Here is a 57671-nt window from a genome sequence, read left to right on the forward strand (position 1 = left end):
CGTTCGGCATCGCGCAGGAGTTCCTGGACCACGCCAAGCGCGACGACATCCTGCGCGAGCAGGGCCTGACCCCCCAGGAGCTGTCCCGCAGCCTCACCGAGACGGTCTCCCGGCACACCGACGGCGCCAAGTCCGCCGGCGAACTGGCCGACGAGACCGCCTGAGCACACGCGTCCCAGGCAGCCCGGGGGACGTTCCCGGGCTGCCAGAATGGGCGCATGAGCTCCTCCGAACCTGAGCAGCACAGCACCGCCGCACCGCTCCGGGTGGCCGTGATCGGCTCCGGCCCGGCGGGCGTCTACGCCGCCGACGCCCTGACCCGGCAGCGGCGCGTGCCCGTCCGGGTCGACGTCATGGACCGCCTGCCCACGCCCTACGGGCTGGTGCGCTACGGAGTGGCCCCCGACCACACCAAGATCAAGGGTGTGGCCCGGGCGCTGCGCAGGGTTCTGGAGCACCCCGACGTGCGCTTCGTCGGCGGAGTCGAGTTCGGCGCCGACCTCACCCGCGCCGACCTGGCCCGCACCCACCACGCCGTCGTCTACGCCACCGGCGCCAGCGTCGACCGCCGCATGGACGTGCCGGGGGAGGACCTGCCCGGTAGCGTCGCCGCCACCGACTTCGTCAACTGGTACTGCGGGCACCCCGACACCGCCCTGGAGCGGTTCGTGCTCGACGCCGAGGAGGCCGTCGTGGTCGGGGCGGGCAACGTCGCCCTGGACGTGGTGCGCATCCTGGCCAAGACCGCGGACGAGCTCCGCCACACCGACATCCCCCAGCCGGTCCTGGACGTGCTCGCCGCCAGCCGCGTGCGCACCGTCCACCTGCTGTCGCGGCGCGGCCCCCTCCAGGCCAAGTTCACCGCACCCGAGCTGCGCGACCTGCTCGCGCTGCCCGGCGCCGACGTCGTCGTGCGCCCCGAACAGGTCGACATCGACCCCACCGCCGTGGGCACTGGTGCCCACGAGCTGCGCGACGTCGCCAGGGCCGCCCGCACCAACCTGCGGCTCCTGGCCGAACACGCCTCCCGCGAGCCCCAGGGGAGGGACCGCACCGTGCGGCTGCACTTCTGGGCCCGGCCCGTGGAGGTCCTCGGCCGGGAGGAGGGGCGCGTGAGCGGCGTGCGGGTGGAGGAGACCCGCCTGGACGCCGACGGACGTCTGACCGGGACCGGCCGGACCAGCGACCTGCCCGCCGGGATGGTGCTGCGCTCGGTGGGGTACGCGGGCGTCCCGCTGCCCGGGGTGCCCTTCGACGCCCGGGGGCGTACCGTCCCCCAGGAGGGCGGGCGCGTCCTGGACGCCGACGGCGGCGTGGTCCGGGGGGACTACGTGGCCGGATGGATCAAGCGGGGCGCCACCGGGGTGATCGGCACCAACAAGTCCGACGCCGCCGCGACCGTGCGCGCCCTGCTGGAGGACGCCGGGGAGCTGCGCGCGGCGGCCCCGGAACTGGTGTCCCTGGAGGCCGTGCTGGACGAGCGCGGGGTGTCCCACAGCGACTACGAGGACTGGCTGCGCATCGACACCGCCGAGGCCGACCAGGCCGTGGAGCTGGACCGGGGCGAGCGGGTCAAGCTCCACGGCTGGGAGGCCTACCGCAGGGTCGTCGGCGGCTGACCGCCCTGTCTTGGAGCGTCCGCCAGTAGGTGCCGGATGTGGACTGGCCGGAACCGTCGCTGGTGTGACGCAAGGCTCCTGAACTGTGGCGAAGGGGCGGTCGGTGACACGTCAGGCGACCTGGTCGATGGCGGCGTCGTAGGTGTTGCAGCCCTCCACGGTCGCCTGCGACCAGCCCTGCTCCAGCCAGAACGCCCGGTTGCTGGCGCTGCCGTGCGTGTCGAGGTCGCCGCCTCCGTTGAAGTGCTCGTTGGCCGTCCGCAGCGCCTCCTCGTCGGCGCCGGTGATCCCGCGCAGGCCCACCCCGGCCATGCACTCGGCCTGGAGTTCGGTGCGGCGCAGGGCCTCCAGCTCGGCCTGCTCGTCCTCGGCCTTCCAAGTCATGCCGTGCGCGATGCCCAGGATGCCGGTGGCGTACTGCACGTGGTGGCCGTACTCGTGGCCCATCAGGGCGAGCCAGACCTCCTCGCGCTGGCCCGGGGGGAGCAGGGCGCCCAGGTGGCGCACGTTGGGCAGCACGATGGTGATGCGGCTCAGGTCGCTCTCGTAGTAGGCGAGCGTGTACCCCTCCTCGGGGCCGGCGTCGGGGGAGTCGGGCGAGACCCGGGTGACGGCGAACTCGGGGAGCTCCACGGACAGGCCCAGGTCCTCGAACACCGGTGCCCACAGCGTGTTCAGGCAGTCCCCGGAGACGGCCGCGAACTCCTCCCAGGACTCGTCGGAGGCCATGTCCAGTTCGGGGACGTCGCAGTCGACCGGCTCGGGCATGGCGACGTCGTAGAGGGGATGGTCGACGGCGTCGACCTCCACCTGGTTGGGCCGTGCCCTGAGGCGGTCGTCGTAGTGGGCGGACAGGTCGACGCCGGTGGGCTGGGGCTCCTCCTGGGGGGTGGTGGCGACGATGAGGATGCTCGCGGCCAGCGCCACGAGGGCGATCACGGCCGCACCCGCCGAACCGAGCAGGACGCTCGCGCCGCGGCGCGAGGGCCGCTCCGGCGGATGCGGCCAGGGCTGCGCGGGCTGCTGCCAACCGGTCCCCGGGTGGGCGACGGGGTAGCCGCCGGGCGGGAGGGCGAAGGGGTGGGGCTGCGCCTGGGCTGCCGGTGCCTGCCACGGGTGCGGCGCGGGGACGGGGCCCGGAACGGGCGGGCCGTACCCGGCGCCCGGGGGGACGGAACGGCCGTACGGGGCGACGGGAGGAGTGGGGTGGTGGGGCGCACCGACCTGTGTCCGCCCCGGGAAGGGGGGAGCGGGGCGGTACGGCGGGGCGCCCGCGGCCGGTCCGGCCTGTGTCTGCCCGGGGAAGGGGGGAGCGGGTACGGAGGGCGCGTCGCCCCGCGTCCGCTCCGTCTCGCCGGGTCCACGCCCGTCCGCTCCGTGTCCGGGTCCGACGGGCTCCTCGGCACCGGGGCCGCCGACGGCGTCTCCGGTATCGGGCCGCTCGGGTCGGGGGGTCTCGTCTCCGGGCCGCTCACCGCCGGATGGGTTCTCCACGGGGTCAGTCCTCGCTATCGTGCCGCCGCGTGCCGGGGTGGGTCGTCTCCGCCTGGGGCGAATCCGGCAAGAGTCGCAGAACTCCAGTATGGGGCTTAACCGGACGTACCCGTGGCCGTCGGGGTACTGCTCTCCGGCGGCCGGTAGTGGACCCCCAGGCCTGTCAGCATGCTCTGAAGCTCGGACTCGAAGAGCGGTTCCATGTCGTGCATCACGAAGTCCAGGTGCTCGAACACCTCCATGCACACGACCCCGTACAGGCGCACCCAGCACGTGCTGAGCACCATGATCGCCTCCACCGGGATGTGCGGCGCGGAGAAGCCGCAGGTGTCGGCGAAGGTGCGCAGCTCACGGGCCAGCTCCGGGGTGATGCGGTCCCCGTCGGGCAGTACGAACCGCTCCTCCAACAGCAAACGGTCGAAGAGGGCGTAGAAGGTCGCGCCGAAGCGCCGACTGGTGTCCATCGCGAGCGCGATGTCCTCCTTGGGGATCAGGCGTACGCGCGGGCCGAACATGGTGGCGAACTCGGCCCGGTGCCCGATCGCCCAGGCCCGGAAGGCGCGCAGCGAGGTGAGGATGCGCAGGTCGGTGTCCTCGGCGGGCACGCTCGCGTCGGCGGCGGCCACCGCGTCGCCCAGCTCCTGGAACATGTCCGCGGTGATCAGTGCCAGCAGCGAGTCGATCCCCGAGACGTAGCGGTACAGCCCCGGTGCGGTCATGCCCATCTCCCGCGCGATGGCGCGCAGGGACACCCCCGCGGCCCCCTGCTCGACCAGATGGCGGCGGGCGATCCCCTTGATCTCCGCCAGTGTGGCCTCGCGCACACGCTCGCGGCGGCTCGGCCTCCCGGCCCCCCGGTCCAGCTGCGGTTTCGTCATCTGCTGCGCTACACCCCGTCTCAGGCGCCCGGTCGGGGCGCTGTGGTCCTTGTCGGCGACATTGACATCGTAACGCCCGCACGCTTTAGTGAACGCCGTTAGCAAACGGTGTTAACGGACATGAAGTCTGTTTCCTGAAGGGGCGGCGTATGCCGACACACACGGGGCTTTTCGGTCGGCTCGGACGGGGGGTCCACCGCTTCCGTTGGGCGGTCCTCGCCGCCACCGCGCTCTTCGCGGTCTTCTCCGGGGTCTGGGGCTCGGGGGTCTTCTCCGACGTCAGCGAGAGCGGGTTCGAGGACCCCGACTCGGAGTCCGCGCGGGCCACGCGCGTCCTGGAGGAGGAGCTGGGCCACGACGGCGTCGACGTCGTCGCGGTCTACCGCAGCGACGAGATCCAGGTGGACAACCCCACCTTCGCCGCGGCGATCGAGCGTGTCGCCGACGGCATGCCCGAGGACGTGGTCGCCGACTTCGACACCTACCTCGACGAGGACCTCGGCGAGACCGGGCGCGGCATGCTCGTGGCTGAGGACATGCGCGCCACCTACATCCCCGTGACCCTCAGCGGGGAGACCCACGCCGACCGCCTCCACCAGTACGAGGAGGTCGCCGACCACCTGTCCTCCAGCAGCCTGGAGGTCCACCTGGGCGGCTCGGTGGCGGTCGAGAGCGAACTGGCGGAGAGAGCCGAGAGCGACGTCGTGCGCGCCGAGCTCATCACCCTGCCGATCCTGCTGTTCCTCCTGGTCCTGATCTTCGGCGGCCTCGTCGCGGGCCTGATCCCGCTCGCCGTCGGCGGCCTGGCCATCCTGGGCTCGCTGACCCTGCTGCGGGCCCTGACCCACGTCACCGACGTGTCGGTGTTCGCGATCAACGTCGCCACCATCCTGGGCCTGGGGCTGGCCATCGACTACGGCCTGTTCATGGTCAGCCGCTTCCGCGAGGAACTGCGGCGTGGCCGCGGCATCGTCGACGCCGTGAGCCGCACCGTGGACACCGCCGGGCGCACCGTGGCCTTCTCCGGCATCACCGTCGGCATCGCCTTCGCGGGCCTGCTCTTCTTCCCCCAGCCCATCCTCCAGTCGATCGGCTGGGGCGGTATCGCCGTCGTGGTGTTCGACCTGCTGGCCGCACTGGTCTTCCTGCCCGCGCTGATGTCCGTGGTCGGCCACCGGATCAACCGACTCCGGCTGCCGCTGCCCCGCCGCACCGTCACCGGCGCCGTGCACGAGGGGGCCTGGTGGCGCCTGGCCCGCACCGTCATGCGCGGCCCCGCCGTGTCCCTGGTCGCGGTCGGCGGCGTCCTGCTGGTCTTCAGCTCCGGCCTGGCCTCCACCGAACTCGGCTCCACCGACCAGCGCTACCTGCCCGCCGACTCCGAGAGCCGGACCGCCACGGAGGCGCTCTCCGACGACTTCCCCGCGGGCGGCCTGGGCACGCTCCAGGTCGCGGTGGTCGGTGACGCCTCCGACGGGGCCCTGGAGGAGTACGCCGAGCGCCTGGAGGGCCTGGAGGAGGCCGCGTCCGCCACGGTGGAGCGCACCGGCGACGGGATCGCCCACGTCGTGGTCGCCTACGAGGGCGATCCCGACTCCCCGGAGACCGCCCAGCTGGTGCGCGACGTGCGCGCCGAACCGGCCCCGGAGGGCGCGGAGGAGACCCTGGTCGGCGGCGTGGCCGCCATGCAGCAGGACAACGTGGCGGCGATCGTCGACGCGGCGCCCATGACCGTGGGCTTCGTCGCCGTGGCGACTCTGCTCCTGCTCTTCCTCGCCTTCGGTTCGATCGTCCTGCCGATCAAGGCGGTGCTCATGGGGGCGCTGTCCCTGGGCGCCTCCCTGGGCGTGGTGGTCTGGGGCTTCCAGGAGGGCGCCTTCTCCGGGCTGCTCGGGTTCGAGGCGGTGGGCACCATCGACCCCACCTACCTGGTGCTGATCATCGTCGTGGCCTTCGGCCTGGCGATGGACTACGAGCTGTTCCTGCTCAGCCGGGTGCGCGAGGAGTACCTGCGCACCGGCGACAACACGCGCTCGGTGGCGGCGGGGCTCCAGCACACCGGCCAGATCATCACCAGCGCGGCCATCCTGTTGATGGTGGTGCTCCTGGCCATGGGCACCTCGGACCTGCTCTTCCTGAAGATCATCGGCATCGGTCTGGCCATCGCGGTGTTCGTGGACGCCACCCTGGTCCGCGCGGTCATGGTGCCCGCCACGATGCGCCTGCTGGGCGGGGCCAACTGGTGGCTGCCCCGGCCGCTGCGCTGGCTGCACGACCGGATCGGCATCTCCGAGGGCGGTGACGAGGACGAGCCCGAACCCGCCGCGGAGCGGGACGGGCGCGGCAGGGTGCGCGCGGGGGTGTGACCGCCCCGCGGTGCTGACCCCGTCCGGGAACCTCCCGGGCGGGGCCGACCGCTGTCGGCGGTGCCGCGACCGTCGCGGCCGGAGTGCGTCGGGTGCGTGCCGCAGGAGTGTCGGTGTGCCCCGCGCCGGGCGGGCCGGGGCCCGGCGTGGGGGGCGCCGCGTACGCGTGGTGCGGGCGGGACAGCGGTGCGGGGTGCTCGGCGGGTGCGGGGCCGGGCGGGGGACGAGGGTCAGACGAGCGTGGTCGGGATCGGCTCGTGGCGCCGGATCGCCTTGTACATGTCGTTCAGCTCCGGGCGGGGCGGCATGTTCAGCTCGCCCAGCATGCGCGTGGACAGGCGCTGGTACACGCGGATCGCCTCAGCCGTGTGGCCCGACTTGTACAGGGCCAGGATCAGCAGCCTGGCCAGGTTCTCCTCCAGGGGATGGTCGCGCAGGGTCTCGCGCAGGAGTCCCACCACCTCGTTGTGGCGGTCGACCGCGATGCTCAGTGTGGCGTACTCCTCCAGTACCACCAGGCGCACGGTCTCCATGAACTCGCGCTCGTCGTCGAAGGCGATGCCGGGCAGCTCGCCCAGCAGGGGACCCCGCCACAGGAGCAGCGCCTCCCCGAACATCTTCGCCGCGCGCTCGTGCTCACCGCGTTCGCGCAGGCCGCGCGCGGCGTCGACGTGGGCGTGGAACAGGGACATGTCCACCTGGTCGAGCCTGGCCGCCAGGCGGTAGCCCCCGCCGCCGCTCTCGATGCTGACCCGCTGGTGCGGGGACAGTTCGGCCAGGGCCCGGCGCAGGCCGGAGACGTACTTGTGGACGAGGTTGGCGGCGTAGGCGGGGTGCGTCGCGCCCCAGACCATGCCGATGATGCGCTGCGTGGTCAGGGACTGGTTGGCGTTGAGGGCCAGGGCGGCGAGTACGGCGCGCTGCCGGGGCGCGCCCAGTTCGAGGACGCGGTTTCCGTCAGTGACCGCGAGCTCTCCCAGGACCGCCACGGTGCTGGTGATTCGATGATGCGCTCTGTGCATTTCCGAGTCTTTCCGGCCGGTTTTTCTCTGGCGTTGCTCTTCTCCTGCTTTCTCCGGTTATCGGCCGCTTTCGTCAGGCCGTCCCGGACGTCACTCCCGTGCGGTGCGGAGCGGGTCACCCTGCGCGGCTGCGCCGTGCTCGGCTGGACCGTGCGCGGCGAGACGATCATAAACACGCAGGTTATGGCGGTAAGTAATGGATAAGTTCCTCTCCGGCGTCGTGTCGCGTGGTTGCCCAGCATGAGGGTGGGATGACAAAACCCCAGGCCATCTCGTGTGGTGATAGTCACAATAGGACGATGATCATGGCCAGCGACTAATCGCTTCCCCGTTTTCGCAGGTGAACGCGATTTCCTCGGAAAAATATGAGCTTCTTTCATAACTGGTCTTCAGGTTCTCTTCAGGTCCTCTCCAGGGTCCGTCCCGATACTCGGTGACTGTACGGAAGTAGGCCGTGGCCCGCCCTCTTCTGGTACCCGGACCCCTTTTTTGCCGTTGCCGACCCCGTTTCCCGGCGGTGGGACCTCCGCCACGGGAACAGCGAACGAAAGGGAAGCGATGAACCGCACGACGATCAGCGCGCAGGGGACCGCCCTCGCGGCCGACGCCGCGGCCGAGGCCGCCGGAGACCCCCTCGCGGGGCTCGACCCCGAGCCTTTCGGCCTGCGCGAACTCGACTACGACGCGACGGTCCCCCGGGGACTCGTGCACCGCAAGGCCGTCTCGGAGGTCTTCGTCACCGACTCCCAGCAGACCGGGGAGAGGAGCTTCGACGTCGCCGCCCAGCTGCCCCGCGGCCACGTCATGCTGGAGGCGCCCACCTACGACCTGCCCCTGATCCTGGAGGCCTGCCGCCAGACCGGTGTGCTCATCTCCCACCGCCACCTGAACGTCCCCATGGACCGGGCGTTCATCATGCAGCGCATGTCGCTGCGCATCGAGGACCTGGAGGGCCTGCGTCAGGGACCCGAGCCCGCACGCGCCCTCATCCGCACCGACGCCGACCTGTACCGCAACCAGGCCGGGAAGCTGCGCGGCTACGACTTCCGCGCCGACGTCCTCCTGGGCGGGACCCGGGTCGCCGAGGCCACGGGCGCGCTCATCTTCCTGACCAGGTCCACCTACCAGGTCCTGCGGGCCAAGGGGCGCAAGGCCCTGGACTGGAGCACGGGCCCCGCGCCCCGCGCGGTCCCGGCCGCGCCCGCCGTCGTGGGCAGGCGCGACCCGCGCAACGTCGTCATCACCGAGCCGGTGCAGCGCGGCGACGAGGGCTGGCGGGCCACCGTGGTCCCCGACCACAGCCACCCGCACCTGTTCGACCACCCGCTGGACCACCTGCCCGGCAACCTCCTCATCGAGGCCGCCCGGCAACTGGCCGTGGCCGCGGTCTCGCGCTCCAGCGGCCTGGACCCGGTCACGCTCGTCCCGGTCTCGGTGGAGGCCTCCTTCTCCTCCTTCTCCGAGAACGACCTCGCCTCCGTCGTGGAGGCCGACCTGACCCCCTTCCGCGCGGACGAGCGCTTCGGCCCGGTCGCGGGCGTGGACGTGCGCGTCCTCCAGCAGGGCGTCCCCGGCAGTACCTTCCGGATCGAGGTGGCCCAGTGGGTGTGAACCGCATCGAGGCCGTCGTGTGCGACTACGGCGGCGTGCTGACCAACCCGCTCATCGAGACCCTGGAGCACTTCGCCAGGACCGCGGGCCTGACGCCCGACGCGATCCTCACGGCGATGGGCGCCGCCGCGGCCCGCAACGGCGCCGAGCCCATGGCGCTGCTGGAGGTCGGGGCGATCACCGAGGCCGACCTCGTCGCGCAGATCAGCGCCGAACTCCCCGGAGGGTGGACGTTGCCCGAGGACCGCACCTTCGGCGAGATCTGGTTCGCCGGACGCAACGGCAACACCGAGTTCGCCGAGTTCCTGGGCGGACTGGGCGCGCAGGGCTACCGCCTGGCGCTGCTCACCAACAACGTCATCGAGTGGGAGGAGCTGTGGCGGGCCACGGTCCCCGCCGACGAGCTGTTCGAGGTGGTGGTCAACTCCGCGCACGAGGGCGTGCGCAAGCCCGACACCGAGATCTACGACCGCCTCCTGGCGCGGCTCGGGCTGTCCCCCGACCGCTGCCTGTTCGTGGACGACCTGGAGTCCAACCTGGAGCCCGCGGCCCGTCTGGGCATGGCCACGGTCCTGTACCGCGACAACGCGCAGGCGATCGCCGAGGTCACCGAGCTTCTCGACGGGGCGGCCAAGCCCGAGCGAGCGGCCGGGGGTGTGCGGTGACCGTCCCGGGTCAGTACCCGCCCGTGCTGGTGGTCGGCGCCGGGCCCACCGGGCTCGCCGCCGCCTGCGCCCTGCTCCAGGGCGGCGTGTCCTGCCGCGTGGTCGAACGCCGCGCGGGGATCGCCGAGGAGCCCAAGGCGCTCATCCTGTGGAGCGGGGCCTTGGAGGTCCTGCGCAGGCTCGGCGTGGCCGACAGGGTGGTGGAGCAGTCCCTGCCCCTGGCGTCGGCCTCCTACTTCTCCGGTGGCAGGAAGATCGGCGGGGTGCGCTTCGGCGGCCTGGAGAACACGGCCTTCCCCGGGCCGGTCTGCCTGCCCCAGCCCGGCACCGAGCAGGCGCTCCACGACCGCCTCCTCGAACTCGGCGGGTCCGTCGAGTGGTCCACCCGCGTCCACTCGGTGGAACCCGCCGGGGCGGGGACGCGGGTGGTCCTCGGCCCCGCCGACGACCCGGACGTGCGCGAGGAGGTCGCCGTCCCCTGGGTGGTGGCCGCCGACGGCAGCCGCAGCGCGGTCCGCGAGTCCCTGGGCGTGGCCTTCGAGGGCGACACCTACGACCGGACCTTCCTGCTCAGCGACGGCGTGGTGAGCGGTCCCGTCCCCGAGAGGGAGGCCCAGTACCACCTCACGCCCGACGGGGTGCTGGTGATCGTGCCGCTGCCCGGCGGCGGGCACCGGGTCTTCTTCGACATCGCCTCCGACGGACGGACCGACCCGCCCGACGACGCGCTGCTCGCCCGGCTGCTCGCCGAGCGCGGCCCGGCGGGGCTGCGCATCGAGAGCGTGTGGTGGCGCAGCCGCTTCCGGGTGCACGCCCGCGTGGCGCGCGAGTTCCGGCGGGGGCGCGTGCTCATCGCCGGGGACGCCGCCCACCTGCACAGCCCGGCGGGCGGCCAGGGGCTCAACACCGGCATCCAGGACGGCTTCGACCTGGGCTGGAAGCTGGCCGCCGTCCTGCGCGGCGCCCCCGAGCCGCTGCTGGACAGCTACCCGCTCGAACGCCGACCCACCGCCCAGGCGGTGGTGCGCAGCGCCGACCAGCAGACCCGCACCTGGATGACCCGCGCGCCGCTGGCCCGGCTGGTGCGCGACACCCTCATGCGCCTGCTCTCGGCGTCGGGGCTGTTGGAGAAGCGCCTGGTGCCGCAGCTGGCGCAGATCTCACCGGACCTGAGAGCCAGTCCCGCCGTCACCGCGCCACCGCCGGGCTGGCGGGCGCGCGACGCGGTGGGCGGGGCGCTGCCGGGCACGCGCATCGGCGACGCCGCGCTCGTCCCGCTGGTCGGGGCCCGGGCCCGGAGCCTGCACGCCTACCTGGCCTCGGGGCGCCACGCCCTGCTGGTCGGCGGCTCCTCCGAGCGGGCCTCGCGGGCCGCGGCGCGGCTGCGGGGGGCCGTCCCCGACGACGTGGACGTGCTGTTGCTGACCGGCGCCGAGGGTCCGGCCCGGGAGGGGGGCGGGCACGACACGGCCCGCCCCGCCGGGCCGGTGCGGGGCGAGTGGGTCGTCCACGTGCGCCCCGACGCCGTGGTGGCGGCGGTGGCCGACCTGTCCGATCCCGCCTGGCGGGCCGAGGACTTCGTGGACGCGGCGTCGCTGCCCGGAGCCCAGCGGTCCCTCACGTAAACGATATGTGAATCCTATTATTAGAGGAAACAATCGTCGCATGTTTTTACTGTACTGTGGCGGCGAGGGAACGCGCGGTGGCGGCCGGAGGACTCCGGCCGCCACCGGCGGCCCCGCGCGCTCGCGAGAAAAGGGGGTGACACGATGCTCGACGCGCTGACCAGGCTGACCACGCGCAGACCCTGGTGGGTCCTGGCCGTGGCCCTGCTGGCGGTGGTCGGGTCGGCGGTGCTCGGCTCCGGAGTGGCCGACCGCCTCCGCGCGGGGCAGGGCACCGAGGACCCCGGATCGGAGTCGGCCCAGGCCGGTCAGATCCTGGAGGAGCACTTCCCCGACAGCAGGCCCAACCTGATCCTGCTGGTGGAGTCCGAGGCCGGGGTGGACGACCGCGAGGCCGCCAGCCAGGGACTCGGACTGGCCGAGGGACTGGCCTACGAGGACGCCGTCACCGGCGTCACCTCCTACTGGCAGACCGGATCGAACGCGCTCAAGTCCGAAGACGGGACCCGCGCCCTCATCGCCGCCCACATCGGCGGCACCGAGGCCGAGGCCGGACGGGCCGCGGCCGACCTGGCCGAGCGCTACGGCGGCGAACACGGCCCCCTCACCGTCAGCGTCGGCGGACAGACCGCCGTCCTCAACGACATCGAGACCACCATCGCCGAGGACCTGGTGCGCTCGGAGATGATCGCGCTGCCCCTGACCCTGCTCATCCTGGTGTGGGTCTTCGGCAGCGTCGCCTCGGCGGTCCTGCCCCTGCTGGTCGGGGTGGTCGCCATCATCGGCACCAACGCCGTCCTGTGGGCGGTCGCCGGGTTCACCGACGTGTCGGTCTTCGCGCAGAGCCTGACCATCGCCCTGGGGCTGGGCCTGGCCATCGACTACGCCCTGCTCATGGTGCGCCGCTTCCGCGCGGAACTGGCCGACGGGGCCGACCCGGCCACCGCCACCGCCGTCACCGTGCGCACGGCCGGGCGCACCGTGGTCTTCTCCGCGCTGGCCATCTCCGCCGCCCTGGCCGCGATGCTGCTCTTCCCCCTGTACTTCCTGCGCTCCTTCGCCTACGCGGGCGTGACCGTGGTGGCGCTGGCCGCCCTGGCCTCCCTGCTGGTGCTCCCGGCCGTGCTCACCCTGCTCGGCCACCGCGTCAACTCCCTGGACCCGCGCCGCCTGCTGCGCCGGGGCGCCTCCGCGGCCCCCTCCCCGGAGGAGGCGGCCGACCGCCGCTGGCGGCGGCTCACCCGCACGGTCATGGGTCGCGCGCCCGTCTTCGCCGCCGTCGCGCTCCTGGTCCTGGTCGTGGCCGGACTGCCCTTCCTGAGGGTGGAGTTCGGCATGGCCGACGACCGCCAGCTGCCCGCCGGGACCGAGTCCCGGCAGGTCATGGAGGTCATCCGCGAGGACTTCGACTCCGCCGCCACCGGCACCGTCGACGTGCTCGTGCACAGCCCGCCCGAGGAGACCGACACCGACCAGCTCGCCGACTACGCCTCGGCGCTGTCCTCCCTGCCGGGCGTCGACGAGGTCCGCTCGCCGCTCGGCGTGCACGCCGACGGCGCCCACACCCGCGACAGGACCCCCGTGGACGCCCTGCGCGAGTCCGACGACCTCGCCTACCTCCAGGTCGTCCCCGACCCGGGGGTGGAGGCCATCTCCACCCAGAGCCAGGACCTGGTCCGCGACATCCGCGCGGTGGACACCGAGCTGGAGACCTCCGTCTCCGGACAGGCCGCCGCCGTCGTGGACGCCCAGCGCGCCATCGCCGAGCAGATCCCCCTCGCCCTGGCCGCGGTCGTGGCCGGGATGCTCGTCCTGGTCTACCTGCTCACCGGAAGCGTGCTCCTGCCCCTGCTGTCGGTGCTCTTCAACGCGCTCAGCCTCACCGCCATGTTCGGCGCCGTGGTCTGGGTCTTCCAGGACGGCAACCTCAGCGGCCTGCTCGGGTTCACCCCGACCGGGTTCATCGACACCGCGCTGCCGGTGCTGATGTTCTGCATCGCCTTCGGCCTGTCCATGGACTACGGGGTCTTCCTCCTGGCCAGGATGCGCGAGGAGTACGACCGCGTGGGCGACCACCGCACCGCCGTCGAACTCGGCCTGCGGCGCACCGGCGGCGTCATCACCGCCGCCGCCGTCACCCTGGCCGTCGTCCTGATCGCCATCGGCGCCTCGCGCGTGACCAACACGATGATGCTCGGCTGGGGCGTGGCCCTGGCCGTGATCGTGGACGCCACCGTCGTGCGCTGCCTGCTGGTGCCCTCGGTGCTGCGCATGACCGGGCGCGCCACCTGGTGGGCGCCCGCACCCCTGAGGCGGTTCCACCGCGCCTTCGACGCCGTCCTCGGTGAGAGCGCGGCCGAACCCGCCCGCCCGCGCGTGCCCGCCTCCACCGACCCTCCGCCCGACGACGCGGCCGCGGCCGGGGAACAGGGCACCGACGACCGCAAGGAGGTGGCCCATGCCAGGGACTAGGAGGGCCGTCATCGCCGGAGCGGCCATCGCGGCCGCCGCCGCCCTCGCGCTCACGCTGCTCCCCCTGGGGGAGTCCGAGCCCGCCGCCGCGCCCGCGCCCACCGCCGGGGAACGCGCCGAGGCCACCGCCCGGCGCATGGACGAGGCGGGCGTCGTCGACGTGCCGGTCTCCTTCACCGTCACCAACGGCAACCGCTCCCGGCTGCCGTGCAACAGCGACGGCGAGGAGTACACCGTGCGCGGCCACCTGACCGCACCGGCGGGGCTGCTGACGACCGAGGACCCCGCCGTCACCCTCTACCAGCACGGGCAGGCCGCGGGGGAGTGGTTCTGGCGCATGGACGAGCCCGGACTCCACCACGCCGAGGAGATGGCCCTGCTGGGCCAGGCCTCCCTCACCCTGGACCGGCTCGGCTACGGGGCCAGCGACCGCCCCGACGGCATGGCCATGTGCCTGGGCAGCCAGGCCGACATGACCGCCCAGGTCATCGCCCGGCTACGCGAGGGCGACTACACCGCCCAGGACACCGCGGCCCTGCCCGGCGGCGCGCCCGCCTTCGACCACGTCACGCTGGCCGGACACCACAGCGGCGCCCAGATCGCCCAGATCACCGCCTACTCCTTCGAGGGCGACCGGGCCCCCGACGCCCTGGTCCTCATGGCCTGGAGCGGCACCGGCGTCACCGACCGCGCCAACGCGCGCTTCTTCGGGGGGCTGGCCTCCTGTATGCAGGGCGGCGTGCCCGCCGGCGCCGGGGCGGGGCCGCCCGACCCCGGGGCCGACGACCCGGCCGGGTACACCTACGTCGACGTCGGCGCCACGTCCTACACCCGGGCCCACTTCCACGACCCCGCCAGCACGGCGGCCGCGCTCGCCGCCGCGTCACAGGACCGCACTCCCTGCGGTGACCTGGGCACCCAGGTCGAGGCACTGTCCACCGACATGCGCGCCCTCGACCGCGTCGACGTCCCCGTCCTGTTCGCCTTCGCCGAGCACGACACCCGCGTGGGCGAGGGGGCCGAGCACACCGCGCTCTTCACCGGCGCGCCCGAGAGCCGGACCGTCACCGTCGCCGACGCGGGCCACTACCTCGTCCTCGAACCCGGAGCCCCCGCCCTGCGCGAGGAACTCGCCGCGTGGTTGGAGGAGCGGTGACACGAGCACGCCAAGGAGCACCCTTGAACCGCACGACCGCACGGGTCGCGGCCGCGGCGGCCGCCCTCCTGACCGCCACCGCGGCCCTCCTCGGGAACCCGGGACCCCTGCCCGGGACCCCGGCCCTGGCCGCCCCGGCCGCGGAGGCGCCCGCGGAAGCCTCCCCGGTGTCCGCCACCGCGCCTTCCGAACCGGCCACCCTCCCCGAGGGCGTGGTGGACCTCCCGGTGGAGTTCACCGTCGACAACGTCAACCGCTCCCGCGGCCAGTGCTCCGCCGACGGCGAGGAGTACACCGTGCGCGGCCACCTGACCGCACCGGCCGAGGTCCTGGCCGCCGACGACCCGGCCGTGGCCTTGCTGGTCCACGGCACCAACACCGGCGAGTGGATCTGGCGCCTGGACGTCCAGGGCCGCAACTACGTGCACGAACTGGCCGAACGCGGGCACGCCTCGGTCACCATCGACCGGCTCGGCTACGGCTCCAGCGACATCCCCGACGGCTTCGCCAGTTGCAGCGGCGCCCACGCCGACATCGCCCACCAGGTGGTCGAGCAGCTGCGCGCGGGCGAGTACGGGGTGGAGGGCGAGGACCCCGTCGCCTTCGACACGGTGGTCATGGGCGGCCACTCCAGCGGCGCCCTGGTCGCCGAGACCGCCGCCGTCTCCTTCGGCGGCGTGGACGGCCTGCTGCTCACCGGATGGGCCGCCGTCGGCATCACCGACGACACCAACCGGCGCTTCCTGACCGCCTACCAGACCTGCCTGGAGGGCGGCGAGGAGCACGCCGAACCCGGCGACCCCACCGGCTACGTGCACTTCGACCCCACCCTGGAGGACTTCCTCGACGGCGGACTCGGCGCACAGGCCGACCCCGCCGTGACGGCCCGGGTCGAGGAGCACTGGGGCCGCAACCCCTGCCGCGTCATGATCTCCGAACCCATGGCCATCCTCTACGACCTGGGCGTGGTCGACGAGATCGACGTCCCGGTCCACCTGGTCTTCGGCGCCCACGACGTCCTGCGTCAGGGCGTCGAGGGCTACCCCGGGCTGTTCACCTCCAGTCCCGAGGTCACCTCGACCACCCTGCCCGACGCCGGACACTTCGTCACCGTCGACGCCGGGTCCGAGCTCCTGTACGACACGGCTGCCGCGTGGATGGAGCGGCACGCCCCCACCACCTCCTGACCCTGGAAGGCGAGACCACCATGGCCACGTCCCCGACCACCACCTCACCCCCCGGCCGACAGGGGGCGCCACCGGGAAGGCCCCCGTTCCTGGTCCGGCTCGGCGACGGGCTGGCCCGCCGCCCGGGTCGCGTGATCCTGGCCAGCGTCGCGCTGGTGCTGGTCGCCCTGACCCTGGCGGCGGGCACCATGGACCGGCTGTTGCTCAGCCGCTTCGAGAGCCCCGGATCGGAGTCGCTGGGCGTCGAGCAGCAGCTGGAGGAGGGCTTCGGCACCGGCAAGCACCACTTCCTCCTGCTGGTCACCGCCCAGCAGGGCACCGTCGACGACCCCGAGGTCGTCGAGGCCGCCACCGCCCTGGAACGGGACCTGGCCTCGCGCGAGGGCGTCGCCGAGACCGCCTCCTACTGGGGGCGCGGTGAGTCCCCGGCGATGCGCTCCGAGGACGGCACCCAGGCGCTGATCACCGTGCGCATGTCGGGCACGGTCACCGAGGCGCGCACCGCGCTCGGCGAGCTCTCGCCGGACTTCACCCGCGACGGCGAGGTCATCCGGGTGGAGGTCGGCGGCGGCGACGAGGTCTTCCGCCAGGCCGCCGAGCAGGCGCAGGCCGACTTCCTGCTCGCCGAGGCGATCATCTTCCCGCTGGTGTTCGTGCTCCTGCTCGTCCTCTACCGCAGGATCTCGGTGGCGGCGCTGACCCTGGGCATGGGCCTGTTCTCCGTGGTCACCACGCTCGCCCTGCTGCGCGGGGTCACCTATTTCACCGACGTGTCCACCTTCGCCGCCAACCTCACCCTGGTCATGGGCGTGGGCCTGGGCGTGGACTACAGCCTGTTCGTCATCAACCGCTTCCGCGAGGAGCTGGCCCGGGGCAGGCAGGTCCCCGAGGCGGTCTCCCTGGCCGTCTCCAAGGCCGGGCGCACCGTCCTGTTCAGCGGCCTGACGGTCGCGGTGGCCCTGTCATGCCTGATGCTCTTCCCCTTCCCCTTCCTCCAGTCCTTCGCCTACTCGGGCGTGGGAACCGTGCTGACCTCGGTGTTCGCCGCGCTGGTCATCCTGCCCGCGGCGCTGGCCAAGGTCGGGCACCGGGTCCGGCCCAAGCGCGAGCCCGACTCCGACAGCGGCTGGTGGCACTCCACCGCGCTGCGGATGATGCGCCGCCCGCTGCTGTGGGGCCTGCCCGCGCTCGCGGTGGTCCTGCTGCTGGCCGCGCCCGCGGTGGGGCTCAACTTCGGTCTGCCCGACGCGCGCGTGCTCCCGCAGGGGGTCTCCAGCCGCGACGTGCAGGACCAGATCGGCACGAACTTCGTCCAGGAGGAGATGGACGCCGTCCAGGTGCTGGTGGACGTACCGGGCCAGGAGGCCAACGCCGACGCCATCAGCGCCTACGCCGCCGACCTGTCGCGGGTGGAGGGCGTCTACCAGGTGGACGCGCTCACCGGGCGCTTCACCGGCGGAGAGCAGACCGACGGGGCCGAGCCCGCGGCGCAGGACCGGTTCGGGTCGGCGGAGGCCACGTGGCTGTCCGTGGTGCCCGACGCCGAGGCCCTGGAGGACGTCGAGGACCTCATCGACCGGATCCGGGACGTGCCCGCGCCCGGTGAGACCCAGATCGGCGGCTACCCGGCTGACCTCACCGACTTCCGCGAGGCCCTGCTGGGACAGGTGCCGCTGGTGTTCGGCCTCATCCTCGCCATCACCTTCGTCATCCTGTTCCTCATGACCGGGAGCATCCTGCTGCCCGCCAAGGCGATCGTGCTCAACGTGCTCAGCCTCGCGGTGATGTTCGGCGTGATGGTGTGGATCTTCCAGGAGGGGAACCTGTCCGGGCTGCTGGGCTTCACCGCCAACGGCACCCTGGAGACGACGTTCCCCATCCTGATGTTCTGCATCGCCTTCGGGCTGTCCATGGACTACGAGGTGTTCATGATGTCCCGGATCAAGGAGGAGTACGACCTGACCGGGGACAACACCCGTGCGGTCGCGGCCGGGCTCCAGCGCAGCGGACCCCTGGTCACGGCGGCGGCCGTCATCCTGGCCGCCTCCTTCGCCACCTACGCCGTCTCCGACGTGCTGTACCTGATGATGCTGGCGGTCGGCATGGCGGTGGTGATCCTGGTGGACGCCACCCTGATCCGCGGCGTGCTGGTACCGGTGTTCATGCGGCTGGCCGGACGGGCCAACTGGTGGGCCCCGGCGCCGCTCAAGCGCCTGCACGCCCGCTTCGGCATCTCCGAGTGACCGGGGGATCCGGTGCCGGGGGCAGCGGCCCCCGGCACCGGGTCCTCACTCGTACTTGGTCACCCGGGGGTGGTCGGTGAGCAGGCGGCCCGACAGCTCGTGCAGGAGGGCCACCTCCTGCTCGGACAGGGTGGCGAAGAACTCCGACTCCGCCCGTCTCACGGCCCCGCGGGCCTCCTCCAGCAGCGCTCTCGCCTTGTCCGTGGGCGTCACGATGTAGCGCCTGCGGTCCTTGGGGTTGCGCTCGCGCCTGGCCAGCCCCTGCTCCTCCAGGTCGTCGATCAACCCCACCATCACGTTCGGATCCACGCCCAGCACACGGCTCAGCTCCTTCTGCGAGGGATGGGACATCGCCTCCGCCGCGGAGAGCACGTGGAACTGCCGGGAGGTGATCTGTTGGGGCCCGAAGATCGCCGCGGTGGTCGCCTGGACCAGTTCGCCCAGCTTGATCAGTCGAAAACCGGTCGTGTGCCACATGGGGGTGTCCCATCCGGGTGCGTTCTCCATGGCTCGGTCCCCCTCCTCAAATGCTTCTGCTCACCCGATGATCATAGAACTCTATAGTTGGGATGTGAAACGATGGTGGACACCCATGCCACACCGCTCCCCGGGCGGAACAGGTCCGTGGTGACCGGAGCGACCGGCCTCCTCGGCAGCAACATCGTGCGCCTGCTGCTGAGCCTGGACCAGGAGGTCGTCGCCCTGGTCCGCGACACCGACCGCGCCCGCCGTCTGCTGCCCGACGACCCCCGCCTGCGCCTGGTCGCCGGGGACATCACCGACCCCGACTCCTACCGGCCCGTGCTGGCCGGGGCCGACGAGGTCTTCCACACCGCCGCCTACTTCCGCGAGTACTTCCAGGACCCCAGCCTCACCGAACCCCTGGACAGGGTGAACGTACGCGGCACCGAGCTGGCCCTGGCCGAGGCCGCCAACGCCGAGGTGCCGGTGTTCGTCCACACCAGCTCCATCAACACCCTGGACCTGCGCGGCCCCGAGAACCCCGCCGACGAGTCCACCCCGCCCCCGGACCGCTTCGTGGGCCTGTCGGCCTCCCGGTGCTACCCCTCCAGCAAGGTCCGCGCCGAGCGGGCGGTGGAGGACCTGATCCGCTCCGGCCGCGCCGGGTCCACCCGGGTCGCGGTCGTGCTGCCCGGGTGGATGTGGGGACCCGGGGACGCCGGGCCCACCTCCGCCGGGCGGCTCTTCCTGGGCGTGGCCAAGGGGGCGGTCAAGGCGGTGCCCCGGCTGTCCAACTACGTGGTGGACGCGCGGGACGTGGCCTTCGCCTGCGTGGCCGCCGCCCGCGTGGGCGGGCACGACCGCTACGTGGTGGCCGGCGCCAAGCGCTCGGTGCCCGCCCTGGTCGGCGCGGTCGCCACCGAGACCGGCGCGCGCACCCCCCGCGCGGTCCCGGCCGGGCTGGCGGTGGCGGCCGCCTCGCTGATGGAGCTCCAGGCCCGCCTGGGCGGAGGGGAGCCGACCGCCACCCGCGCCGGGGTGCGCGTCCTGCGTGAGGGCGAGGACCGCAACATCACCTCCGGCCTGGCCGAGCGGGACCTGGGGGTGCGGTTCCGCTCCGTGGCCGAGACCGTGTCCGCGACGGGGGCCTGGTACCGGCGGCACGGCATGCTCCCGGCGGGCGCGGTGCGGGCCTCCGCGCGCCGCTGAGCGCAAGGGGCGGGCCCGGCGCCCGAGGGGACGCCGGGCCCGTCACAGGTTCAGGTCACTCGGCGAAGAGTGGGTCGATGTGGGTGAGGGTGATGGTCCGGTCGAGCCAGGTGTCGAGCACTTCGTGGTCGCGGCACTCGCTGATGCGTTCGCGTGCTTCCTCGGGTACGTCGATGCCGCGTCGGGCGAGGATCCGGAGGATGTCCTCGGCCCGTCCCTCGGCCCGTCCCTCGGCCTTGAGGCTCTCGGTCCAGGCACTGCTGTACTCGTGGGTGTCGGCCATCACTCGGCGAAGAGTTGGTCGATGTGGGTGAGGGTGATGGTCCGGTCGAGCCAGGTGTCGAGCACTTCGTGGTCGCGGCACTCGCTGATGCGTTCGCGTGCTTCCTCGGGTACGTCGATGCCGCGTCGGGCGAGGATCCGGAGGATGTCCTCGGCCCGTCCCTCGGCCCGTCCCTCGGCCCGTCCCTCGGCCCGTCCCTCGGCCCGTCCCTCGGCCCGTCCCTCGGCCTTGAGGCTCTCGGTCCAGGCACTGCTGTACTCGTAGGTGTCCGTCATCATCAGGTCCTCCAGGGCGGCCTGGCCTTCGGTCTTCGCCAGCAGGTTCAACGTGAATCCAATGTACTTCGTGGCCTTTTCCTGGTCGATCGCATCGAGGCCGGTGTGCAGGGCTTTCAACACGTCCATGTCCTGACCGCCGTGCGCGGCGGCGGACAGCACGCCCAGGGACGGGTGCCGCTCCACCTCCCCGGGGTCGGTGATGACCGGGATCCCGGACGGCCCCACCACCAGGGGGCGCAGGACGAAACCGGGATGGCCGAGGTGGATCGGTTCGGCGTACCAGTCCGCCACGGACTGCTTCGGACAGATGGTCAGCAGGACGACCGGGCACTCGTGCCGTGAGCGCAGCGCGGCCACGTACTCGGGCCAGGTGAAGCGCTTGCGCTCCTTCTCGTCGCGCTGGACCTCCACGACGATGCCCATCAGCTTGTCGAAGGGGTCGTCCGGACCGGGGCCGCGCAACATGATCGCGACGTCCGAACGGCGCTCGACGGGATCGACGTGGCCGAGGTCGCACGAGGTGACCTCGCTGCGGTCGTAGTCGGGTACGTCCACGCCGAGGCCGCGCAGGAAGCCGACGGCCGTGTCCGGCGCGTCGGCGAACAACTCGGCGTAGATCTGATGTTCAGGGGAGATTGCCACGAGGCAGATGTTACACAGGGTTACCGACAGGTATGTACGAGTAGTCGTTATGTGGTGTCTTTTCGTGTTCGCCCACTTCGGGCAGGGGAGACGGGGTGCCGCGACGACCCCGCAGGGAGGGCCGACCATGTCCGAGAAGCAGAGCAGACCACTGGTCCTGCACGTGGGGCACGACGAACTCGTCGTCCGGCGCCGCTACGAGACCGCGAGCATCGTCAACGACATCCTCATCGCCCTGTGGTTCATCGCCGGAAGCATCATGTTCTTCTCGGAGTCCTGGACCACGGCGGGCACCTGGTGCTTCCTCGTCGGCAGCGTCGAGCTGCTGATCCGCCCGGCGATCCGGCTGAGCAGGCAGCTGCACATCCGGCGCGTCCGCTCCTCCAGCCCCAGCTCGACCGGGGAGGAGTCCTCCCAGGACTTCTGACCGGAACACGAAAAAGGCGGGCCCGGCATCCGGTGCCGGGCCCGCCGCGGGGTTTCGCGAAGGCTAGAACGCCTTCGGGTCGCCCTCGTGGAACCGCTTGCCGTTCACGGCCTCCGACACCCCGACCTTGTCCAGGTAGGGGGTGATGCCGCCGGTGTGGAACGGCCAGCCCGCACCCGTGATCAGGCACAGGTCGATGTCGGCGGCCTCGGCCACGACGCCCTCGTCCAGCATGATCCGGATCTCCCGGGCCAGCGCGCGCAGCGCCCGGTCCAGGATCTCGCTCTCCTCGGACGGCCTGTCGCCGCCGACGAGCAGCGCGCGGACCTCGGGGTCGATGCTGAAGTCCGGTGCGTAGATCGCCGTCTTGCCCGCCTTCACGATCTCGGCCAGCTCGGCGGAGACCGCGAAGCGCTCGGGGAAGGCCTCGTGCAGGGTCTCGGACACGTGCAGCGCGACCGCCGGGCCCACCAGCTGGAGCAGCAGCAGCGGCGACATCGGCAGGCCCAGGGGCGCCACCGCGCGGTCGGCCGTCTCGGGCTCGGTGCCCTCGCCGACGGCGCCCAGGACCTCGCCCATGAACAGGGTAAGCAGGCGGTTGACCACGAACGCCGGGGCGTCCTTGCACAGCACCGCGGTCTTCTTCAGCTTCCTGGCGGTGGCGAAGGCCGTGGCCAGGGAGGCCTCGTCGGTCCTCTCACCGCGCACGAGCTCCAGCAGCGGCAGGACCGCGACCGGGTTGAAGAAGTGGAAGCCCACGACCCGCTCGGGGTGCCGGAGCTTGGACGCCATCTCGGTGATCGACAGCGAGGAGGTGTTGGTGGCCAGGATCGCCTCGGGGGAGACCACGGCCTCCACCTCGGCGAACACCTGCTGCTTGACCTCCATCTTCTCGAACACGGCCTCGATGACGAAGTCGGCGTCGGAGAAGGCGTCCTTGGTCAGCGAGCCGGTCACCAGGGCCTTGAGGCGGTTGGCCTTGTCGTTGTTGACCCGCCCCTTCCCCAGGAGCTTGTCGACCTCGCCGTGCACGTGGGCCACGCCCTTGTCCAGGCGCTCCTGGTCCAGGTCGGTCATGACGACCGGCACGTCCAGGCGGCGGGCGAACAGCAGCGCCAGCTGCCCGGCCATCAGACCGGCGCCGACGACGCCGACCTTGGTGACCTTGCGGGCCAGCGACTTGTCCGGGGCGCCCGCGGGGCGCTTGGCGCGCTTCTGCACCAGGTCGAACGCGTACAGGCCCGCTTTGAGCTCGTCGCTCATGATCAGGTCGGCCAGCGCGTCGTCCTCGGCCGCGAAGCCCTCGTCGCGCGTGCGGGTCTTCGCCTGGGCGACCAGTTCGACCGCGCGGGCCGGGGCCGGGGCGGCGCCGTGCAGCTTGCCCTCGACGGTGAACCGGGCCATGTTGACCGCGTTGTCCCAGGCCTCGCCCCTGTCGACCTCGGGGCGCTCGACCACGACGTCGCCCTTGAGGACCTTGGCGGCCCAGCGCAGCGACTCCTCGACGAAGTCGGCGGGCTCGAACATCGCGTCGGCGATGCCCATCTCGAAGGCCTGCGTGCCCTTGAGCACCTTGTTCTGGGCGAGCGGGTTGTCGATGATGACCTTGAGGGCCTTCTCGGCGCCGATCAGGTTGGGCAGCAGGTAGGTGCCGCCCCAGCCGGGAACCAGGCCCAGGAAGGTCTCCGGCAGCGACAGCGCCGGGACACCCGAGGAGATGGTGCGGTAGGTGCAGTGCAGCGCCACCTCGACGCCGCCGCCCATGGCCGCGCCGTTGACCAGCGCGAAGGTGGGCACGTCCAGCTCGCCGAGCTTGCGGAACACGTCGTGGCCCAGCTTGCCGATGGCGTGCGCCTGCTCGCGGTTCTGGAGTGCCGGGACGCCGGTCAGGTCCGCGCCCACGGCGAAGATGAACGGCTTGCCGGTGACGGCCACGGCCACGATGTCGGTGCGCGCCCTGGCGGCCTCGATCGCCGCGTCCAGGCTGAGCAGCCCGCCGGGGCCGAAGGTGTTGGGCTTGGTGTGGTCGTGCCCGTTGTCCAGGGTGATCAGGACCGCGGTGCCCGCGCCGTGGGGGAGTTCGATGTCACGGGAGAGCGCGTTGGTGACGACCTCGTCGCTGAACAGCCCCGAAAGAGAACTGTGACGCGAAGCGTCTCCGTTGAGGGTGGTGGTGGGCGACGGGCGGGACTCGTCGATCGGCATGTTCACTTGCCCCCCTCGTAGTTGGTGTTCTCCCACAGGACGGTCCCGCCCATGCCCATGCCGACGCACATGGTGGTCAGGCCGTAGCGGACGTCGGGGCGCTCGGCGAAGTGGCGCGCGAGCTGCATCATCAGGCGCACGCCCGAGGAGGCCAGCGGGTGGCCGAGGGCGATGGCGCCGCCCCAGGGGTTGACGCGGGCGTCGTCGTCGGCGAGGCCGAAGTGCTCCAGGAAGGCCAGCACCTGCACGGCGAAGGCCTCGTTGATCTCGATCAGGCCGACGTCGTCCATCGAGATGCCCTGGCGGGCGAACAGCTTCTCGGTGGCCGGGACCGGGCCCACGCCCATGACCTCGGGCTCCACACCGGCGAAGGAGAAGTCGACCAGGCGCATCCTGGCGCCCAGTCCCAGCTCCTCGGCCACGTCCTCGGCGGCCAGGATCGCGCCGGTGGCGCCGTCGTTGAGACCGGCGGCGTTGCCGGGCGTCACGTTGCCGTGCGCGCGGAACGGGGTCTTGAGGGAGGCCAGCGACTCCATGGTGGTGCCGGGCCGGGGCGGCTCGTCCTGGGTGGCCAGGCCGTAGCCCTTCTCCAGGGAGCGGACCAGGACCTCGACCAGGTCGGGCTGGATCAGGCCGTCGGCGTAGGCCTTGGCGACCTTCTCCTGGCTGCGCACCGCGTAGGCGTCGGCCCGCTCCTTGGTGATGGAGGGGTAGCGGTCGTGCAGGTTCTCGGCGGTGTTGCCCATCACCAGCGCGGACGGGTCCACGAGCTTCTCGGAGAGGAAGCGCGGGTTGGGGTCGACGCCCTCGCCCATGGGGTGGCGGCCCATGTGCTCGACGCCGCCCGCGATGACCACGTCGTAGGCGCCGAAGGCGATGCCCGCGCCGGAGGTGGTGACGGCCGTGAGCGCTCCGGCGCACATGCGGTCGATGGCGTAGCCGGGGACGCTGCGGGGCAGTCCGGCGAGGATCGCGGCGCTGCGCCCGATCGTCAGGCCCTGGTCGCCGATCTGGGTGGTGGCGGCGATGGCGACCTCGTCGACGCGCTCGGGGGGCAGCCCCGGGTTACGGCGCATCAGTTCGCGGATCACGCGTACGACGAGGTCGTCGGCGCGTGTCTCGGCGTAGAGGCCCTTGCCTGACTTGCCGAACGGGGTGCGGACCCCGTCGACAAACACGACATCGCGGGCAGTTCGCGGCACGATGGCCCCTCCTTCTCCAAGGGTGGATGGACTCGTTGACCCCCATGCTACTCGCCAGTAACAACTTGTGCGAGCAGCGGACCCCCCGACTTCGGTCAGGGGCGGAATCAGGGGTGATCCCCGACTTTCGGCAGTGGCACCGCACGCCCGTCGCGCGGTTGGCTGGGCGGGCGTTCCACCACGGGACACAGCGAACCACAGCGAACCACAGCGAACGACGGCGAGACGCCGTGGAGCGACATCGGGGGCCCACGTGTCAGATCCGGGCGTGCGCGACGCCGACCACGCCGCGAACACCGAGGCCGCGCCCAAGGCCTCCCTGCGCCGTCTGTGGGGGGTGTACGCCCGCCCCCACTGGCGCGTGCTCGTCCTGGGCGGGGCGCTCACCTTCCTGGGCGGTGTCACCAGCCTGTCCCAGCCCCTCCTGGCCAAGTACGTCATCGACGCGCTCGGCGCGGGGGAGCCCATCCTCGGTCCGGTCCTGACCCTGACCGCCGTCATCCTCGGCGGCGCGCTCATCGGTGCCCTGGGCGCCTTCCTGCTGGAGCGCACCGGCCAGAGCGTCGTGCTCGGCGTGCGCCGGGGTCTGGTGGGCCGCCTGGTTCGGTTGCGCGTGGCCGAGGTCGACCGCCTCAAACCCGGCGACCTGGTGGCCCGCCTGACCGCGGACACCACCCTGCTGCGCACCGTCGCCACCAGCGGCATCACCAACCTCTTCACCAGTTCGGTGCTGCTGGCGGGCGGCATCGTGGTCATGGCCGTCCTCGACGGCCTCCTGTTCCTGCTCGCCGCCGGGATGATCGTCATGGTCGGCCTGGTCATGGGCGTCATCCTGCCCCGGATCGGCACCGCCACCCAGGCCGCCCAGGCCGCCCTCGGAGAGATGGGCTCGCACCTGGAGCGGATCTTCGGGGCCTTCCGCACCGTCAAGGCCTCCTCCGCGGAGGAGGCCGAGACCGCCCGCCTGGACGCCGCCGCGGTCGAGTCCTGGCGCAGGGGCGTGGCGGTGGCCGGGTGGACGGCCGTGTCGGGCACCACCGCCTCGCTGGCGGTCAACGTCGCCTTCCTGGCCATCCTCGCCGTCGGCGGGGGACGCGTGGCCGCGGGGGAGCTGCCGGTCTCCTCCCTGATCGCCTTCCTGCTCCTGCTCTTCTACCTCATGGAGCCGATCAGCACCCTGGTCAGCTCGGCCACCGAGCTCCAGACCGGTCTGGCGGCCGTGCGGCGCGTGGACGAGGTCGCCGACCTGGGCCAGGAGGACCTCCGGGACGGCGCGGTCCCCGCCGCGGGGCCCGACCGCTCCGCAGCGGTGGTCTTCGACGACGTGGCCTTCCGCTACCACCCCGACCTGGCGCCGGTGCACCACGGCGTGAGCTTCGAGGCCTCCGGGGCCGGTCTCACCGCCCTGGTCGGCCCCTCGGGAGCGGGCAAGACCACCGTGTTCTCCCTGGTGGAGCGGTTCTACGACGCCACCTCCGGCCGGGTGCTCCTGGACGGGACCGACGTGCGCGCGTGGCCGCTGGCGGCGCTGCGCGCCCAGATCGGCTACGTCGAGCAGGACGCCCCGGTCCTGGACGGCACCCTGCGCGAGAACCTGCTCATGGCCGCACCGGAGGCCACCGAGGAGGAGCTGGCCCGGACCGTGCTCCGCGCCCGCCTGGGCGACCTGGTCTCCCGTCTGCCCGACGGCCTGGACAGCGCGATCGGCCACCGGGGCGTGACGATCTCCGGAGGGGAGCGCCAGCGGGTGGCCATCGCCCGCGCCCTGCTGCGCGGTCCCCGGCTGCTGCTGATGGACGAGGCGACCTCCCAGCTGGACGCCGCCAACGAGAGGGCGCTCAAGGAGGTCATGCTGGACGCGGCCCGCCACACCAACGTCATCGTGGTGGCGCACCGGCTGTCCACGGTCACCAGCGCCGACCAGATCGTGGTCATGGACGCCGGTCGGGTGCGCGCCGTGGGCACCCACGAGGAGCTGGTGGCCGCCGACGACCTCTACCGCGACCTCGCCGCCGGGCAGCTGCTCACCGCGGAGGCTCCCTGAACACGCCGAGGGGCCGGGGCGCAGGTCGAACTGCTCCCTGGCCCCTCACAGGCCGCTTCGCGGGGGAGTGGTGCACCCTCAACCGACGCCTTCGGCGCGGTATCCCCTTCCGGGTGACGGTCGTGCCCGGGAAGGCACCGGCGCTCACAGCAGCGCGTTGGCCTCGCGGTGGCGGCCCGCGGCGTTGTAGGCGCCCGCCAGGTCTCGGCGCAGCCGCAGCGTCAGCCGCCGCACCTCCGGGTCGCCGGAGGAGTTCAGCGCCACCCGGTAGGCGTCGCGCAGCACCTCCACCGCGTCGTCGGAGCGCCCCGCCTGCGTGTAGGCGCGGCCCAGGCGGTGGTGCACCGTCAGGGTGTCCAGGTGCCCCTTGCCCAGGCGGCGGCGCCGCCCGGCCAGCACCATCCGCAGCTGCCCGATCGCGTCCTCGTAGCGCCCGGACATGCTCTGCGCCGCGCTCAGCCCCAGCCGCAGCTCCTCACGGCGCTCGGTCGAGGCCACGTCCTCGATGGCCCGCTCGTAGTGCACCACGGCCGCGTCCAGGCGCCCGCTGCGCCGGTAGCAGACCGCCAGGCGCATACGCGCCTCCACGGTGTCCTCGTCGGCCGAGCCGAACTGGCGCTCGCGCTCGCGCAGCAGCATCTCCCACTGCCCCGCCGCGTCCGCGGGACGACCGGCGTCCTCGTAGGCCCAGGCCAGGTTCTCGCGGATGATCTCGGTGCGCGGGTGCTCCTCGCCGAAGACCGCCACCGCCTCGGCCAGGGTCAGCTCGAACTGCTGCACCGCGGCCTGGCGGCGCCCCATCTGCGCGTACTTGGTCGCCAGGTTGTTGCGCGCGGTGATCGTGTCCGGGTGCTCGGTGCCCAGCCGCTCCACCAGCGACCGCAGCGTCCGCTCCAGGGAGGCGGCCCGCATCCCGGCGGTGGGGGCGGGGGCCTGGACCACCCCGGAGGCCGCCCGCGCCGCCTCCTCGCGCGCCCCGGTCAGGGCCAGCGGCTCGGTGGGCGCGCCGCCCACCGGCGCGGGGCTCGGCACGGAGACCCCGGTCGGCTGCTCCGTCGGCTGTTCCACGGGTTGCTCCGCGCGCGGGGGCACAGTGGTATCGGCGGACCGGGTCCTGGTCGCGCCCTTGAGTCCGGTCTCGCGCAGCAACGCACGCCAGAACGACAGCACAATCACCACATTCCCCTGATCGCGCACCGCGGCCTCCAGCCTGCGGCGTAACACCCGTCGGACAACCCGTACCCCGAAATCACCAGGGCACGTTTCTATAACTTAATCGGACACGGGGCTACGGAACAGGCATCAACCGCCCTGAGGGCACGGTGAGTTCGCTCACTCCTGGGTTGACCGTGTCAGAAGGGGGTAAAAGGCTACGCCTGATCGGCGGTCCGCAACGCTGTGGCCAGGGGTTCCGCGGTCAGGGTGACCTGCCACTCACGGGCCCCGCGCTCACGCAGGAACGCGCCCACCGTGTCGGGGTCCACCGCCTGCGGCGGTGCCCACGCCAGGCGGCGCACCGTGTCCGGCAGCAGCAGGTTCTCGGTCGGCATGACGATGTCCTCGGCGATCCCCGTGACCGTGGCCCGGACCGCCTCCAGGCGCCGCGCCGCCTCCGGCGCCCGGTCGCCCCACCGGTTCACCGGCGGCGGGCCGTCGCCCGGGGCGTTGGGCCGGGGCAGCTCCGCCTGCGCCATGTCCCGCGCCCGGTTGACCGCCTTGATCCACGTGGTCAGGTAGCGCCGCGCCAGCTTGATCCCGAACTGCCGGATCTTGGCCAGCTCCGTGGTGGTGCGCGGCATGGCCGTCGCCGCCTCCACGATCGCCGCGTCCGGCAGCACCCGGCCGGGCGAGATGTCGCGCTCCTGGGCGATGCGGTCGCGTTCGTACCAGAGCTCACGCACGGCGGCCAGGGCGCGCTGGTTGCGCACTCGGTGGATGCCCGAGGTGCGCCGCCAGGGATCGGTGCGCGGCTCCTTGGGCGGCGCGGACAGGACCGCGGCGAACTCCTCGTGCGCCCATCCCAGCTTCCCGGTCTCCTCCAGCTCGTCCTCCAGGGAGTCCCGCAGGTCGATGAGGATCTCCACGTCCAGCGCCGCGTAACGCAGCCAGTCCTCCGGCAGCGGGCGCTGGGACCAGTCCACGGCCGAGTGCTCCTTGGCCAGCCGCAGGTGGAGCAGCCGCTCCACCATGAACCCCAGGCCGACCCGCTGGTAGCCCAGCAGCCGCCCGGCCAGTTCGGTGTCGAACAGGCTCTGGGGGCGCAGGTTGATCTCGGTCAGGCAGGGCAGGTCCTGGTGCGCGGCGTGCAGCACCACCTCGGCGTCGCCCATGGCGTCGTTCAGCGCGCTCAGGTCCGGGCAGGCGATGGGATCGATCAGCGCGGACCCCGCGCCCTCGCGGCGCAGCTGGACCAGGTAGGCGCGCTGCCCGTACCGGTAGCCGGAGGCGCGTTCGGCGTCCACCGCGACGGGGCCCGTCCCGGCGGAGAGCGCGGCGACCACACCGGCCAGCGCGTCGGCGTCGGAGGTGACCTCGGGCAGGCCCTCGCGAGGTTCCCGGAGAAGGGGGGCCCTCTCGGCGTCGTCGTCGTTGCCTGGTTCGCGGGGTTCTGTCTTGGAGTTCAACGCGTTCGCCACACCACTACGGTATGCGCTGTCGCCACCGGACGCGGATCCGGACCGGTCGCGGGCCCCGGGGGCACAGGGGGCGCAGGGGCCGACGGTCAGGGCCGGGAACGCTTGCCGGTGATGTCGGTGACGTCCAGCGGCGGCAGGCCCGCGGCCGAGGCCAGCAGCGCCGACCACGCCTGGACGTGCCCGGACAGGTCGTCGGACTCCGGTGTCCAGGAGGCGCGCATCTCCACCTCGGTGGTGGCGCCCTGGTCCGCCTTGGTGCCGAAACCCTCGGTGGTGGCACGGGTGACCGTGCCGCTCAGCGTGTGGTGCGTGGCGCCGCACGCGTCCAGGGCGTCGGTCAGCCAGCTCCAGGCGACCGGTCCGAGAAGGGGGTCGGTCGCGATCTCCGACTCCAGTTCGGAGTTGGCCTGGCAGACCACCCGGAAGGGGCCGGGCCAGTCGCGCGTGCCCTCGGGGTCGTACAGGACGATGAGCCTGCCCCAGGCGACCTCCTCTCCGTGGACGGTCACCTCGGCCGAGACCGCGACGGCGTGGGGGGCCAGCCGCTGGGGGGCGGGGATCTCCCGGACGGTGATCTCGGGTCGCAGGAGGGGCGAGCGCAGGGCCTCGACCGCTCGCCGGAACGTCTCGTGTGCGTCCTCGGCGCTACCGACATCGGGCATGGTGGAAACGTCAGCCTTCATTCTGGGGTGATCACGTCTCGGCGGGGGGCGTGTGGACATGCTCCGCCTCCCCGCCGGAGGCGGAACGGTGGGCACGTCAAAGACCGTGGCATGAGTCACGGGCTGCGAGTCGGAGTTCGCCCGGCGTGTCGGCGTTTTGTGATGATCTTGGGACCGGCCGACCGCCGACGGCGCCGGTTCGCGCTCCCCTGACCCCCGTCGCCGGTCCGCGGACGCGCGCCCGGGTTCGGCGATCCGAGTGGGAGCAGCGGGCGGGGCATGGCACGATCGAGGGGTGACGCTGCAAGATTCTCCTTTCCTCCGCGCCTGCCGGCGCCTTCCCGTGTCCCACACCCCGGTGTGGTTCATGCGCCAGGCGGGGCGCTCCCTGCCCGAGTACCGACGGGTCCGCGCCGACGTGCCGATGCTTGAGGCCTGCGCGCGCCCCGACATGATCACCGAGATCACGATGCAGCCGGTGCGCCGCTACGACGTCGACGCCGCGATCTTCTTCAGCGACATCGTCGTCCCGCTCAAGGCCATCGGCATCGACCTCGACATCAAACCCGGAGTCGGCCCCGTGGTCGCCGACCCGATCCGCGACGCGACCGGCGTCAAGCGGCTGCGCGAGATCGAGCCCGACGACCTGACCTACATCACCGAGGCCGTGGGCCAGTTGGTCGGCGAGCTGGGCGACAAGCCCCTCATCGGCTTCGCGGGCGCCCCGTTCACCCTGGCCTCCTACCTCATCGAGGGCGGCCCCTCCAAGAACCACGAGCACACCAAGGCGCTCATGTACGGCGAGCCCGAGCTGTGGGACGAGCTGATGCGCCGCCTGGCCACCATCGCCCTGGGCTTCCTGCGCACCCAGATCGAGGCGGGCGCCAGCGCCGTCCAGCTCTTCGACTCCTGGGTGGGCGCCCTGAGCGCCGAGGACTACCGCGCCTCGGTACTGCCCTACACCTCGTGGATCTTGGGCCAGCTCGCCGAGCACGAGGTGCCGCGCATCCACTTCGGTGTGGGCACCGGCGAACTGCTCAGCCTGCTCAGCGAGGCCGGGGCCGACGTCGTGGGCGTGGACTGGCGGGTGCCGCTGGACAAGGCGGTCCAGCGCGTCCAGCCCGGCACCGCCCTCCAGGGCAACCTCGACCCGGCCACCCTGTTCGCGCCCTGGGAGGTCGTCGCCGAGCGCACCCGCGACATCCTGTCCCGAGGCCGCGCCGCCGACGGCCACGTCTTCAACCTGGGCCACGGTGTGCTGCCCAGCACCGACCCGGACGTGCTCCAGCGGCTCACCGCGTTCGTGCACGAGGAGACCTCCGTCTAGGTCCACCCTCCCCTTCCACGCCGACGGCGCCCGCCCCCGACACGCGGGGCCGGGCGCCGTCGGCGCTGGTTCACTCCCCGTCCCCGGGCGGCGTCCCGCCAGGGCCGGAGGGCGCGCCGGGGTCCTGGCCCTTCGCGGTGCCGCCGGACGCGGCGCTCCCCGAGGCGGCGCCCTTCCCGGAGCCGGTCTTCCGGCCACCCGCGGAGGACGCGCCCCTCGCGGGCCCGCGCCGACGCGAGCGGTACCACCACAGCGGTCCCGCGCCCAGCACGGCGGCGACCACCAGGAACGGCAGCAGCCAGCCCACGACCACGGCCACGCCCTGGCCGAAGGTCACCAGCGCGCGCCAGCCGCGGTCCAGGCCGCCGAGGAAACCGATGGAATCCTCCGCGGGCTCCTCCAGGTAGGTCTCCGGGGGCGTCAGGGTCAGGTGCACCGTCGAGTACGCCGTCTGGTTGCGCAGCGTCTCCAGCCGTGCCTGGAAGGCCTCCAGCTCCGCCTGGCGGGTCTGGATCTCGCCCTCCACCCGCAGCAGGTCGTCGACGTCCTCGGCCTCCTCCAGGTAGCCGCGCAGCGTCTCCAGCGCGGCCTCGGAGGACTCGATGCGGCTCTCGACGTCCGCCACCTCCTCGGTGACGTCCTCCACCGACCGCTCCAGGTTGGAGCGATCACCCAGCCGCGACAGCTCCTCCAGCGCGCCCTCGTAGTCCTCGCCCGGGATGCGCAGCGTCAGTGACCCCTCGGGGGAGCCGCCCTGGGGGGTCGACACCCGCTCCGAGGCGACGTAGCCGCCCGCGTCGAGGGTCAGCTCCTTGGCGAGCCCGACCGCCTCGGACACGTCCTCGACCCGTACCGACAGCTCGGCGGTGTGGACCAGTTCCCGGTCGCCGATCTCCACCTCGGAGCCGACGGCCGAGCCGCCGCCCTCCTCGGCGGACTGCTGCTCGCCCACCTGCTCCTCGGAGAGGCCCCGGTCACCGGCCTCGGGCGCCACGGCCGCGGACTCGTTGGTGGCCCCGGCGCCGCCGTCGGCCATGGGGGAGGAGCAGGACGTGGCCAGGAGGGCCGCCAGGCCCACGGAGAGCACGGTTCCGGCGACACGCCGGGTCGGGGGGAACGCTGAGGTAGCCATGCCCCCTTCGACGTACCCCGCCGCGGGCCCGTTTCGGCCCCGTGGTAACGACCGCGCAACGGAGGCGTGTGACGGCGGCGCGCGGGACCGCCCGGGGCGCCGCGCACGGACCCGCCCCGGACGCGACGCAACTCACGGGGTGTCGCGGGGGAAGGCGGATCACGGTGACCCAGGTCATCTGGGAAGCTGGGGGTATGCCTGAAGCACCGCACGTCGTCGTGGTCGGGGGCGGGGTCTCCGGACTCACCGCCGCGCACCGCCTCCGTGGTCTGGGCGCCGCCGTCACCGTGGTGGAGGCCTCCGACGCACCCGGGGGCAAGCTGCGCGCCTCACCGGTGGCGGGGGTGTCCGTAGATATGGGCGCCGAGGCGGTGCTCGCCCGCCGCCCCGAGGCGCTGGACCTGTTCTCCGAGCTGGGCCTGGACGAGCGGGTGGTGCACCCCGGGCCCGGCGCCGCCGCCGTCTACAGCCGCGGACGGGTTCGTCCCCTGCCCAAGGGCCAGCTCATGGGCGTGCCCGGCGACCTGCGCGCGCTCGCCCGCAGCGGGGTGCTCTCCGGTGCCGGAACCCTGCGGGCCGGACTCGACCTCGTGCTCCCGCGCACCCCGGTGCGCGGCGACGTGTCCGTCGCCGACTACGTCGGGGCCCGCATGGGTTCGGAGGTCGTCGACCGCCTCGTCGAGCCCCTCCTGGGCGGTGTGTACGCGGGCCGGGCCGACCGGCTCTCCCTGGAGTCCACGCTGCCGCAGATCGCGCCCATGGCCCGCCGGAACCGCTCCCTGATGCACGCCGTGCGCACCAGCCTGCGCGGCAGGGGGGCTGCGCCCACCAAGGCGGGGCCGGTGTTCGCCTCCCTGCGCGGCGGGGTGGCCGGACTCGTCGGTGCGCTCGCCGAGCGCCACGCCGACAGCCTGCGCCTGGGCTCGCGGGTCCGCGCCCTGGAGCGCCTGCCCGAGGGCTGGCGGGTCCGCCTGGACAGCAACGAGCGCATCGCCTGCGACGGCGTCCTGCTCGCCTGCCCCGCCCCCGAGGCCGCCCGCCTGCTCGCCGAGCACGCCCCCGGCGCCTCCCGCGACCTGAACGGCGTCGAGTACGCCAGCATGGCCCTGGTGACCCTGGCCCTGCCCGTGTCCGCCTTCCCCGAGCCGCTCACCGGCACGGGCTTCCTCGTCCCGGCGGGGGAGGGGTTGACCGTCAAGGCCGCCACCTTCTCCAGCAACAAGTGGCCCTGGATCGCCGAGGAGCTGGCCGCGGCCAACCCCGGCGACGGCCTGGTGGTGCTGCGCTGCTCCATCGGGCGCTTCGGCGACGAGCGGATCCTGGAGCGCTCCGACGCGGAGCTGGCCGCGGCCGCCGTGCGCGACCTGGCCACGGTCACCGGCATGGACGGGGCGCCGGTGCAGACCCGGGTCACCCGGTGGACCGACGGTCTGCCCCAGTACGCCGTCGGCCACGCCTCGCTCGTCGAGCGGGTGCGCGCCGACGTCGCCCGCAGCCCCGGCCTGGGGGTGTGCGGCGCGGTCTACGGCGGCGTGGGGATCCCCGCCTGCGTCGCCGACGCCCTCCAGCAGGCCGAGCGCCTGGCGGGCGCCCTCACGACGAACAGTCCCACCAGCGGCGGCGAGGCCGCCGGAACGAACCAGCAAGGAGTCAACCCGTGACGGGCCAGCACAACGAAGCCGCCGACCAGGACGGCAGCGACCTCAACTCCCTCATCCGCTACACCATGTGGTCGGTCTTCAAGGTCGAGTCCCTGGACGGGGTCGACCGCGCGGCCGCGGCCGACGAACTGGCCACGCTCCTGGACAAGGCCGCCGAGCAGGGTGTGACCACCCGCGGCAGCTACGACGTCCAGGGCTTCCGCGCCGACGCCGACATCATGTTCTGGTGGGTGGCCGACTCCCCCGAGCAGGTCCAGGACGTCTACACGGCCTTCCGTCGCACGCGGGTCGGCCGGGCGAGCACCCCGGTGTGGTCGGTCGTGGGCCTGCACCGCCCCGCCGAGTTCAACCGCGGCCACGTGCCCGCCTTCCTGGCGGGGGAGGAGCCGCGCGAGCACCTGTGCGTGTACCCGTTCGTGCGCTCCTACGAGTGGTACCTGCTGCCCGACGACGAGCGCCGCGCGATGCTCGCCGAGCACGGCCGCATGGCCGCCCCCTACCCGGACGTGCGCGCCAACACGGTGTCCTCGTTCGGGCTCAACGACTACGAGTGGCTGCTCGCCTTCGAGGCCGACGACCTGCACCGCATCGTGGACCTGATGCGCCACCTGCGCGGCGCCAAGGCACGCCTGCACACCCGCGAGGAGGTGCCGTTCTACACCGGTCGCCGCAAGAGCGTCGCCGAGCTGGTCGAGTCCCTGCCGTAGGGGGGAGGCGGCCCGCCGCTCCGACCCGCGGCGGGCACGGCCACAGCGCGAACGGGGGCGCCCCGGGAGAAGGAGTTCCCTCTTCCCGGGGCGCCCCCGCGCGTGTGCGTCAGTCCTGCGTGGCGGAGGCCCGCCGGACGGCCAGGACGTAGAACGGGATGGTGACGATGAAGCCCAGCACGGCGGCGCTCATCAGGTAGATGAGCGTCTGGCCCGCGGGCAGCCCCAGGCCCCAGGCGGCCATCAGGGCGACCCCGACGGCCAGGACGCCCAGCACCGCGTGGGCCTTGCGCCCGCGCGGCTTGGGGTACTCCATCCGGCTCACCATCAGCCAGGAGATGAGCAGCACCGCCGTCACCCCCGCCATCAGCGGCGGGTCGAGCAGGACCACCGTCACCACGGCCATGGCGCCGAAGGGGCAGGGCAGCCCGGTGAAGTAGCTGGAGCCCGGCGCCTGGCAGGAGAACCGGGCCAGGCGCACGATGACCGCGAGCAGCACGGCGCCGCCCGCCGCGACCGGCAGCAGGTCCGAACCCCCGGTCCGCATGCCCCACACGACGAAGAAGAACGCGGGCGCGAACCCGAAGCTGATCACGTCGGCCAGGTTGTCCAGCTCCGCGCCCATGCCGCTGCCGCCCAGCTTGCGGGCGACCCGACCGTCGAGCACGTCCAGGGCGGCCGCGACGAGCATCAGGCCCACGACCGTGGCCATGGCCGTGCGCGGCAGCGGCCCGGCGATCCCGGCCGTGTCCTGCGCGGACTGGGCCACCACCAGCGCCCACACCGCCAGGAAGCCGCACAGGGCGTTGCCGAGCGTCAGGTAGTCGGCCACCCCCAGACGCAGCCTGGGGGCCTCCTGCGGAACGGTGGAGGCGGTCCCGTCGGCTGCCACGGCGTTCTCAGCCGGCGTCAAGGCGGGTTTCTCCGGCACGGACCTTCTGGCCGACCTCCACCGCCGGGGCGATCCCGGCCGGAAGGTAGACGTCGACCCTGGACCCGAACCGGATGAGACCGATCCTCTCCCCTTGCTCGACCTTCTGCCCCGCAGCGAGATACGGGACGATACGCCTGACCATCGCGCCGGCGATTTGAACGACCGTGATCGCACCGATCTCGGTTTCAAGGGTCCAGATGACGCGCTCATTACGCTCGCTGTCCTTGTCGAATGCGGGGCGGAAGCCGCCCGGTCGGTGCTCGACGCCTGTCACCACGCCGGCGAGGGGGGCACGGTTGACGTGCACGTTGAGGGGGTTCATGAACACCGCGACCCTGGTCCGCCCATCGGGCTGGAGGTCGAGGCTCTGCACGACGCCGTCCGCCGCGGACAGCACCCGTCCGGTCGCCGGGCCGCGCTCGGGGTCGCGGAAGAACCAGGTCATCCCCGCGGCCAGGGCGACCACCGGGACGGCGAGTGCGGTGCGGGTCCGCGAGCCCCGGGCGGCCAGGACGGCGGCTCCGGCGGCTCCCAGCGCGGGCAGCAGCCACGGGGCCGAACCCTGCGCCATGCCCAGGCGCGGGCGCGCCGGGGGACGGTGGGAGGCGGATGAGAAAGGTGAGTCGTCGGTCATCGAGCGCTTTCGTCGCGGGTCTGTTGGTTCGCCCGCACATCGGTTGCCGCTGCGGGGGTCGACCCGGGACTCCCGGGTCGGCTGGCGGAGGATCCGGATGCGACCGGCCCTGCGCGCCGCGCCCCGCGGGCCGACCGGGGACCGGCCGTTGGTGCGCTGGATGCGATTATCCCTGATTCCGCCGAGGACGGGCCGCGGGTGCGCGCCGCCGTCCTCGGGCGGTCCCGGTCCCGCCGTCCGACACCAGGATCGTACGGCACCTACTCGGTCGGCTCCAGGGTGAGGGCGACGGAGTTGATGCAGTACCGGTCGTCGGTGGGGGTGGCGTACCCCTCGCCGTGGAAGACGTGGCCCAGGTGCGAGTCGCACGCGGCGCACCGCACCTCGGTGCGCACCGCGCCCAGGGAGCGGTCCTCGTGCAGGGTCACCGCGTCGGAGTCGGCCGGGTCGTAGAAGCTGGGCCATCCGCAGTGGGACTCGAACTTCTCGCCGGAACGGAAGAGCTCGGCGCCGCAGCCGCGGCAGCGGTAGACCCCGGCGGCCGTGGTGTCCACGTACTCCCCGGTCCACGGGCGCTCGGTGGCGGCCTGGCGCAGTACCGCGTACTCCTGGGAGTTGAGCCGTTCGCGCCATTCCTGGTCGGTCCGGGGGATGTCCTTGGGCCCGCTGCCGTTGTCCTGGGCCTGGTCCGCTGAGTCAGCCATGGGACGACGCTACCCCGAATCGGATCCGGATGCCGCCTCAGCACCCTTCGTGGCGCAAACACTCCCATATGACATTTGGGACAGGGAAACAGTCCCAAAGGGCCAGATCCTCCTAACTTCGGCTTACGCGACGTTCGGTAGCCAAAGGGGCGGGTACGGCTGTAACCAGGGTCAGTGGTCGAACGGTGCACTTGAGGCAGGTGACATGGCTGTTACAACTCAACAGGCACTCGGAGTGAGCAGACGACCGCTGCGCGTGGGCAGGATCCGATACGGACTGTGGTGGCTCGACCAGAACACCACGGGCGCGCGGTCCCTCGTGAGGACCGTCGCCGACGGAGCGGCCACCACGGGTCGTGAGCTGCGCTGGGCCGCCGAGCTCAGCGTCCGCTCCACGGTCGTGCGGGTCGGCCGCACCCGGCCCGGACCCTGGAGCGAACGCACGCTGCTGCTCGCCGCCACGGCCGTCGCCGTGTGCGCGCTGGCGGTCGCGCTCGTCCTGGGGTTCGGCATGGCGCGGTGGGCCATGACCGCGTCGGACTCCCTGCCCTTCGCCGCCGCCGGGGCACTGGCGGTGGGACTGGTTCTCCTGCCGTTGGCGTACCTGGTGTTCGCCTCCAAGCGAGGCGGTCGCTGAAGTCGGTCCGAGAGGGGGGAGGGGTGCCCGGGACGGCGTCCCTCCCCCCCCCGCTTTCGGGGTGTCGGGGGCGTGCGGTGCGGTTCCCGGGGCGGGGGAGACCGCGCGAGCGGGATGGGGCGGGGGCGGAGGCCGGCTCAGGCGCCGAAGTCGTAGCGCAGCACGTACGCCGAGCCGTCCATGGTGATCTCGTTGAACTCCACCGGCCGGTGGTCGGCGGTCAGCGCGGTGCGCGCCACCTCCAGCACCGGGGTGCCGGGGGCCAGCTCCAGCACCTCGCTCTCCTCGGGAGTGGGCATGCGCACCCGGATCTCCTCGGTGAAGTGCGCCGGGGCGTGCCCCAGTTCGGCCAGGCGCGCGTAGATGCCTCCCGGCCCGCTGTCGTACTCCCGCACGCGCCGGGCCGACGGCTCCCCGCCGTCCCCCAGCACGGCCAGGGGCAGGTGCGAGACGGCCTGCTGCACCGGACGCCCGTCCACGAGGTAACGGCGCGAGCGCCGCAGCACCCCGACCCCCTCGGCCAGGCCCAGCGCGCGCGCCACGTGCGCGGCGGACACCGACTCCTCCACGCGCAGGCTGTCCACCTCGTACTCCCGGTCCTCGCTGTCGACCTGCCAGATCGCGCGCCCGCTGCCCCACAGGTCCTGGGACAGCCGTCGGGCGCCGTGTCTTCGCAGGGGCCGGAACAGGCGGACGTAGATGCCCGAGCCGCGCACGGCCACGGCCAGGCCCTCGTTGATCAGTACGGAGAGCGCCTGCCTCGCGGTGGCCCGTGCGACGCCGTGGCGTTCCATGAGGGTGTTCTCCCCGGGCAGGCGGTCGCCGTCGGCGTACCGTCCGGAGCGGATCTGTTCGCGTAGTTCCTCGGCTATCCCGCGATAGACCGGAGGGGATCCGTTTTCGGACGTCGGCACCACGTTCATCCTCTCGGCCGGGGGGCCAAGCCGGTAAGCCCCGTCAATGCGGTGTGTCCTGTGTCCAGCAGCGGTGTTTCCAGTGGAGGGCACACCTCGGGTATGTCCGGTTGCGGGATGGTTCATGCGTGGTTGTGGGGCGGCCGAAACCGAGCGGTTACCCGTGTGTCCTCCGCAGACGCCCTATTCCCTGACGTAACGCGCGAACAGGCTCCCCTCCGCTTCCAACAGGTGCGCCATCCGCACGGGCGTGCTCTGCGCGGAGGTGTGCTCCGGGGCCCCGGGGGCGCCCGGTCCCCCCGCCACGATGCGCGGCGGCCCCGACCCCAGCAGGTGCGGGCTCAGGGTCAGGCACAGCTCGTCCAGAAGCCCCGCCGCCACGAACTCCGCCAGCAGGTGCGGGCCGCCCTCGGTCAGCACGCGGTGCAGTCCGCGCTCGGCCAGAGCGTCCACCACGTGCGCGGGCGTCACCGAGGCCCCCTCGACCACCACGAGGTCGGCGCGTTCGGCCACCTCGCGGCGCCGCCGCGCGGCGGCGCCGTCCGTGGTGAACACCAGGGTGCGCGCGTCCGGCGGCGCTTCGGTGAGCAGGTCGGCGGGCAGGTCGAGGGAGCGGGAGACCACCGCCACGGCCGGTGTCCGGGGTCGTCCCTCGCGCAGCCCCTCCCACGCCCTGCGGACGCGGACCGGCCCGTACCCCTCCACGCGCGCCGTGGCGGCGCCCACCAGCACCACGTCGCACAGGGCGCGCAGCGCGCCCATGATCTGGCGGTCGGGCGCCGAGGACAGGTCCCTGCTGCGCCCCGAGGGGCCCACGGCGCCGCCGTCGGCGCTGGCCACCATGTTGGCGCGCACCCAGGGGCGGTCCAGGCCGGCGGGGTAGGCGTAGGCGTCGGCCGGGTCCGCGTCCGCGCCGCCCGGGACGGGCAGCAGCTGCCGGAACGCGATGGGGGCGGCGGGGGCGTCCGCGCCGGTGTGTGTACTCGACATGGTCACACAGCGTAGGCGGTGGCCCAGGGCATGCCGAGAAGGGGGAGCCCAAGCCCCCCTGCCCAGCCTTTTTCCTCCAGCATCTCCAACGCGTCGTGCCACCGCCAGAGCCGACGTCGTCCTGTGGACAACCGGGGCACCGCGTGCGCGGCGACGGGCCCCGGACGCTCCCGTCAGAGGGAGCGTCCGGGGCCCGCGTGCCCGGTTCCTCAGGACCGGGAGGACGACGTGTGCTTGTGCGACACCCGGCGCAGCAGCAGCAGCGCCCGGTCGATGACCCGCACCGGACCGGAGGCCGCCACGAACGGCCGTCCGTCCACGTCGGGCTCGGCGGTGTCCAGCACGGTCTCCCAGGCCATGCCGTACTCGGTGCCCGGAACGGTGAAGTCCACCGTCTCCGGGCCGCTGTTGAGCAGCAGCAGGAACGAACTGTCCCGGATCCGCCGACCGCGCGGATCCGGTTCGGTGATGGCGTCCCCGTTGAGGAACACGCCCAGGGCCTGGCCCGTGGAGTTCCAGTCGTCGCCGGACATCTTCCTGCCGTTCGGGCGCAGCCACACGATGTCGGGCAGGCCCTTCTTCCCGGCCTTGGCGCCGCCCACCGGACTGCCCCGGAAGAACCGGCGGCGCCGGAACACCGGGTGGTCGCGGCGCAGTCGCGCCAGTCCGCGCACGTAGTCCAGAAGGTCGTTGTCGGGCTCCTCGTCCTCGCCGAGCCCGGCGCCCTTCCAGTCGATCCAGGCGATCTCGTTGTCCTGGCAGTAGGCGTTGTTGTTGCCGTTCTGGGTGCGTCCCACCTCGTCGCCGTGGGAGAGCATCACCACCCCCTGCGACAGGTACAGGGTGGTGAGGAAGTTGCGCACCTGGCGGCGGCGCAGCGTGATGATCGCGGGGTCCTCGGTGGGCCCCTCCACGCCGTGGTTCCAGGACCGGTTGTCGTCGGTGCCGTCGCGGTTGTCCTCGCCGTTGGCCTCGTTGTGCTTGTGGTCGTACGACACCAGGTCGGCCAGAGTGAAGCCGTCGTGGCAGGTGATGAAGTTGATGGAGGCCACCGGTCGGCGGCCGTCGTCCTGGTACAGGTCGCTGGACCCGGCCAGGCGCGAGGCCAGCTCGCCCACCACGGGCTCGCCCCTCCAGTAGTCGCGCACGGTGTCGCGGTACTTGCCGTTCCACTCGGTCCACAGCGGCGGGAAGTTGCCCACCTGGTAGCCGCCCGGGCCCACGTCCCAGGGTTCGGCGATCAGCTTGACCTGCGAGATCACCGGGTCCTGCTGGACGATGTCGAAGAACGTGCTCAGCCGGTCCACGTCGTGGAACTCGCGGGCCAGGGCCGAGGCGAGGTCGAAGCGGAACCCGTCCACGTGCATCTCCAGGACCCAGTAGCGCAGCGAGTCCATGATCAGCTGCAACGAGTGTGGATGGCGTACGTTCAGGCTGTTGCCGCAGCCGGTGTAGTCGAGGTAGTAGCGCTGGTCCTCGTCGCTGACCCGGTAGTAGCTGAGGTTGTCGATGCCGCGCAGCGACAGCGTGGGCCCCATGTGGTCGCCCTCGGCGGTGTGGTTGTACACCACGTCGAGCAGCACCTCGATGCCCGCCTCGTGCAGCGACTTGACCATCGCCTTGAACTCCTGGACCTGCTGCCCGCGCGAGCCGCGCGCCGCGTAGCCGCTGTGCGGGGCCAGGAAGGCCAGGGTGTTGTACCCCCAGTAGTTGGTCAGTCCCCGGGCCACCATGGCGTGCTCGGGCACGAAGTGGTGCACGGGCATGAGCTCGACCGCCGTCACCCCCAGCGAGGTGAGGTAGTCGATCATCACCGGGTGGGCCAGCCCCGAGTAGGTGCCGCGCTGGTGTTCGGGGATGCCCGGGTGGCGCATGGTGAGCCCGCGTACGTGCGTCTCGTAGATCACCGTGCGGTGGTAGGGCGTACGCGGTCTGGACTCGTTGCCCCAGTCGAAGAACGGGCTGACCACCACGCACTTGGGCACGTAGGGCGCGCTGTCCTTGGTGTTCCTGCGCTCCGGTGCGGCGAAGTGGTAGCTGAACAGGGATTCGTGCCAGGTGAGGTTGCCGTTCAGCGCCTTCGCGTAGGGGTCGGTGAGCAGTTTGTTCGGATTGCACCGCAGCCCCTGCTCCGGGGCGTAGGGCCCGTGAACGCGGTACCCGTACTGCTGTCCCGGTCCGACACCGGGAAGGTAACCGTGCCATACGAAACCGTCGTACTCGGTCAGCTGTATACGCGTCTCCTCGCCGTCGTCGTCGAACAGACACAGGTCCACCCGTTCGGCGGCCTCGGAGAACAGGGAGAAATTGGTGCCGGACCCGTCGTAGGTCGCACCGAGCGGATAGGAACTACCTGGCCAGACTTCCACCATAGGCGTCGTCAGTCTCTTGGATTCGGGGCCTTCGGGAGGGGTGGCTCGGGCCCGCGCGCCTCCGGCCGTTCCTGAAGGGTTACCGCGGTCCCGCTCCCCGTCCGAAAGCAGGCGGTCGTGTTTTGTGACGACTTCTTTGTTCCGCTCCGGACGCCGAAGTATGCCGACCTGGCCGATGATCATTCATCGGCCGCCCCTCTTAGGGGTTTTTGTTGGAATTATCAGGGTTAAGAGTGGTAAACGGGATTTGTGAGGTCAAGAAATGGTGTCCGCGCCCCCGACCTCACCGGCTCGGGCGGGCCCGGTCCAGGATGAGCTCGGTGTCCACACCCCTGGGCAGGGTGCCGAACACGTGCCCCCACTCACCCCCCAGACGTGAGGCGGTGAACGCCTCGGCGACCGGGGTGGGCGCGTGGCGCAGCAGCACCGACGCCTGTAGGACCAGCGCCATCAGCTCCACCACCGACCGCGCCCGGTACTGTGCCTCCTCCGGGTCGCCCAGGACCTGCTCCAACCGCCTGACCGCCGCGTCGTAGTGGTCGTCCACGCCCGCGGCGGTGCGCAGTTCGGCCAGGAACGCCTCCAGCGACTCGGGACCGCGGCCCATCGCGCGCAGCACGTCCAGCGCCGCCACGTTGCCAGAGCCCTCCCAGACGGAGTTGAGCGGGGAGTCCCGGAACAGCCGGGGCATCCCCGACTCCTCCACGTAACCGTTTCCGCCCAGGCACTCCAGCGCCTCGGCGACGTGCGCGGGCTGGCGCTTGGTCACCCAGAACTTGCCCACGGCCACCCCCAGGCGGCGGAAGGCCGTCTCGGACTCGTCCCCGCGCACCGCGCGGTCCACGGCACCGGCCAGACGGGTCATCAGCGCCGTCGCCGCCTCCGACTCCAGTGCCAGATCGGCGAGCACGTTGCGCATCAGCGGCTGCTCGACCAGCACCCCGCCGAAGGCGCTGCGGTGCTCGGCGTGGTGCAGGGCGTGCACCACCGCGGCGCGCATGCCCGCGGCCGAGCCGATCACGCAGTCCAGCCGGGTGCTGTTGACCATCTCGATGATGGTGGGCACGCCCCTGCCGGGTTCGCCTACCAGGTGGGCGACGGCGCCGTCGTACTCCAGCTCCGCCGACGCGTTGGAGCGGTTGCCCAGCTTGTCCTTGAGCCGCTGGATGTGCAGCGCGTTGCGGCCGCCGTCCTCCAGCACCCGGGGCACCAGGAAACAGCTCAGCCCCTCGGGCGCCTGCGCCAGCGTGAGGAAGAAGTCGCTCATCGGCGCCGAGGTGAACCACTTGTGCCCGGTCAGCACGTGGTGCCCCTCTGCGGTGGGGAGCGCGCGGGTGGTGTTGGCGCGCACGTCCGAGCCGCCCTGCTTCTCGGTCATCGACATGCCCGCGAGGAGCCCGCGCTTGGTGTGCGGCGCCCGCAGCCCGAAGTCGTAGACGGGCGCGGTGAGCAGCGGCTCGTACCGCCGCGCCAGTTCGGGGGAGTGGCGCAGGGCCGGGACAGCCGCGTAGGTCATCGAGACCGGGCACCCGTGGCCCGCCTCGGGCTGGGACCACAGGAAGAACTTGGCGGCACGGGCCACGTGCGCGCCCGGGCGCCCGTCCGCCCACGGCGCGGCGTGCATGCCGTGCTCCACCGCCTGGTCCATGAGCACGTGGTAGGCGGGCTGGTAGTCGACCTCGTCCACCCGGTGGCCGTAGCGGTCGTGGGTGCGCAGCACCGGCGGGTAGGCGTTGGCGGACTCGCCCCAGGCGCGGACCCGCTCCGACCCGGCCGCGTCGCCGACCTCGCGCACCTCGGCCTCGGCCCATCCGGCGTCCTCGCGCCGCAGACCCTCCAGGAGCGCGGGGTCCTCCGCCGCCGCGTAGTCGCCGAGCGGGGGCGCCTGGTTGAACACCTCGTGTGTGGGGGGCACGGCGGCCACCTCTTTCCGTTGCTGGTCGCGGGTGGTCGGAGTGCGGGAATCCTATCCTCGGACGGGACACCGAACAGAACCGGGTTCGGTCGCGCCCGGCCCCCGGACCGGTGACGACGCGCCCTTCCCGCTGCGGCGCTCCCGCCGGGTCACGGCCAGAGCAGGCCGCGCTCCCAGGACGCGCCCGCTCCCGGGCGGGTGTAGCGCAGGCGCGTGTGGCGGCGGTCCCGGTCGGCCTGCCAGAACTCCACCTCGGCCGGACGGACCAGGTACAGGCCCCAGTCCTCGGGAACCAGCTCCGGATCGCGCTCCAGCCTCTCCCGACTCTCCCGTGCCACGCGGTCGACGTCCGCGAGCTCGTCCAGGGGCTCGCTCTGTCTGCCGTGCAGACCGGCCACCCGCGACTCCAGCGGCCGGGCCAGGTAGTCGGCGGCGCACCGCTCCCGGTCGGCCAGCTCCGCCCGTCCGCGCACCCGCACCTGGCGGCCCTGCCCGATCCAGTGGAACAGCAGCGCCACCGCCGGGTTCCGGGCCAGCTCCCGCCCCTTGCGCGAGCCGGTCGTGGTGGCGAACCACCAGCCCTCGGGAGTGAAGTCCTTCATGATGACCACCCGGGCCGACGGAGCCCCCGCCTCGTCCACGGTCGTGACCGTCATCGCGTGCGGCTCGGGCACCCCGGCCTCGACCGCCCCGAGAACCACTCCAGGAACAGCTCCGCCGGGTCCTCGGGCGCCGCCCCGGGATCGAACTCCGGCAGCACCCCGGAGAACACCGGCAGCCCCCGCAGCAGGTCCCGGACACCGCTCCGCACCACACCCCGCCCCTCCGAACCCCGTCCCTCCGAACCCCGTCCCTCCGACACGGCCACCCCCACGATTCCTCGGTCGATCGGCGCCCGTTCGCGACGCCTGCCTTCGATTCTTCTGGGCCGCGGTCGCGCGGACAAGCCACTTCTCGCGGTTGTGGACAACCGCGGGCGCCCTTCTCCGGGAGCACGGTCTCAGGGGACACGGCGTCAGTGGTACGGCTTCGGGGGCACTGCTCCAGGGGGCACGGCCTCGGGGGACGACGCGAACTGGCGGCCCGTCCAGCGGACCGCCCGTTCGCCTCCGTCTCGTCCGTCCCGTCCATCCCGTCCGCCCGCGCACCCTCACGGCACGGACGCCGGACGCCGGACACCGCGGCCGCCAGCGCTCCCGCCGCGGCCGGACGGCGCCCCGCGCCTCAGCGGGAGCTGGTCACGTGCCGTGCCGCCACCGCGGCGTCGTAGCGGTCCAGCACCACCCTGGCCATCTCGGGTACGTCCCCCAGCGCCTCGGACACCGCGCACGCGCCCGCCTCCAACGACCGGGCGCGCACCCGGTCGGCGAAGAACCCCGGCGCCAGCAGGTAGGTGGCCACGGCCACCCGCGACGCCCCCCGCTCGCGCAGGGCGGCCACCGCCTCCCCCGGGCCGGGGGAGGCCGCGGACGCGTAGGCGGCCACGACCTCACGCCAGGGGCCGCGCCCGGCCAGCTCGGCGGCCACCGCGGCCACGGTCGCGTTCGCCCCGGGGTCGCTGGAACCGGCCGAGGCCAGCACCAGGGCCGTACCGGGGTCGGGGCGCGCCCCCGCCTCGCCCAGGCGCCGCTCCACCGCCTCCGACAGCAGCGGGTGCGGGCCCAGGGTGTCGGCGTAGCGCACCCGCAGCCACGGGCTGCGCTCGCGCGCGTCCGCCAGCACCTTCGGCAGGTCCACCTTGCTGTGGTAGGCCGCCGTCAGCAGCGTCGGCAGTACCACCGCCTCACCCGCCCCGCGCGAGGCCAACTCCTCCAGCGCGTCCCGCGCGGAGGGCGCCACGTGGTCCAGGTAGGACACGCGCACGTCGAGCCCCGGCCGCAGCGCCCGCACCCGGTCGAACACCGCCGACACGGCCCGCGCCGACCTCGGGTCCGCGCTGCCGTGCGCCACCGCCAGCAGGGGCACGTCCCCGTCCCGGCCTCCGCCGCTCCGCGCCCCGGCTCCGCCCACCGTCATGGTCACCCTCCTCGTCGCTTCCGAGCACCGCCGCCCCCGGCCCCACCCGACTCCGGCGGAGCCGCGGCCGGGCCACGAGGCCCGGCCGCCGCGTACGCACTCACACGTGGATTCCGCACTCGGTCTTGCCCGTGCCGGACCACCGGCCGCTGCGCGGGTCCTCTCCCGGGGCCACCCGCCGCGTGCACGGCTCGCAGCCGATCGAGGGGTAGCCGTCGTACTGGAGCGGGTTCACGATGACCCCGTTCTCGGCCATGTAGGTGTCCACCTCGTCCTGGGTCCACCGGGCGATCGGGTTCACCTTGGTCATCCGCCGACGCCGGTCCCACTGCACGACCGGGGTGTCGCGGCGGGTCGCCGAGTCCTCCCTGCGCAGGCCGGTCAGCCAGGCGGCGTAGGGCTCCAGGGCCCGCTGGAGGGGCTCCACCTTGCGCAGGTGGCAGCAGATGCCGGGGTCGCGCCCGTGCAGGCGCGGGCCCAGGACCAGGTCCTGTTCGGCCACCGTGCGGGTGGGCTCGACGTTGATGAGGTTGATGTCGTACACGGAGGCCACGGCGTCACGCGTGCCGATGGTCTCGGGGAAGTGGTAGCCGGTGTCGAGGAAGATGACGTCGATCCCCGGCGCCGCTTTGGAGACCAGGTCGACCATGAGCGCGTCGGCCATGGAGGAGGTCATGCACAGCTGGTCGCCGAAGGTCTCGGCGGCCCAGGAGACGATCTCCGGGGCGGAGGCCTCCTCCAGCTCGCGCGCGGCCCGCTCTGCGAGCTCGGGACCGCCCAGGGGAGTGATGGTGGTGGAGTTCATCTGAATCCTTCCGAGGAAACTCTGGTCTTCAGGCCAGGGAGGAATCGGACTCCTGCGGAGCAGGACGGGAAACGGCGATTCGCCCCCAGAGCGGACCGCCGCCCACCACAATCGCCAAACCCGCGAACCAACGCTGGAGCCGGTGCTAGCCTGACCTGCGTCGGCTCGGACGAGAACCAAGTCCGGGTCGGCCTACCGCCGGGCTGGCGGAAAGTGATGTCGGGCCCCCGCTGTGTGATCCTGGCGAAGCCCACACAGTAGGGGCGGGAGCTGGTGTAAGACCGATGGGCGGTACCCCGTCCTCCGCCGTTAGTTCGGGTCGGCAACCGGCTACGAAGCAGAAAGCTCAACCCGCGAGGGAAGAATCTTCCTGCTTCAGCTGGGAGAGAAGTCAAGAGTTCCCTTCCGTCGGTCTGGAGGGGGCGCCCCCCGCGGAGAAGGACGCGGAGCGCAACCCGACGTACTTGACCCGAAACACCCGGGCACAGGACAGGCAGGCCCAGGGGTAGCCCTCTCCCTTGACGGCGGCGCCCTCCTCCGGCACGAGGTCCTCGTCGCCGCAGTAGGGGCAGTAGTGGGGCGCGGCCCTCTCGGACATGGCGCACCTCTTCCTCTCGCTCGGGTCTGTCAGGTCGTTTCGCGGCCGTGGGCCGGGCCGGTCCGTACGCGGACCGGCCCGGTGCCGCGGCCGGGGGCGGCCGCGGCGGCCCCGACCGCACGGACGAACTACTTCAGGTCGGCGTCCTCGGCCCGGCCGACCCAGGAGGCGAACGACTCGCCGTCCTCCTTCTGGTCCTGGAACCGGCGCACCACCCGCTCGACGTAGTCGGGCAGTTCGTCGGCGGTGGCCTTCAGCCCGCGGATCTTCTTGCCGAAGGACTGGGTCAGCCCCATACCGCCGCCCAGGTGGATCTGGTAGCCCTCCACCTGCTCGCCCTCGGAGTTCATGACGAGCTGGCCCTTGAGGCCGATGTCGGCGACCTGGATGCGCGCGCACGAGTTCGGGCAGCCGTTGACGTTGATGGTCAGCGGCTCGTCGAAGTCGGGCAGCCGCTTCTCCAGCTCGTCGATCAGGGAGGCCGCGCGGTCCTTGGTCTCCACGATCGCCAGCTTGCAGAACTCGATGCCGGTGCAGGCCATCGTCTGGCGGCGGAACACGCTCGGGTTGACCTGGAGCCCCTCCGCCTCCAGGGCGGAGGTGATCGAGGCGATCCGGTCCTCCGCCACGTCCAGGATGACCAGCTTCTGGTCGGCGGTGGTGCGGACGCGGTCCGAACCGTGCTCCTCGGCGATGTCGGCGACGCGCAGCAGCGCGTTGCCCGACACCCGGCCCACCTTGGGCGCGAAGCCCACGTAGAACTTCCCGTCCTTCTGGCGGTGCACGCCCACGTGGTCGCGGCGCAGGCCCGAGTCCAGTTCGAGGGCGGGGCCGTCGGGCAGGGCGTAGCCCAGGTACTCCTTCTCCAGGACGTCACGGAACTTCTCCGCGCCCCAGTCCTTGATGAGGAACTTGATCCGGGCGCGGGTGCGCAGGCGCCGGTAGCCGTAGTCGCGGAAGATCCCGCAGACCCCGGCCCACACCTCGCTCACCTGGTCCGGGCGCACGAACGCGCCCAGGCGCTGGGCGAACATCGGGTTGGTGGACAGGCCGCCGCCGACGAACAGGTCGTAGCCCGCCTCGCCCGCCTCGTCGCGCACGCCCGCGAACGCCACGTCGTTGATCTCGTGGTTGACGCAGTGCACCGTGCACCCCGACACCGAGGTCTTGAACTTGCGCGGCAGGTTGGAGTACAGCTCGCTGCCGATGTGGTCCTCGTAGATCTCGCGGATCGCGGGACCGGCGTCGATGACCTCCTCCTCGGCGATCCCGGCCAGCGGACAGCCCAGGATGACACGCGGGGTGTCGCCGCAGGCCTCTGTGGTGGACAGGCCCACCGACTCCAGCTTCTCCCAGATCGCCGGGACGTCCTCCACCCGGATCCAGTGGTACTGGACGTTCTGGCGGTCGGTGATGTCGGCGGTGTCGCGCCCGTAGTCGCGGGAGATCTCACCGACCGCGCGCAGCTGCGCGACCGTCAGCTGCCCCCCGTCGATGCGCACCCGCAGCATGAAGTAGCGGTCGTCGAGCTCCTCGGGTTCCAGGACGGCCGTCTTGCCGCCGTCGATGCCCGGGGCGCGCTGGGTGTACAGACCGAACCAGCGGAACCGTCCGCGCAGGTCGGCGGGGTCGATCGAGTCGAACCCGCCCTTGGAGTAGATGTTGATGATCCGATCGCGGACGTTGAGCCCGTCGTCGTTCTTCTTGTTCTCCTCGTTCTTGTTCAACGGCTCGTGGTAGCCGAGGGCCCACTGGCCCTCGCCACGGCGGCGCGGCTTGGCCGCGGTCGCTGTCCTGCCGGGCTGCGCGGAAGAGGGAGGCATCGCGGGTGTCTCCGATGAGGTGTCGCGGGGTGCTCACAGCCCCGGCGCCCGCACCGCATGCCCGCGTCGCCGCACATCGTCGTGCTGGCGATCGGGTGGGATCCGCGTGTGGGATAAGGAGAAGAGGCAGGACGCCGGTGCCGCGCGCACCCCTGGGGTGCGTCAAAGGGCGGTGAGGTTAACCGACGCTGCAACAGATGGCGCTGCCGACCCGCAGGAAGTCCACGTGGCGGCGCACGTAGAGCATGGGGTCCAGGGCAGCGATCATGTAATGAGAATGTCACGGGCGTCGACGCTTTGTCCAGACGGGGTCTGACCGCCCCTGAGTGAGTCACGTCACTCGCCCCGTGCGCCCGTGGCGCGGGGCGGTCTGCCGGGACCGCTAACGTTTCCTCCGTGGTGGGTTTCTGGGAGCGGCTGTGGTACGCCGTGGACGGGTGGCTGAGACGCCATGCCCGCCTGCGCAACGGGACGCTCCTCGTCCTGCGCACGGTCCGGGCCTTCGCCCGAGACCGGGTCGTCGGGTTGGCCGCCGAGTCGGCCTTCTTCACCCTCATCTCGCTGCCCGCGCTCATGCTGGGCCTCCTGGGCGCCCTGGGCCCGCTGACCGTCGTGCTCGGCGAGGACTTCGTTGAGGAGATCCGGCTGTGGATCCTGGACCTGACCGCGCGGGTGCTGACCCCGGACACGGTGGACAGCGTGGTCGAGCCGCTCGTGGACGACTTCCTCGGGGGAGTACCGGGCGGAGTCCTGTCGGTGACGTTCCTGGTGTCGCTGTGGTCGGGGTCGCGGGCGATGAACGTCTTCATCCGCTCGATCACGATCTCCTACGGCCTGGACGAACTGCGCGGCTGGGTGCGCCAGCGTGTTCTGGCCTTCGTCGCCTACCTGGGCGGGCTGCTGTTCGCCATCCTCCTGCTGCCGGTCCTGGTGGCCGGGCCGGACCTGATCAACCGCCTGCTGCCCATGACCGTGGGGCGGCTCAACCTGTTCTACTGGCCGACCGTCGCACTGCTCGCCATCGCCGCGGTCACCCTGCTCTACGCCCTGAGCGTGCCGGTGCGCACCCCGCTGTGGCGCCACCTGCCGGGGGCGCTGCTGGCCGCCCTGGTGCTGATCCTGGGCTCGGTCGCCCTGCGCGTCTACCTGGACGCCTCCTTCGGACAGGTGACCATCTACGGCTCCCTGGCCGCGCCGATCGCCATCCTGGCCTGGCTGTTCGTGATGGCGATCGCCGTGCTGGTGGGCTCGTCCTTCAACGCCGAGATCGACGCGATGTGGCCCATGCCGCGCACCGCCGCCGCCCGGGCGAAGATCGCCAACCGGGACTTCGAGCGGGCCAACCGGCTCGTCCAGCGCCGGGAGCAGGCGGTCATCGACGCGATCGTGGAGAGCAACGGGCACTGACCGGTTCCGGTCGGCGGCCACACTTCGGTGTCCGAAAAGACCGGAAAGTCCTGTCCCGCCGGTAGTTTTGTTGTGCCGTCGGGCGGGAGGCCGCGATCCCGCCGCACCCGAGCCCGGACGGCGCCGCCCGTGAGAGGCCGTCCCCCATGACCGTTCCCCCACCGGACATCGTTCCCCCGCCGGACGAGGGTGACCGGGACTCCGTGCCCGTCACCGTCGAGACCGTGCTCGGCGGCTCGAAGACCATGTTCTACGCCTCGTTCGGCCTGCCCATACTGATGCTCACGCACACCCTGCGCATGTACCTGAGGAGCGGCAGCGAGATCTACTTCGGGATTTTCGTCATGATGCTGTCGGTCCTGGTCCTGATACCCCTCATATCCCTGCGCTCCCTTCCGGGGATGATCGAACGGCGGCGGCATCCGACCAGGTCGCCGCTGATGGAGATCATCATGCTGAGCATGTTGTGGGCCGCTGGCGTGCTCTTCCTCCTCGTCGGCGTCTGGGACCTCCGCGCCGGGGCCCTTCCGTTGCCGCTGCTGGCGCTCCACCTGGTCGTCCTCGTCCCCCCGGCCCTCGGCACGGAGGCCTTCGTGCACGAACGGCGGTGGCGGTCGTGAGGGCGTCCTTCCTGCTGCTCCAGGAGGCGACACTCGGCCTGACAGCGTGTGCTCTGATCGCCGGATGGGTCGGGATCACCGGCAATCCCGTTCCGGTGGCCGCCGGGATCTTCCTCGCGCTCCTGCTGTTCTTCCCGGTCGCGCTTGTGGCGGATGCCAATCCGGAACTGACCTCCGGCGAGCTCCACCGGGTGGAGAACTCCCGGCACCTTTTCCGTATGACGCGTCTGTGGTGGTTCGTGGTCGCCTTCCACGCGCTGTTCGCGCTGTTCTCGGTCGCCTCCAACACCGCGTGGACACTGGTACCGCTGCTCCTGGTCTCCTTCGCCGCCTTCGCGCTCTCCCTCGTCGTACGAAGGCGTGAGCGACGGGAACTGCGCGAGGCGCGCGCCCAGACCGAACTCACCGGCCCCAAGGTCATCGGTATCCGGAGCCCCGAGCAGGTGCCGCCGGGCTGGAGTCGGGTGCTGGTCCACCGGATCGACCGCGGGGTGTTCGACATGCTCGTCGACTACCGGATCCTCGTGGACGGCGACCGGGTCGGCACGCTCGGCCCCGGCCAGACCCTCGTGCTCGGCCTTCCGCCGGGGCCGCACAGCGTCCAGGGCAGCCTCGGCAGACTCACCAACGTCCCCGTCCCCTTCACGGCGGAACCCGACGCCGCAGTCCACTTCACGGTCGAACCGGCCAGTCCGAACCGCCGTGCCAACGCCGACCGGCGTTCGCGCCCCAGCGAGTACTTCCGCCTCGTCCGAGTCCCGCCCTGGTGAGTCGTTGACCTGCTACGCGTGTGGCCGGTGGGAACCAGGTGGCCAGATCCGGCCATTTTCGGTGTGAACTAAATATCTTCCCCAGGTGTCCACTCCATGGTGATGGCGGTGCCCACAGCACTAGCCACATCCCATGTTCGGATAATTCTCCAGGTCACGGAGGGGAGGGCGGGACAACTGCCTTAGGTACGCCGGGCCGTGCGCGCCGCGTTGACGCATGGCCGGAATAGGCGAGACGAGCGACGATCAGTATGATCTCGTGCAGCACTGACTACGCGTGCGTCGGCACCACCTCCAGGTAGTCCCAGGCCGCGAACCACCGTCATCGCTGACCTAGGTCCCCGTACCCCCGTACACGAACAGGTCCACGTTCCCCATGCCTTCGGAGGCACCATGAGCCGGGAGTCCCACCCGGGGCAGTCCCGGCCCACCGCCGTCATCGTCATCGCGCCCGACGAACGCAGCGCCGAGATCCTCGTCGAGGGGCACCGCCAGGTCGTCACGGGTCAGGCGCCCAAGGAGACGCGGCGCGCCGCGCTGGACGTCGCCACCGGCTACGCCGCCAGAATCGGTCAGCCAGTCCTCATCGACGCCCGCGACGCCAACGGCTACTGGCGCCTGGTCGCCACGCCCACGGGCGTGGTGCAGGCAGCCGACCAGGTCGTGCCCGGCCGCGAGCCGACGCCGCCGCCTCCTCCTCCCGCTCCGGTCGGTCCTCCCGCCAGCGGTCCCGAGACCGGCGCCCAGCCTGGGACCAAGGCCAAGGCCAAGACGAAGAAGAGGGGCGGCCGGACCCTCGTCATCGTGGGCGCCGCCGTGCTCGCCCTGGTGCTGCTCGCCGGTGCGGGCGCCGCCGCCTGGCGCTTCCTGCCCGGCCTCGGCGGGGGCCCCGGGGGCGATGTCGCCGCCGACGTGACCACCCTCAACCACCCCGCGCCGCCCCACTTCTCCACGACCGTCGACTTCAGCGCGCGGATCGCCCCGGGCAGCCAGCCGGGCGTCAGCCGCCAGGGCGACCTGCTCGCCTACGTCGACCCCGAGCAGCGACTCAACCTGCTCGACGCCGACGGCGAGAGCCTGTGGTCGGTCGACCTGCCCGTGGAGTCCGGCGAGGCCCTCGGCGAACTCCGGTTCGTGGAGTACGGCGGCGAGGGCGCCGTGGTCATGGAGACCGCCGGAACCCTGTGGTTCTGGCCCGTCGCGGGCGGCGAACCCACCGGCGTGGACCTCCCCGAGAACGCCTCCGTGCAGTACGTGGGCGGCTCCGTGCTCGTGCGCACCGAAAGTGAGGCCTTCGTCCCGGTCGGCGCGGAGCTTGAGCCGGTCCTGGTTCCTGAGGGCTCCGCGCCCATGCTGGCCGACGGGGAGAACGTCCTCGCCGCCGTCGTCAACGGTCCCTGGACCTGGGTCAGCCCCGACGACAACCCCGTGCAGGTCACCGCCCAGCGGCCGGACGACGCTGGCGAGATGGAGGCCGTGCTCACCGCCCTGCGCGAGTACGTCATCATCCGCTGGGAGCCTCTCCGTGGCGAGGGCGCTGTCCTGGCCTTCCACGACACCCAGGACGGCAGCGTCGTCGGCAGCGCCCAGATCGACCCCGCCGACCTGGAGGACGTGCGCCACCGTTCGGAGGCCGTCGGCCCCCGCGTGGTCGCCTACGGGCCCGCGGTGATGAACCCCGAGAACGGCCGGACCGCCGTGGTCCCCGGCCTCAAGCCCCAGATCGCGGTGGGCTCCCTCGTCTTCGGTCAGATCGACGACGCCCCGGTGGCCGTCGACGCCGAGGGCAGGGTCGAGGAGGCCGCGGCGGAGTCCGTCCCGCCCATCGGCCTGCTCGGTGAGCGGGCCGTCGTGGTCCACGAGGACCACCTCTATGCCATCCCCTCTGAATAGATCAGTACACGAGAAGAGAAAGGAGTGGGATGACCCCCAAGAAGCGTGTTTTCACCGTGACCGCGGCTGGCCTGTTCATGGCCGGTTTCTCCGCGGGGCCGGCGTTCGCTGACACCCTGGACGCGACCGCGCTCGAGGCTGCCCCCCAGGCCGCCGAGAACACGGTCGTCGACCTTCCGCTCGAGGAAGTGGTCCACACCACCGCTGAGATCCTCCCGCTGGATCTCCCCGGTGACGGTGACGACGGCGGCGACCCCGGTCCCGGCCCCGTGGACCCCGGCCCCGTGGACCCCGGCCCCGTGGACCCCGGCCCCGTGGACCCGGGCCCGGGTGACGGTGGTGGTGACGACGGCGGCGACCCCGGCCCCGGTGACCCGGGTGACGGTGGCGGTGACGACGGCGGCGACCCCGGTGACGGCGGTGGCGACGACGGTAACCCCCCCGGTGACGGCGGCGGCGACCCCGGTGACGGCGGCGGTGACCCCGGTGACGGTGGCGGTGACGACGGCGGCGGTGACCCCGGTGACGGTGGCGGTGACGACGGCGGCGGTGACCCCGGTGACGGTGGCGGTGACGACGGCGGCGGTGACCCCGGTGACGGTGGCGGTGACGACGGCGGTGGCGACCCCGGTGACGGTGGTGGCGACGACGGCGGCACGCCCCCTGGTGACGGCGACGGCGGCGGCGACCCCGGCGACGGCGACGAGATCCAGGCCCCCGGTACCACCGCCCCCGGTGGTTCCGCCCCCGAGGCCGCCGCTCCGGTGAGCGAGGGCAACGGCGACGGCGACGACGACGGTGACGAGACCCTCGCCACCACCGGCGTCGACATGCAGGGCTTCGTGCTCGGCGGCGCCGTGGTGACGGGCATCGGCGCTCTGGCCCTGTGGGCCGGGGCCCGCCGTCCGGCTCCGATCGCCTAACGGCATCACCCCGCCGCACGGCCTCTGTGGCCGCGCGGCAACGAGGGCCCCCGACCCGACGGTCGGGGGCCCTTCACGTGCGCGGGGAGGAAACCGCGCCGCCCCGGCGGGGACTGTCCCGGCGGGGCGGCGTCGCGGTCCTCAGGCCCTCACGTGCGCGGACGCAGGGCGAAGGCGAGCAGGAAGGCGCCCACGCCCGCCCCCGCGATCACCCACAGCGCGTTCCCCAGGCTGGAGGAGTCGGCGAGGAAGCCCACCAGCGGGGGGAAGGCCAGGAAGCCCGCGCGGCCCAGCCACCCGACGACGGTGATCCCGTCCCCGGTGCGCACGCCCGGCACGTTCCCCGCCGCCGCCAGGGTCAGCGGGAAGAGCGTGGACACGCCCAGCCCCATCACCCCGAAGCCGATGACCGTGGCCACCGGGTGCGGTACCAGCAGGGCGAACGCGATTCCGCCGCCCGCCAGGAGCCCGCACGCGCGTCCCACGGCGGCCGCGCCGAACCGGTCGGTCACCCGGTCGCCGGCCAGCCGACCCAGCGTCATCATCGCCTGGCAGGCCACGAACGGCATCGCCGCCAGGAACAGCGACGCCTCCAGTTCCGAGGTCATGTACACCGCGCCCCAGGAGGCGGCGGAGTCCTCGATGCCGCCGGCGAACATCAGCAGCACGCTGAGCCCCACCAGGAGCAGCACGGCCCGTCCGGGCACGCGCAGGCGCCGCCCGCTCCCCGCGTCGGTGCCGTCCTCGCGCTCGCTGCTCTCCGGGCCGGGCAGCAGCATCCGGCTCACCGCCAGGTTCACGCACAGCAGCAGCGCGGCCACTCCGCCCAGGTGCCACAGGATGGGCACTCCGGTACCGGCCATGGCTGCGCCCAGAAGGCCTCCGGCCACCGCGGCCAGGCTCCACAGCGCGTGGAAGGTGTTGATGATGCTGCGTCTGTAGCGCCGCTGGACGCGCAGCCCGTGTGAGTTCTGCGCCGAGTCGGTCCAGGCGTCCGCGCTGCCCAGCACGAACAGCGCCGCCGCCAACATCCACCAGTTCTGCGCCAGCGCGATGAATGGGAGCGCTCCCAAAGAGATGAGGCTGGTTCCCACCGCCGTCCGGCCGCTGCCGAACCAGTGGATCAGCGGGCCCGCCAGCATTCCGGTCAGGATCGCGCCTGTCGGCATCGCCGCGATCGCCAGACCCAGTTCCGCGTTGCTCAACCCCAGCTGGGACTTGAGCACCGGGAGCCACGGAACGGCGTTGGTGTAGGTGAAGCCGTTGACGAAGAAGAGGGTGGAGACCGCGACCCTGGCCCTGCGGGCCTCCGGTGGAGGGGACTCGGTTCTGGTCTGGACGTTCACGGCGGCTCCCAGGACGGCTTTCGGTGCGTGCAGATGTTATCGAGTCCGGTCATCGGATGGCAGGTCTTCTCGGTGGCCCCGAACGGGCGGGCGGACCTGTTCCATCGCCCGTGCGGAGGGTCGCCGTCGCGGAGCCGTCGTCCACGGTGGTACCGGCACGGCGGGTCCGGCCGGGCCCTTCTTGCCTTCGGCTGGAAGAGGAAGTCAAATAGAGGTCCTGCTCCGTCACCGGGCAGGCCCCTGACCGCCCTCGACAGGACCCGCCCCGATCCGACCGGACCTCCGAACGCCACCACCTCCGCCCGTCACCGCCCCGCCCCGCTCGGACCCTCGTCCGCCACCGTCTCCAGGGCCCAGGCCCGAGGCCCCGCCCGGCGGCCCGCTCCCGCGCAGGGCGTCCCAGCCCGCTGTCCGCCGTCTCCCCACGCCGGGAACCGTGTCCGCACGGCCCGGACGGAACCGGAAGAGCCCATGATCAACACGAGCGCGCTGCGAGAGAAGCCCACACTCACCGGGAAGAGCGTACGTCTGGCGCCCCTGGCGGCCGAGCACACCGACGCCTACTTCGCCGCCAGCCTCGACGAGGAGGTCCGCAGACTCACCGGCACCCACCGCCGCATCACCTACGCGCAGGCCAGGGAGTGGTGCGAGAGCCGGGCCGGTCGCACCGACCGCCTGGACCTGGCCATCACCGCGCCCAAGGACGGGCGCTACCTGGGCGAGCTGTCGGTCTACGCCGTCGCGCCCGAGAACGAGAGCGCCGGGTACCGCATCGCCCTGTCCGCGATCGAGTTCACCGGCCAGGGCCTGGGGAGGGAGGCCACCCAGCTCGTGCTGGAGTACGCCTTCGAGCGCATCGGCCTGCACCGCGTCTGGCTGTACGTCTACGCCTTCAACATGAGGGCGATCGCCGTCTACCGCTCCTGCGGCTTCGCCGTGGAGGGACGGCTGCGCGACTCCCTGCTGTGGGAGGGGCGCCGCCACGACGCCCTGCTGATGGCCGTGTTCAGGAACGGCTTCCGCCGCACCTGAGGGACGGGTTTTGCTCGGGTTCGGGGTTGGAACCGCCGTGTCGGGGGGTATCTCGGTACCACTTTCCAGCGGCTCATCCACACAGCCGAGAGGAGCGGTACCGGGGCCCGGGCCCCGGCGCCG

General features: G+C 72.4%; 48 protein-coding genes and 1 pseudogene (1 of these 49 only partly in view). 23 read left to right on the forward strand and 26 right to left on the reverse strand.

Features of this window, described 5'->3' with window-relative positions; genetic code table 11:
* Together dxs and ACSIH6_RS11220 are read left to right on the forward strand one after the other, a co-directional pair.
* Positions 1-164, forward strand: partial view of a 1-deoxy-D-xylulose-5-phosphate synthase gene (gene dxs / locus ACSIH6_RS11215; RefSeq protein WP_435108183.1) — the 3' end only. 1765 nt of this gene lie to the left of the window's left edge; only the last 164 of its 1929 coding nucleotides appear in the window; its start codon lies beyond the left edge, outside the window; it ends in the stop codon at positions 162-164.
* Positions 165-218: 54 nt separating this feature from the next.
* Positions 219-1619 carry an FAD-dependent oxidoreductase gene (locus tag ACSIH6_RS11220; protein WP_435108184.1) on the forward strand — a complete coding sequence of 467 codons (1401 nt, stop codon included), beginning with the start codon at positions 219-221 and terminating at the stop codon, positions 1617-1619.
* Between the two features lie 111 nt (positions 1620-1730).
* Here ACSIH6_RS11220 and ACSIH6_RS11225 read toward each other — a convergent pair whose 3' ends face one another.
* Complete coding sequence (locus ACSIH6_RS11225) at positions 1731-3113, reverse strand: neutral zinc metallopeptidase (protein WP_435108185.1); 1383 nt, start codon at positions 3111-3113, stop codon at positions 1731-1733.
* A gap of 95 nt (positions 3114-3208) precedes the next feature.
* A complete protein-coding gene (locus tag ACSIH6_RS11230; RefSeq protein WP_435108186.1) occupies positions 3209-3991 on the reverse strand; it encodes a TetR/AcrR family transcriptional regulator in 783 nt (260 codons plus the stop codon).
* A gap of 149 nt (positions 3992-4140) precedes the next feature.
* On the opposite strand from ACSIH6_RS11230, the gene ACSIH6_RS11235 reads away from it, so the two are divergent.
* Positions 4141-6357, forward strand: coding sequence for an MMPL family transporter (locus ACSIH6_RS11235; protein WP_435108187.1), 2217 nt, complete (start codon positions 4141-4143; stop codon positions 6355-6357).
* 230 nt (positions 6358-6587) lie between these two features.
* Here ACSIH6_RS11235 and ACSIH6_RS11240 read toward each other — a convergent pair whose 3' ends face one another.
* Positions 6588-7379, reverse strand: coding sequence for an AfsR/SARP family transcriptional regulator (locus ACSIH6_RS11240; RefSeq protein WP_435108188.1), 792 nt, complete (start codon positions 7377-7379; stop codon positions 6588-6590).
* Between the two features lie 558 nt (positions 7380-7937).
* Here ACSIH6_RS11240 and ACSIH6_RS11245 point away from each other — a divergent pair.
* The 7 genes from ACSIH6_RS11245 (at position 7938) to ACSIH6_RS11275 (ending at position 18338) form a co-directional block, all read left to right on the forward strand.
* Positions 7938-8990 (forward strand): ScbA/BarX family gamma-butyrolactone biosynthesis protein, encoded by a 1053-nt coding sequence (locus ACSIH6_RS11245; RefSeq protein WP_435108189.1) that lies wholly within the window; start codon positions 7938-7940, stop codon positions 8988-8990.
* Positions 8987-9655, forward strand: coding sequence for an HAD family hydrolase (locus ACSIH6_RS11250; protein WP_435108190.1), 669 nt, complete (start codon positions 8987-8989; stop codon positions 9653-9655). Before ACSIH6_RS11245 ends, ACSIH6_RS11250 begins: the two co-directional genes overlap by 4 nt.
* Positions 9652-11280, forward strand: coding sequence for an FAD-dependent monooxygenase (locus ACSIH6_RS11255; protein ID WP_435108191.1), 1629 nt, complete (start codon positions 9652-9654; stop codon positions 11278-11280). Before ACSIH6_RS11250 ends, ACSIH6_RS11255 begins: the two co-directional genes overlap by 4 nt.
* A gap of 144 nt (positions 11281-11424) precedes the next feature.
* On the forward strand, positions 11425-13752 hold the full coding sequence (locus ACSIH6_RS11260; RefSeq protein ID WP_435108192.1) for an MMPL family transporter: 2328 nt from the start codon (positions 11425-11427) through the stop codon (positions 13750-13752).
* Positions 13739-14908 (forward strand): alpha/beta fold hydrolase, encoded by a 1170-nt coding sequence (locus ACSIH6_RS11265; RefSeq protein WP_435108193.1) that lies wholly within the window; start codon positions 13739-13741, stop codon positions 14906-14908. Before ACSIH6_RS11260 ends, ACSIH6_RS11265 begins: the two co-directional genes overlap by 14 nt.
* Before the next feature lie 23 nt (positions 14909-14931).
* Complete coding sequence (locus tag ACSIH6_RS11270) at positions 14932-16095, forward strand: alpha/beta hydrolase (protein ID WP_435108194.1); 1164 nt, start codon at positions 14932-14934, stop codon at positions 16093-16095.
* Between the two features lie 20 nt (positions 16096-16115).
* Positions 16116-18338 carry an MMPL family transporter gene (locus ACSIH6_RS11275; protein WP_435108195.1) on the forward strand — a complete coding sequence of 741 codons (2223 nt, stop codon included), beginning with the start codon at positions 16116-16118 and terminating at the stop codon, positions 18336-18338.
* A 45-nt stretch (positions 18339-18383) separates the two neighbouring features.
* Here the strand turns inward: ACSIH6_RS11275 and ACSIH6_RS11280 are convergent, their stop codons facing one another.
* Complete coding sequence (locus ACSIH6_RS11280) at positions 18384-18845, reverse strand: MarR family winged helix-turn-helix transcriptional regulator (protein ID WP_435108196.1); 462 nt, start codon at positions 18843-18845, stop codon at positions 18384-18386.
* 72 nt (positions 18846-18917) lie between these two features.
* On the opposite strand from ACSIH6_RS11280, the gene ACSIH6_RS11285 reads away from it, so the two are divergent.
* Entirely contained in the window at positions 18918-20009 is a 1092-nt protein-coding gene (locus ACSIH6_RS11285) for an NAD-dependent epimerase/dehydratase family protein (RefSeq protein ID WP_435108197.1), read from the forward strand.
* Between the two features lie 55 nt (positions 20010-20064).
* Here ACSIH6_RS11285 and ACSIH6_RS11290 read toward each other — a convergent pair whose 3' ends face one another.
* A complete protein-coding gene (locus ACSIH6_RS11290) occupies positions 20065-20292 on the reverse strand; it encodes a hypothetical protein (protein WP_435108198.1) in 228 nt (75 codons plus the stop codon).
* A complete protein-coding gene (locus tag ACSIH6_RS11295) occupies positions 20292-21212 on the reverse strand; it encodes a hypothetical protein (RefSeq protein WP_435108199.1) in 921 nt (306 codons plus the stop codon). Before ACSIH6_RS11295 ends, ACSIH6_RS11290 begins: the two co-directional genes overlap by 1 nt.
* A 127-nt stretch (positions 21213-21339) precedes the next feature.
* Between ACSIH6_RS11295 and ACSIH6_RS11300 the strand changes: the two genes are divergently transcribed.
* Positions 21340-21639: a YrhK family protein gene (locus ACSIH6_RS11300; protein WP_435108200.1), complete on the forward strand. Its 300-nt coding sequence runs from the start codon at positions 21340-21342 to the stop codon at positions 21637-21639.
* Positions 21640-21702: 63 nt separating this feature from the next.
* On the opposite strand, the gene ACSIH6_RS11305 is transcribed toward ACSIH6_RS11300, so the two are convergent.
* Positions 21703-23844 carry a 3-hydroxyacyl-CoA dehydrogenase NAD-binding domain-containing protein gene (locus tag ACSIH6_RS11305; protein WP_435108201.1) on the reverse strand — a complete coding sequence of 714 codons (2142 nt, stop codon included), beginning with the start codon at positions 23842-23844 and terminating at the stop codon, positions 21703-21705.
* A gap of 2 nt (positions 23845-23846) precedes the next feature.
* A complete protein-coding gene (locus ACSIH6_RS11310) occupies positions 23847-25046 on the reverse strand; it encodes a thiolase family protein (protein WP_150252576.1) in 1200 nt (399 codons plus the stop codon).
* A gap of 268 nt (positions 25047-25314) precedes the next feature.
* Here ACSIH6_RS11310 and ACSIH6_RS11315 point away from each other — a divergent pair, with 268 nt between their 5' ends.
* Positions 25315-27090, forward strand: coding sequence for an ABC transporter ATP-binding protein (locus ACSIH6_RS11315; RefSeq protein WP_435108230.1), 1776 nt, complete (start codon positions 25315-25317; stop codon positions 27088-27090).
* Between the two features lie 144 nt (positions 27091-27234).
* On the opposite strand, the gene ACSIH6_RS11320 is transcribed toward ACSIH6_RS11315, so the two are convergent.
* The 3 genes from ACSIH6_RS11320 to ACSIH6_RS11330 form a co-directional block, all read right to left on the reverse strand.
* Entirely contained in the window at positions 27235-28260 is a 1026-nt protein-coding gene (locus tag ACSIH6_RS11320) for a tetratricopeptide repeat protein (RefSeq protein ID WP_435108231.1), read from the reverse strand.
* A gap of 200 nt (positions 28261-28460) precedes the next feature.
* Complete coding sequence (locus ACSIH6_RS11325) at positions 28461-29714, reverse strand: HRDC domain-containing protein (RefSeq protein WP_435108232.1); 1254 nt, start codon at positions 29712-29714, stop codon at positions 28461-28463.
* Between the two features lie 98 nt (positions 29715-29812).
* Positions 29813-30388 carry a DUF3000 domain-containing protein gene (locus ACSIH6_RS11330; protein WP_435108202.1) on the reverse strand — a complete coding sequence of 192 codons (576 nt, stop codon included), beginning with the start codon at positions 30386-30388 and terminating at the stop codon, positions 29813-29815.
* A 301-nt stretch (positions 30389-30689) separates the two neighbouring features.
* Here ACSIH6_RS11330 and hemE point away from each other — a divergent pair, with 301 nt between their 5' ends.
* Positions 30690-31715: a uroporphyrinogen decarboxylase gene (hemE, locus tag ACSIH6_RS11335; RefSeq protein WP_435108233.1), complete on the forward strand. Its 1026-nt coding sequence runs from the start codon at positions 30690-30692 to the stop codon at positions 31713-31715.
* Between the two features lie 70 nt (positions 31716-31785).
* Here the strand turns inward: hemE and ACSIH6_RS11340 are convergent, their stop codons facing one another.
* On the reverse strand, positions 31786-32847 hold the full coding sequence (locus tag ACSIH6_RS11340; protein WP_435108203.1) for a DUF4349 domain-containing protein: 1062 nt from the start codon (positions 32845-32847) through the stop codon (positions 31786-31788).
* Between the two features lie 194 nt (positions 32848-33041).
* Here ACSIH6_RS11340 and hemG point away from each other — a divergent pair, with 194 nt between their 5' ends.
* Both hemG and hemQ read left to right on the forward strand, forming a co-directional pair.
* Entirely contained in the window at positions 33042-34508 is a 1467-nt protein-coding gene (gene hemG / locus ACSIH6_RS11345) for a protoporphyrinogen oxidase (RefSeq protein WP_435108204.1), read from the forward strand.
* Positions 34505-35215, forward strand: a complete 711-nt coding sequence (gene hemQ / locus ACSIH6_RS11350; protein ID WP_435108205.1) for a hydrogen peroxide-dependent heme synthase — start codon at positions 34505-34507, stop codon at positions 35213-35215. Before hemG ends, hemQ begins: the two co-directional genes overlap by 4 nt.
* 109 nt (positions 35216-35324) lie before the next feature.
* On the opposite strand, the gene ACSIH6_RS11355 is transcribed toward hemQ, so the two are convergent.
* The 3 genes from ACSIH6_RS11355 to msrB all read right to left on the reverse strand — a co-directional run bounded on the left by ACSIH6_RS11355 (position 35325) and on the right by msrB (position 37487).
* On the reverse strand, positions 35325-36128 hold the full coding sequence (locus tag ACSIH6_RS11355; protein WP_435108206.1) for a CDP-alcohol phosphatidyltransferase family protein: 804 nt from the start codon (positions 36126-36128) through the stop codon (positions 35325-35327).
* The gene (locus ACSIH6_RS11360; protein ID WP_435108207.1) at positions 36115-36783 is read right to left on the reverse strand and encodes a phosphatidylserine decarboxylase; all 669 of its coding nucleotides are present in this window, start codon (positions 36781-36783) and stop codon (positions 36115-36117) included. The genes ACSIH6_RS11355 and ACSIH6_RS11360 overlap by 14 nt, the downstream gene beginning before the upstream one ends.
* A gap of 260 nt (positions 36784-37043) precedes the next feature.
* Complete coding sequence (msrB, locus tag ACSIH6_RS11365; RefSeq protein ID WP_150252570.1) at positions 37044-37487, reverse strand: peptide-methionine (R)-S-oxide reductase MsrB; 444 nt, start codon at positions 37485-37487, stop codon at positions 37044-37046.
* 205 nt (positions 37488-37692) lie between these two features.
* On the opposite strand from msrB, the gene ACSIH6_RS11370 reads away from it, so the two are divergent.
* Positions 37693-38124 (forward strand): hypothetical protein, encoded by a 432-nt coding sequence (locus tag ACSIH6_RS11370; protein WP_435108208.1) that lies wholly within the window; start codon positions 37693-37695, stop codon positions 38122-38124.
* Positions 38125-38261: 137 nt separating this feature from the next.
* Here ACSIH6_RS11370 and ACSIH6_RS11375 read toward each other — a convergent pair whose 3' ends face one another.
* The 10 genes and pseudogenes from ACSIH6_RS11375 to ACSIH6_RS11420 all read right to left on the reverse strand — a co-directional run bounded on the left by ACSIH6_RS11375 (position 38262) and on the right by ACSIH6_RS11420 (position 49825).
* Positions 38262-39047 carry a GntR family transcriptional regulator gene (locus tag ACSIH6_RS11375; protein ID WP_435108209.1) on the reverse strand — a complete coding sequence of 262 codons (786 nt, stop codon included), beginning with the start codon at positions 39045-39047 and terminating at the stop codon, positions 38262-38264.
* Positions 39048-39221: 174 nt separating this feature from the next.
* A complete protein-coding gene (locus tag ACSIH6_RS11380; protein WP_435108210.1) occupies positions 39222-40028 on the reverse strand; it encodes a dihydrofolate reductase family protein in 807 nt (268 codons plus the stop codon).
* A gap of 209 nt (positions 40029-40237) precedes the next feature.
* Entirely contained in the window at positions 40238-42400 is a 2163-nt protein-coding gene (gene glgX, locus ACSIH6_RS11385; protein WP_150252567.1) for a glycogen debranching protein GlgX, read from the reverse strand.
* A 283-nt stretch (positions 42401-42683) separates the two neighbouring features.
* Positions 42684-44315, reverse strand: coding sequence for an acyl-CoA dehydrogenase family protein (locus tag ACSIH6_RS11390; RefSeq protein WP_435108211.1), 1632 nt, complete (start codon positions 44313-44315; stop codon positions 42684-42686).
* Between the two features lie 149 nt (positions 44316-44464).
* Positions 44465-45126 (reverse strand): annotated as a pseudogene (locus ACSIH6_RS11395) (pyridoxine/pyridoxamine 5'-phosphate oxidase).
* 413 nt (positions 45127-45539) lie between these two features.
* A complete protein-coding gene (locus ACSIH6_RS11400) occupies positions 45540-46331 on the reverse strand; it encodes a sirohydrochlorin chelatase (protein ID WP_435108212.1) in 792 nt (263 codons plus the stop codon).
* Positions 46332-46431: 100 nt separating this feature from the next.
* A complete protein-coding gene (locus ACSIH6_RS11405) occupies positions 46432-47136 on the reverse strand; it encodes a phosphoadenylyl-sulfate reductase (RefSeq protein WP_435108213.1) in 705 nt (234 codons plus the stop codon).
* Positions 47137-47527: 391 nt separating this feature from the next.
* Positions 47528-47734, reverse strand: a complete 207-nt coding sequence (locus ACSIH6_RS11410; RefSeq protein WP_013153834.1) for a hypothetical protein — start codon at positions 47732-47734, stop codon at positions 47528-47530.
* A 128-nt stretch (positions 47735-47862) separates the two neighbouring features.
* Positions 47863-49557, reverse strand: coding sequence for a nitrite/sulfite reductase (locus tag ACSIH6_RS11415; RefSeq protein WP_435108214.1), 1695 nt, complete (start codon positions 49555-49557; stop codon positions 47863-47865).
* Between the two features lie 178 nt (positions 49558-49735).
* On the reverse strand, positions 49736-49825 hold the full coding sequence (locus ACSIH6_RS11420) for a putative leader peptide (protein ID WP_017564358.1): 90 nt from the start codon (positions 49823-49825) through the stop codon (positions 49736-49738).
* Between the two features lie 128 nt (positions 49826-49953).
* Between ACSIH6_RS11420 and ACSIH6_RS11425 the strand changes: the two genes are divergently transcribed.
* From ACSIH6_RS11425 to ACSIH6_RS11445, 5 genes are all read left to right on the forward strand, one after another.
* A complete protein-coding gene (locus tag ACSIH6_RS11425) occupies positions 49954-50964 on the forward strand; it encodes a YihY/virulence factor BrkB family protein (protein ID WP_435108215.1) in 1011 nt (336 codons plus the stop codon).
* Positions 50965-51110: 146 nt separating this feature from the next.
* The gene (locus ACSIH6_RS11430; protein WP_435108216.1) at positions 51111-51584 is read left to right on the forward strand and encodes a hypothetical protein; all 474 of its coding nucleotides are present in this window, start codon (positions 51111-51113) and stop codon (positions 51582-51584) included.
* Positions 51581-52354, forward strand: coding sequence for a hypothetical protein (locus tag ACSIH6_RS11435; RefSeq protein ID WP_435108217.1), 774 nt, complete (start codon positions 51581-51583; stop codon positions 52352-52354). The genes ACSIH6_RS11430 and ACSIH6_RS11435 overlap by 4 nt, the downstream gene beginning before the upstream one ends.
* Before the next feature lie 393 nt (positions 52355-52747).
* Positions 52748-54247, forward strand: coding sequence for a hypothetical protein (locus tag ACSIH6_RS11440; RefSeq protein WP_435108218.1), 1500 nt, complete (start codon positions 52748-52750; stop codon positions 54245-54247).
* A gap of 29 nt (positions 54248-54276) precedes the next feature.
* Positions 54277-55170 (forward strand): hypothetical protein, encoded by an 894-nt coding sequence (locus tag ACSIH6_RS11445; protein ID WP_435108219.1) that lies wholly within the window; start codon positions 54277-54279, stop codon positions 55168-55170.
* Positions 55171-55319: 149 nt separating this feature from the next.
* Here the strand turns inward: ACSIH6_RS11445 and ACSIH6_RS11450 are convergent, their stop codons facing one another.
* The gene (locus tag ACSIH6_RS11450; protein WP_435108220.1) at positions 55320-56516 is read right to left on the reverse strand and encodes an MFS transporter; all 1197 of its coding nucleotides are present in this window, start codon (positions 56514-56516) and stop codon (positions 55320-55322) included.
* Positions 56517-56987: 471 nt separating this feature from the next.
* On the opposite strand from ACSIH6_RS11450, the gene ACSIH6_RS11455 reads away from it, so the two are divergent.
* Positions 56988-57548 carry a GNAT family N-acetyltransferase gene (locus tag ACSIH6_RS11455; RefSeq protein WP_435108221.1) on the forward strand — a complete coding sequence of 187 codons (561 nt, stop codon included), beginning with the start codon at positions 56988-56990 and terminating at the stop codon, positions 57546-57548.
* Positions 57549-57671: the final 123 nt, after the last annotated feature.

It is taken from the genome of Nocardiopsis synnemataformans (assembly GCF_965343085.1).
GTDB classification, from domain to species: domain Bacteria; phylum Actinomycetota; class Actinomycetes; order Streptosporangiales; family Streptosporangiaceae; genus Nocardiopsis; species Nocardiopsis alborubida.

Excerpts from the sequence above, each read along its gene's own strand:
- ACSIH6_RS11265 (WP_435108193.1), top strand. The coding sequence starts at position 13,739 with ATGCCAGGGACTAGGAGGGCCGTCATCGCCGGAGCGGCCATCGCGGCC.
- ACSIH6_RS11280 (WP_435108196.1), bottom strand. The coding sequence starts at position 18,845 with ATGGAGAACGCACCCGGATGGGACACCCCCATGTGGCACACGACCGGT.
- ACSIH6_RS11410 (WP_013153834.1), bottom strand. The coding sequence starts at position 47,734 with ATGTCCGAGAGGGCCGCGCCCCACTACTGCCCCTACTGCGGCGACGAG.
- ACSIH6_RS11230 (WP_435108186.1), bottom strand. The coding sequence starts at position 3,991 with ATGACGAAACCGCAGCTGGACCGGGGGGCCGGGAGGCCGAGCCGCCGC.
- ACSIH6_RS11260 (WP_435108192.1), top strand. The coding sequence starts at position 11,425 with ATGCTCGACGCGCTGACCAGGCTGACCACGCGCAGACCCTGGTGGGTC.
- ACSIH6_RS11285 (WP_435108197.1), top strand. The coding sequence starts at position 18,918 with ATGGTGGACACCCATGCCACACCGCTCCCCGGGCGGAACAGGTCCGTG.
- ACSIH6_RS11340 (WP_435108203.1), bottom strand. The coding sequence starts at position 32,847 with ATGGCTACCTCAGCGTTCCCCCCGACCCGGCGTGTCGCCGGAACCGTG.
- ACSIH6_RS11380 (WP_435108210.1), bottom strand. The coding sequence starts at position 40,028 with ATGTCGAGTACACACACCGGCGCGGACGCCCCCGCCGCCCCCATCGCG.
- glgX (WP_150252567.1), bottom strand. The coding sequence starts at position 42,400 with ATGGTGGAAGTCTGGCCAGGTAGTTCCTATCCGCTCGGTGCGACCTAC.
- ACSIH6_RS11415 (WP_435108214.1), bottom strand. The coding sequence starts at position 49,557 with ATGCCTCCCTCTTCCGCGCAGCCCGGCAGGACAGCGACCGCGGCCAAG.
- ACSIH6_RS11445 (WP_435108219.1), top strand. The coding sequence starts at position 54,277 with ATGACCCCCAAGAAGCGTGTTTTCACCGTGACCGCGGCTGGCCTGTTC.
- ACSIH6_RS11300 (WP_435108200.1), top strand. The coding sequence starts at position 21,340 with ATGTCCGAGAAGCAGAGCAGACCACTGGTCCTGCACGTGGGGCACGAC.
- ACSIH6_RS11400 (WP_435108212.1), bottom strand. The coding sequence starts at position 46,331 with ATGACGGTGGGCGGAGCCGGGGCGCGGAGCGGCGGAGGCCGGGACGGG.
- ACSIH6_RS11360 (WP_435108207.1), bottom strand. The coding sequence starts at position 36,783 with ATGACCGACGACTCACCTTTCTCATCCGCCTCCCACCGTCCCCCGGCG.
- ACSIH6_RS11220 (WP_435108184.1), top strand. The coding sequence starts at position 219 with ATGAGCTCCTCCGAACCTGAGCAGCACAGCACCGCCGCACCGCTCCGG.
- ACSIH6_RS11240 (WP_435108188.1), bottom strand. The coding sequence starts at position 7,379 with ATGCACAGAGCGCATCATCGAATCACCAGCACCGTGGCGGTCCTGGGA.
- ACSIH6_RS11305 (WP_435108201.1), bottom strand. The coding sequence starts at position 23,844 with ATGCCGATCGACGAGTCCCGCCCGTCGCCCACCACCACCCTCAACGGA.
- ACSIH6_RS11330 (WP_435108202.1), bottom strand. The coding sequence starts at position 30,388 with ATGCCCGATGTCGGTAGCGCCGAGGACGCACACGAGACGTTCCGGCGA.
- hemG (WP_435108204.1), top strand. The coding sequence starts at position 33,042 with ATGCCTGAAGCACCGCACGTCGTCGTGGTCGGGGGCGGGGTCTCCGGA.
- ACSIH6_RS11440 (WP_435108218.1), top strand. The coding sequence starts at position 52,748 with ATGAGCCGGGAGTCCCACCCGGGGCAGTCCCGGCCCACCGCCGTCATC.
- ACSIH6_RS11420 (WP_017564358.1), bottom strand. The coding sequence starts at position 49,825 with ATGATCGCTGCCCTGGACCCCATGCTCTACGTGCGCCGCCACGTGGAC.
- ACSIH6_RS11275 (WP_435108195.1), top strand. The coding sequence starts at position 16,116 with ATGGCCACGTCCCCGACCACCACCTCACCCCCCGGCCGACAGGGGGCG.
- ACSIH6_RS11245 (WP_435108189.1), top strand. The coding sequence starts at position 7,938 with ATGAACCGCACGACGATCAGCGCGCAGGGGACCGCCCTCGCGGCCGAC.
- ACSIH6_RS11370 (WP_435108208.1), top strand. The coding sequence starts at position 37,693 with ATGGCTGTTACAACTCAACAGGCACTCGGAGTGAGCAGACGACCGCTG.
- ACSIH6_RS11235 (WP_435108187.1), top strand. The coding sequence starts at position 4,141 with ATGCCGACACACACGGGGCTTTTCGGTCGGCTCGGACGGGGGGTCCAC.
- ACSIH6_RS11405 (WP_435108213.1), bottom strand. The coding sequence starts at position 47,136 with ATGAACTCCACCACCATCACTCCCCTGGGCGGTCCCGAGCTCGCAGAG.
- ACSIH6_RS11455 (WP_435108221.1), top strand. The coding sequence starts at position 56,988 with ATGATCAACACGAGCGCGCTGCGAGAGAAGCCCACACTCACCGGGAAG.
- msrB (WP_150252570.1), bottom strand. The coding sequence starts at position 37,487 with ATGGCTGACTCAGCGGACCAGGCCCAGGACAACGGCAGCGGGCCCAAG.
- ACSIH6_RS11290 (WP_435108198.1), bottom strand. The coding sequence starts at position 20,292 with ATGGCCGACACCCACGAGTACAGCAGTGCCTGGACCGAGAGCCTCAAG.
- ACSIH6_RS11430 (WP_435108216.1), top strand. The coding sequence starts at position 51,111 with ATGACCGTTCCCCCACCGGACATCGTTCCCCCGCCGGACGAGGGTGAC.
- ACSIH6_RS11375 (WP_435108209.1), bottom strand. The coding sequence starts at position 39,047 with ATGAACGTGGTGCCGACGTCCGAAAACGGATCCCCTCCGGTCTATCGC.